This is a genomic window from Kitasatospora sp. NPDC127121, assembly GCF_042677305.1.
GTDB lineage: Bacteria > Actinomycetota > Actinomycetes > Streptomycetales > Streptomycetaceae > Kitasatospora.
In genome coordinates this window covers 54,630-110,223 of the sequence record NZ_JBHXTQ010000015.1, presented here as the reverse complement: position 1 = coordinate 110,223, position 55,594 = coordinate 54,630, and the positions used below count along the sequence as shown (strand labels likewise).

Below are 55,594 nucleotides of genomic sequence, written 5' to 3'. Positions count from 1 at the left end.
CTCCAGCCATGCCAACCTGTTCGCCTCGATCTCGGCGGGCATCTCGGCGCTCTGGGGCCCGCTGCACGGCGGCGCCAACCAGGCCGTGCTGGAGATGCTGGAGAGCATCCAGAAGGACGGCGGCGACGTCGACGCGTTCATCACGAAGGTGAAGAACAAGGAAGCCGGCGTCAAGCTGATGGGCTTCGGCCACCGCGTCTACAAGGCCTTCGACCCGCGCGCCGCGCAGGTCAAGCTGCTCGCGCACGAGGTCCTCGGCCAGCTCGGCAAGAACGACGAGCTGCTGAACATCGCGCTCAAGCTGGAGGAGCACGCCCTCAAGGACGACTTCTTCATCTCGCGCAAGCTCTACCCGAACGTGGACTTCTACACCGGCCTGATCTACCGCGCCATGGGCTTCCCGACCAGCATGTTCACCGTGCTGTTCGCCCTCGGCCGGCTGCCGGGCTGGATCGCCCACTGGCACGAGATGATCAACGACCCGACCAGCCGGATCGGCCGTCCGCGCCAGATCTACACCGGCGTCGAGATCCGCGACTACGTCGCCCTCGGCGACCGCTGACGCTGCACCCGGAAGGGCCCGGTCGCCACTTGGCGGCCGGGCCCTTCCGCGTCCCCGTGCGGTGGGCCCGGGTGGGTGCCCGCGCGGGGGCGGAACCGTACGGCGCACGACTCCGGGGCCGGGCCGAAGCCGGGGACGGCCGCTCAAAGCGTCCCTGACCCGCCGCAACCCCGGCGTCGTGCGCGAAGGCCGTCAAGGTCGACGACCGTCCCGGGGCCCGCCGGAGCCCCGTCGGCGGCAGTCGGTGGAAGCGCGGGGACGCATTGCCGTTCGTCGCGTCCCCGCTCATCGGAAAACTGCCGCACTACCAACCTAAGACGTATCAGGGTGCGAGAAGTTACGCCCGGGGGGTGTGAGCTGCCTCTCGCCACGCTCCGTGTGCACCTCGTGTCGAGCCCATATCACACGTTCCCGCGCGCGCGACGTCACCCTCCCCGCAGTCACGGCAACCGAGCGTGATAGGAATCGTGGCATTCCGGTACGGACCGTCCCGCACCCTCGCAGCGTGGCGGCGGAGCTGGGGAGGGAGTGCGCAGATGGCCAGGAACGTCGTTGTCACCGGCGGTGGCACGGGAATCGGGTACGAAGTCGCGCGGCGGTTCGCCGAGGCGGGCGAACGGGTCGTGATCGTGGGCCGCCGCCGCGCGGTCCTGGAGAAGGCCGCGGCGGACCTCGGGCCGAACGTCACCCCGCTGGTGTGCGATCTCGCCGACCCCGATGCCGTCGAGGCCGCGCTCGCCGAACTGCCCGAGCGGATCGACGTCCTGGTCAACAACGCCGGCAGCCGGGAGACCGTGATCGGCGCCGGGCCGCACGCCCTGCTGGCCCGCTGGCGCGGCGACTTCGAGCGCAACGTGCTGACCGTGGTGCTGCTCACCGAGTCGATCCGGGACCGGCTCACCCCCGGCGCCGGCCGGGTGGTCACCATCAGCTCGATCGCCGCCCTGCGCGGGGCCGGCTCGTTCGGCGCGGCGAAGGCCTCGCTGCACGCCTGGAACCACTTCCTGGCCGCCCAGTTGGGCACCTCCGGGATCACCGCCAACATCGTCGCGCCTGGGACGGTGGCCGGCACCGAGTTCTTCGGCCCCCGGCTGGACGAGGCCGAGGTCTCCCGCCGGGCGGCCCGCACCCTGCTGGGCCGGATCGGGGAGACCGGTGAGGTCGCGGCCGCGGTCTACTTCCTGGCCTCGCCCGAGGCCGGGTTCATCACCGGCGAGATCCTGCACTGCAACGGCGGCGAGCTGCTCGGGCGGTGACGCGGTGACGCGGTGGTGCTTTGGCGCGTTGACGCAGGGAAGGGCCCGGACCTGGCGGTCCGGGCCCTTCCGCGTCGCGCGGGCGGGTCAGGCGGGCTGGAAGCGGCGCAGTCGCAGGCTGTTGGTGACCACGAAGACCGAGGAGAAGGCCATCGCGGCGCCGGCGACCATCGGGTTGAGCAGCCCGGCGGCGGCCAGCGGGATCGCTGCCACGTTGTAGCCGAAGGCCCAGAACAGGTTGCCCTTGATGGTGCCGAGCGTGCGGCGGGAGAGCCGGATGGCGTCGGCCGCCGAGCGAAGGTCGCCGCGGACCAGGGTGAGGTCGCCGGCCTCGATCGCGGCGTCGGTGCCGGTGCCCATGGCCAGGCCCAGGTCGGCCTGGGCGAGGGCGGCCGCGTCGTTGACGCCGTCGCCGACCATCGCCACGACCTTGCCCTCGGCCTGGAGCCGCTTGACGGTGGCGACCTTGTCCTCGGGCAGCACCTCGGCGACCACGTCCGCCGGGGCGATGCCGACCTCGGCCGCGACGGCCTCGGCGACCGCCCGGTTGTCGCCGGTCAGCAGCACCGGACGCAGACCCAGCGCGCGCAACCGGGCGATCGCCTCGGCGCTGGTCGGCCTGACCGCGTCCGCGACCTCCAGGACGGCCCGGGCCTCGCCGTCCCAGCCCACCGCGATCGCGGTCCGCCCGGCCGCCTCGGCCGCGGCCTTGGCGCGGGCCAGGACGGGCGGCAGGTGCTGGGCCCGGTCGGCGAGCAGGGCCTCGCGCCCGGCGACCACCGTCCGGCCCTCGACGACGCCCTGCACGCCCCGCCCGGGGAGGTTGCGGAAGTCCTCGACCGGCGGCAGCGCGCCGGTCCGCTCCGCGGCGGCGGTGGCGATGGCGGCGGCGATCGGGTGCTCGGAGGCGTGCTCCAGGGCGCCGGCCAGGCGCAGCGCCTCGGTCTCGTCGACGCCCTCGGCGGTGTGCACGGCGAGCAGGGTCATCCGGCCGGTGGTGACGGTGCCGGTCTTGTCCAGGACGACGGTGTCCACCCGGCGGGTGGTCTCCAGTACTTCGGGGCCCTTGATCAGGATGCCCAGTTGGGCGCCGCGGCCGGTGCCGACCAGCAGCGCGGTCGGGGTGGCCAGGCCCAGGGCGCATGGGCAGGCGATGATCAGCACGGCCACGGCGGCGGTGAATGCCTCGGTGGGGCTGTCCGAGGCCAGGAGCCAGCCGACCAGGGTGGCGAGCGCGAGCAGGATGACGATCGGGACGAAGACGGCGGAGATCCGGTCGGCGAGGCGCTGGGCGGCGGCCTTGCCGTTCTGCGCGTCCTCGACCAGCCGGGCCATCCGGGACAGCTGGGTGTCCGCGCCGATCCGGGTGGCCTCGACCACCAGCCGGCCGCCCGCGTTGACGGTGGCGCCGGTGACCTGGTCGCCGACGGCGACCTCGACCGGTACGGACTCGCCGGTGAGCATCGAGGCGTCCACCGCCGATCCGCCCTCTACCACCACGCCGTCGGTGGCGATCTTCTCGCCCGGCCGCACCACGAACCGGTCGCCCACGGCCAGGCCGCCGACCGGGATCCGGACCTCGGCCCCGCCGCGCAGCACGGTGACGTCCTTGGCGCCGAGGTCGAGCAGGGCGTGCAGGGCGGCCCCGGCCCGGCGCTTGGAGCGGGCCTCCAGGTGGCGGCCGAGCAGGATCAGCACGGTGACGGCGGCGGCCGTCTCCAGGTAGAGGGTGGAGGAGGCGTCGGTGTCGCCGATCGCCAGTGAGAAGTCGTGGTGCATCCCGGGCAGGCCCGCGTGGCCCCAGAACAGTGCCCAGAACGACCAGCCGAAGGCGGCCAGGGTGCCGAGCGAGACCAGGGTGTCCATGGTCGCGGCGCCGTGCTTGAGGTTGGTCCAGGCGGCGCGGTGGAACGGCAGGCCGCCGTAGACCACGACCGGGCCGGTGAGGGCGAAGGCGAGCCACTGCCAGTTGGCGAACTGGAGGGCCGGGATCATCGACAGCATGACCACCGGGACGCTGAGGACGGCGCTGATCAGCAGCCGGTCGTACAGCGGGTCGGCGGCGGGCCGGTCGGCGGTGGCCCCGGCGTCGGGGCCGACGTGTGAGGGGGCGGCGGGGGCCGGGGCCGGGGGCGGCGGGAGTTCGGCGGTGTAGCCGGTGCGCTCGACCGTGGCGATCAGGTCCTCGACCGTCACCCCGGGGCCGTAGTCGACCCGGGCCTTCTCGGTGGCGAGGTTGACGGTGGCCTCGACGCCGTCCATCCGGTTGAGCTTCTTCTCGATCCGGGTCGCGCAGGAGGCGCAGGTCATGCCGCCGATCGACAGCTCGACCCGGTCCCGGACCCCGGGGGTGCCCTGGACGCCGGGGGCGGTGGTGACCAGTTCGCTTCGCTCGCTCATGCGGATCGGCTCCTCGGCAGCTCCTCGGTGGGGGTGTACGGCGGGGTCCGCTGCCCGGGCCCCGCCGTACGGGCGTCCAGGGAGGCCTAGGCGCTGCGGCCGACCAGTTCGTAGCCGGCCTCGTCGACGGCGCTGCGGACCTGCTCGTCGTCCAGCGGGGCGAGGGAGGAGACCGTCACGGTGCCGGCCTTGGAGTCGGCGGCGACCTCGGTGACGCCGGTGAGGGCGGAGAGCTCCTCGCTGATCGCCTTCTCGCAGTGGCCGCAGCTCATGCCGGTCACGGTGTAGGTGGTGGTGCTGGACATCCGGGCCTCCGGGAGGTGTGGCGCCCCGGGCGTCGGCCCGGGCTCTACTCTGACAACACCATACCCCTCAGGGGTATTTCCGGGAGGGGTGGGTGAAGTGGCGCGCGTCACGGACGCGTGCGCCGGTCGAGCGTATGCGCCGGACCGCCTCAGGCCGGGGAGGCCGGGAGCTGGGCCGGGATCGGCGCGCGCTCGCGCCGGATCAGCAGCCGCAGCCAGAGCAGCCCGCCCAAGGAGACCACGAGCAGTCCGGCCGTGTCGTAGAGGGTGTACAGGTGTACCTGCTCGCTGGTGGGGTCGGGCATGTGGCCGAGCCCGAACAGGGCGCGCTGCCAGGAGCTCGCGGTGGTCTTGGCGACCAGCCAGACGGCGATGCCGCTCGTGCTGTCCCAGAGCGCGTGCAGCAGCGATACGCCCAGGTAGGTGACGGCGACCGGGGTGGTGAAGCGGAACCGCCCGCCGCGGCGCTCGCTGAACAGCACCCCGCCGACGATCGCCGTCCACAGGATGTGGCCGACCGGCGCGAGCACCCCGCGCAGGATCTCCGTCTCGACCAGGTCCTCGAGCGAAAGCCCCTGGATGCTCAGCACGGCGTTGAACGCGTACCCGGCGCTCTCGAACGCGGCGAACCCCGCGCCGACGGTGGCGCCGAGCACCAGCCCGTGCCGCAGCCCGCTGACCCGCAGTCGGCGGCTCACCATGACCAAGGCTGCCAGCTTGGCCGCCTCCTCGATCAGTCCGACGGCGACGTACATCGAGGCCGAGGGGGAGACCAGGTAGCTCTCCAGCACCGAGGCGCCCAGGACGCCGATGATGCCGCCGACGCCGAAGCAGGCGAAGATCCGGTCCGGGCCGAGGTCGCCGGCGTAGCGCTCGTAGGCCCAGATCACCACGGTGGCCGGGACCAGGAAGCTGCCGAGCAGCACGATCGTCGGGACGAGGTTGCTGTTCCCGGTGAGGAACGTGACGACGACGGTGGCGCCCCAGAGCAGCAGGCCGACGGCGAAGACCCTCAGCCAGTGGTCGGACGTGGCCGTCGTGCGGGCCGGGGCGTCGGAGATGCGGGGGGTGTTGCGGTAGCCGGACACCGGTCAGGGCCTCCTCGGGGTAGCCGCTTTGGTCGAACTGTATGACAAATGGGGCATTTAGGGGCGATCGGGACGCCCGTGCGGCGGGGCGGCGATCGCGGCAGACGGAAACGCGGTAGGCGGGCGGGTGGGTGCCGCGAACGTCCCTTATGTTCGGTATGTGTTCCCGACCCGCCGTGCCCAGTCCCCCTCGGCCCCCAGCGCCGCCGGGCTGCCGCCGGACCGGCGGCGCGGCGCCCTGCTGGCCGCCGACCTCCAGGACGTGCCGTTCTGGCGGCGGGCCAGCCCGGCGCTGCTCGCCGTGCTCCTGGTCGCACTCGCTGACCTCCTCTCCGGCAAGGACCGCTACCTGGCACCGCTGATGACCGTCGTCCCGGCCGCCGCCGCGCTCACCCTCAGACCGGGCGAACTGCTCGCCGTCTGCGCGCTCGGCCTGCTCGCGGTCTTCGGGCTCAGCCACTACGACGAGGTCGACAACATCAACGACGCGCGCTTCCTTTACGGTGCGATGGTCAGCTATGCCGTGTTGACGCTCTTCTCCGCCTGGGTCGCCAAGATCCGGATGCGGCGCGCGGCGGCCTTCGCGGCCGTCAGCTCCGTCGCCGAGGCCGCCCAGCGGGCCCTGCTGCGGCTGCCCGGGCCGGCCGTCGGGCCGCTGCGGCTGGCCGTCCGGTACGTGTCGGCGGCCGACGCCTCACGGATCGGCGGAGACCTGTACTCGGTGCTGGAGACGCCGCACGGCACCCGGGTCGCGGTCGGGGACGTCCGGGGCAAGGGTCTCTCCGCCGTGCAGACCGCGGCCGTGGTGCTCGGCGCGTTCCGGGAGGCCGCGTACGACGAGGCCGGGCTGCGGGGCGTCGCGGCGCGGATCGAGGCCAGCGTCGAGCGGCACGTCCCGGACGGGGAGTTCACCACCGCGCTGTTCGCGGAGTTCCGCACGCCCGGGGTGATGGAACTGCTGCAGTACGGGCACGTCCCGCCGATCCGGGTCGACGGCGACGGGCGGGCGCACGTGCTGGACGCCCCCGACCCCTGGGTGCCGCTCGGCCTCGGACGGCTGGCGACGGGCGAACCGGCCAGCTGGGACCAGCCGTTCGGGGCGGAGGACGTGCTGGTGCTCTGCACGGACGGGGTGGTCGAGGCGCGGCACCGCAAGAGCGGGGAGTTCTACCCGCTGGCGGAGCGGGTCGGGCCGCTGGTGCGGGGCGCCACGCGGTCGGAGGGGGATCTGGAGGCGGCGGTGGGGCGGGTGTACGCGGACCTGCTCGCGCACACGGGCGGGGAACTGCGGGACGACGCCCTGCTGTTGCTGATCGCCAGGACGGACGGCTGACGGCCGGCCTCCTCCCCCTCCTCCTCGCGCGGGCGTCCGCGCGAGGAGGAGGGTGCCTCAGGACGCGGTGACGTCGGCGAGGGCGCGGAAGAGGAGGGCGGTGGAGGTGGCGCCAGGGTCCTGGTGCCCGATGCTGCGCTCGCCGAGGTAGGAGGCGCGGCCCTTGCGGGCCTGGAGGGGGACGGTGTCGCGGGCGCCCTGGTCGGCGGCCTCGGCGGCGGCGGCCGCCGCCTCGGGGAGGGTGGCCCCGGCGCCGGCCGCGGCACGGAAGGCGGCGACGGCCGGGGTGTAGGCGTCGACGATGGTCTTGTCCCCGGGCACGGCCTTGCCGAGGGTGCGGACGGCGTCCAGCCCGGCCGCCAGTGCCTCGGCGACGGCGGCCGGGCCGGCCGGGTTGGTGGGGTCGGCCAGGGCGGGATCGGGCAGGGCGGCGCCGATGGCGCGGAAGGCCTTGCCGTAGAGCGGGCCGGAGGCGCCGCCGACCTTGGAGATCAGCGTGCTGCCCACCTTGGTGAGCACCGCCCCCGGGCCGGCCGGCCGGAGGCCGTCGAGGGCGGCCAGGGCGGCGGAGAAGCCGCGCCGGAGGTTGCTGCCGTGGTCGCCGTCGCCGATCGCCGAGTCCAGCTCGGTGAGCCGGCCCTGCTCCTTCTCGACGGCCGCGGCGATCGCGCGGACCCAGGCCTCGGCGAGGGGGGTGTCGAAGTCCATGACGTCTCCCGGCTCAGGCCCGCTTGAGGGCGGGGGTGTCGACGGGCGCGTCCCACAGCTCCAGCAGCTGCGGGTCGGCCTTGGTGAGGGTGAGCGAGAAGCCCGCCATGTCCAGACTGGTGACGTAGTTGCCGACCAGGCTGCGGGCCACCGTGATGCCGCGCTCGGCGAGCCGGGCGGCGACCTCGCCGTAGGCGATGTACAGCTCCAGCAGGGGGGTCGCGCCGAGGCCGTTGAGCAGGGCGATCACCTCGTCGCCCGGGGCCAGGTGGTGGTCGGCGAGGATGGTGTCGACCACCTCGGCGGCCAGCGCGCGGGCCGGGCGTAGCTTCTCGCGGCGACGGCCGGGCTCGCCGTGGATGCCGACGCCGACCTCGATCTCGTCCTCGGGCAGGTCGAAGCCGGGCTTGCCGGCGGCCGGGGTGGTGGCAGCGGTGAGTGCGATGGCGAAGGAGCGGGAGGCGGCGTTGACCCGCTCGCCCAGGGCGGCCACCTCGTCGAGCGGGGCGCCGCGTTCGGCCAGTGCCCCGGTGGCCTTCTCGACCAGGACGGTCGCCCCGGTGCCGCGGCGGCCGGCCGTCCAGGTGGAGTCCTCGACCGCGACGTCGTCATCGACCAGGACGGTGCGGACCGTCAGGCCCTCCTCGGCGGCGAGTTCGGCGGCGAGCTCGAAGTTCATCACGTCGCCGGTGTAGTTCTTCACGATGAAGACGACGCCGGCGCCGCTCTCCACGGCCTTGGCGGCGGCCAGCATCTGGTCCGGTACCGGGGAGGTGAAGACCTCGCCGGGGCAGGCGGCGTCCAGCATGCCGGGGCCGACGAAGCCGCCGTGCAGCGGCTCGTGGCCGGAGCCGCCGCCGGAGATCACCGCGACCTTGGGCCCGGCCGGGCGGGCGGCCCGGGTGATCACCCGGTTGGGGATGTCCACCGTCAGCTCGGGGTGGGCGGCGGCGACTCCGGCCAACGCGTCCTCCAGGACGCTCTCCGGGGTGTTGATCAGCTTCTTCAACGCTCTTCGCTCCCTTGTGCGGGTCGTCGGCCGTGGACGCTGCTGCCCCGACGCTACGCCAGACGGGGGTGGTGGGCACGGGGTGCGACACGCGGGATTCGCGTCACTCTCCCGGAGTAGCGGCGTCGGCCACGAGGTCGGTCGTAGGGTCGGGCGCATGAGCGAACACGTGGGTATCGTCCTGGTCTCGCACAGCGCCCGACTGGCCGCCGGGCTGCGCGAGCTGCTCGCCGAACTCGCCCCGGGCGGCGTGCGGGTGGTGTGCGCGGCGGGTACGGAGGACGGCGGGCTCGGCACCAGCTACGACCTGATCGCGCGGGCCGTCGCCGAGGCGGACGGCGGGGCGGGCGTGGTCGTGCTGCCGGATCTCGGCAGTTCGGTGCTCACCGCCGTCACGGTGCTGGAGGACGAGCCGCGCCCGGGCGTGCGGCTGGTGGACGCGCCGTTCGTGGAGGGCGCGGTGGCGGCCGCCGTCACCGCCTCGACCGGGGCGGCGCTGGCGGAGGTGGTCGCGGCGGCCGAGGAGGCCCGCTCGTTCCGGAAGCTGTGAAGCCGCGGGGCCGGAGACCGGGAAGAGGGGGCGGCTACTTGGCGTCGGCGTAGCAGTCCACCACCGCCGTCGTGAGCGGGAAGCGGACCGGGGTGTCGCCGAACACCAGACGGCGGGCCTCGTCGGCCGCCTCGGCGACCGCGGCGGCCACCTCGTCGGCGAGGTTGGCCGGGGTGTGCACGATCACCTCGTCGTGCTGGAAGAACACCAGGTGCGGGCGTTCCGCCGGGCCGGCCACCGGCAGCTCGCCCAGCCGGCGGCGCAGGGCGGCGAGCAGGGCGAGTGCCCAGTCGGCGGCGCTGGCCTGGATGACGAAGTTGCGGGTGAAGCGGCCGCGGGCGCGGGCCTGCCGGCCGCCGGCCTCGCCGGCCGTGTCGGGGGCCTCGGTGAGGTCGAGGAACTCGGCGGAGGCGGGCGGGCAGACCCGGCCCAGCCGGGAGGCGACCACCCCGCCGTCCTCGCCGGTGCGGGCGGCGGCCTCGACGTAGCCCATCGCGGCGGGGTAGCGGTGGCGCAGGGTGTTCAGCAGCGGGCCGATGTCGCCGCTGGTCTGCCCGTACATGGCGCCGAGCAGGCCGAGCTTGGCCTTGTCGCGGTCGCCCTGGAAGGCGTTGGCGGCCAGCGCCTCGTACAGGTCGCCGCCGGCGGCGGTGCGGGCCAGCCCGGCGTCCTGGGAGAGGGCGGCGAGCACCCGGGGCTCCAGCTGGGCGGCGTCGGCGACGACCAGCAGCCAGCCCGGGTCGGCGACGACGGCGCGGCGCAGGATGCGCGGGATCTGCAGCGCGCCGCCGCCGCGGCTGGCCCAGCGTCCGGAGACCACGCCGCCGACCACGTACTCGGGCCGGAACCGGCCGCCGCGGGCCCAGGCGTCCTGCCAGGCCCAGCCGTGCGCGGCGTGGATCCGGGACAGCTCCTTGTAGCGGATCAGCAGCGCGGCGGCCGGGTGGGCGACGCCCTTGAGCTCCCAGGAGCGGGTGGAGCCGAGCTGGATGCCGTTCTCGGCGAAGGCGCGCAGCACCTGGGTGTGCGAGTCGGGGTTGAACGGGCGCCCGCCGAGGGCCTGTTGGAGTTCGACGGAGAGGTCGGCGAGCAGTCTCGGCTGGGCGCCGGGGACGGTCGGGCGGGGGCCGAGGAGTTCGGTGAGCAGCTGGTCGTGGACGTCGGCGCGCCAGGGCAGCCCGTCGTGCGCCATCTCGGCGGCGACCAGTGCGCCGGCGGACTCGGCGGCGACCAGCAGCCGGAACCGGTGCCGGGCGGCCGGGTCGGCGATCGCGGCGAGCCGGCGCTGCTGCTCGGCGTGGACGGCGACGACGGCGGTCAGCGGGTCGGCGCCGGGCGGCAGTTGCAGCCGGTCGGGCGCGAACAGGGTGTCCTGCCCGTCGTCGGCCTCGGCGGAGCCGGGCTCGGGCAGGTCGTCCGGGACGGGCAGGCCGCGCAGCCGGGACCAGGCGGCGCCGAGCGAGCGCGGCGCGCCGAACCGGCCCTCGTGCGCCAGCAGCAGGGCCTCGACCAGGCGCAGGTCGTGGCAGCGGGCGAGCCGGTCGGGCAGCCGGGGCAGCAGCGGCGCGTAGGCGCTGTCGGTGGCGGCCCACACCCAACGGGAGTGCTCGGCGGCCTCCCGGGCGGCGACGGCGGCGGCGAGGTCGGGGACCTTCTCGGGCGGGCCGAGCGGGGTGCCGGCGTCGTCGAGCGGCTGGAGCCGGCCGCCGGGGCCGTGCGGGTCGGGGGCGAGGGCCGTCCTGGGTGCCACGGGGGCGTCTCCTCTCCGGCGCGCTGTTCTGGCGTGCGGGTACGGGCACGGGTGTGCGGTCGTTCGGGTGTCCGGGCTCGACGTTAACGGGTGGGTACGACAACGGGGGCGGGGGCGCATAGGCAGGGTGGGTGACACGGCGTATGGTCGGCGAAATGACCGAGAACCCGTTCTTCAAGCCCAGCCCCCTGGTCTACGAACTGCCGCCCTTCGCCGAGATCCGGCCGGAGCACTTCCTGCCCGCGTACGAGCGCGGGATGGCGGAGCAGCTGGCCGAGATCGCGGCGATCACCGCGGATCCGCGGCCGCCGACGCCGGACAACACCCTGGTCGCCCTGGAGCGTTCCGGGGAGTTGCTGCGCCGGGTGGACGCGGTGTTCCGCAACCAGTCGTCCTCGGACACCAGCGAGCCGGTCGACGAGGTGGAGACCGCGGTGAGCCCGCTGCTGGCCGCGCACCACGACGCGATCCACCTGGACCGCGCCCTGTTCGCCCGGATCGAGGAGCTGTACGGGCGCCGCGCCGACCTGGGTCTGGACCCGGAGTCGCTGCGGCTGCTGGAGACCCGGCACACCCGTTTCGTCCGCTCCGGCGCCCGGCTGGGCGAGGCGGAGCAGGCCCGGCTGCGCGAGCTGAACGCCGAACTCGCGGGGCTCGGCACGACGTTCCAGCAGAACGTGAACGCCGCCAGCAAGGCCGCCGCGCTGGTCGTGGACGCGGCCGAGGAGCTGGACGGGCTGTCCGCGGACGAGGTCGCCGCCGCTGCGGAGAACGCCCGGGTGCTCGGGCAGGAGGGCCGGTTCGTGCTCTCCCTGAAGAGCACCTCCGGCCAGCCCGAACTGGCCCGGCTGACCGACCGGTCGGTGCGCGAGCGGCTGCTGGCGGCCTCGCTCGACCGGGGCCTGGCGGTCAACGGCCCGCTGGCGATCCGGATGGCCGGGCTGCGCGCCGAGCGGGCCGCGCTGCTGGGGCACCCGAGCCACGCCGCGTACGTGGTGGAGGACGAGACCGCGGGCACGGTGGAGGCGGTGTCCGGACTGCTGGCCCGGCTGGTGGGTCCGGCGGTGGCCAACGCCGGCCGGGAGGCCGCCGAGCTGGCCAAGCTGGCGGCGGCGGACGGGATCGAGGAGATCGCCGCGCACGACTGGGCGTACTACTCGGAGAAGGTCCGGCAGAGCTCCTACCAGGTGGACGCGGCGGTGCTGCGCCCGTACTTCGAGCTGGAGCGGGTGCTCCGGGACGGCGTGTTCTTCGCCGCGGGGCTGGCGTACGGGCTGACCTTCACCGAGCGGCCGGACCTGACGGCCCACCACCCGGACGCGCGGGTCTTCGAGGTGTTCGAGGAGGACGGCGGTTCGCTGGGCCTGTTCATCGGTGACTTCCACGCCCGGGCGTCCAAGCGCGGCGGTGCCTGGATGGACGAGCTGGTGAGCCAGGCGGGGCTGACCGGCCGGCGGCCGGTGGTGATCAACAACCTGAACATCGCCCGCCCGGCGCCGGGCGAGCCGGTGCTGCTGGCCTGGGACGAGGTGCGCACGCTCTTCCACGAGTTCGGGCACGCGCTGCACGGGCTGTTCTCGGACGTGCGGTACCCGCTGTTCGCGGGCACCTCGGTGCCCCGGGACTTCGTCGAGTTCCCCTCGCAGGTCAACGAGATGTGGATGGTCCGGCCGGAGGTGCTGGCCAACTACGCGCGCCACCACGTGACCGGGGAGCCGCTGCCGGCCGAGCTGGTCGAGCGGATGGTGGCGGCCGAGGGCTTCGGGGAGGGCTTCAGGACGGTGGAGTACCTCGCGGCGACGCTGCTGGACTGGGCCTGGCACACCGTGCCGCAGGGCCGGGAGATCGCGGACGCCGAGGAGTTCGAGGCACGGGCGCTGGCGGAGGCCGGGATCGCGGTGCCGGCGATCCCGCCGCGCTACCGGACGGCGTACTTCCAGCACGTCTTCGCCAGCGGCTACAGCGCCGGGTACTACGCGTACATCTGGTCGGAGGTGCTGGACGCCGACACCGTGCAGTGGTTCGAGGGCAACGGGCGTGCGGTGCGGGAGAGCGGCGAGCTGTTCCGGCGCGAGCTGCTGTCACGCGGCTACGGCCGGGACCCGCTGGAGTCCTTCCGTGCGGTGGTCGGCCGGGCGCCGGAGACCGGGCCGCTGTTGGCGCGGCGGGGCCTGGTCTAGCCGTTTCCCGGGCGGCCCCGGTGGCGGTCAGCGCGGTGTGACCGTGACCGTCACCGGGGTGCCCGGGCGGGCGTGCGGGAGGCGGATCCGGACGGTTCCGGCCCGCCCGCCGGCCGGCTGCTCGACGTCGACGCGGGCGGCGGCGGGGGTGACGGTGACGTCGGCGCCGTGCGGGAACGCCGCCGGGGGCAGGACGAGTTCGCTGCCGTGCCGGGTGCCGTCGGCGCTCCAGTGGACGGTGGTGGCGCCGGTGCGCACGTCCGTTCCGGCGACGGCCGCCGGGTACGGGCCGAAGGCGGGTTCGTCGCCGGGGGCGGGGCGCCCGGCCGGGTCGAGCGCGCAGTAGCCGCCGGTGCCGCGGCACCAGTACCACATGGTCCAGCCCTCGGCGAAGCCGTCCATCGCGGCGACCTGTCGGCGGACCAGCAGGGTGTTGCCCGGCCTGCGGGAGTCGGGCGGGCCCCATTCGCCGACCAGGACGGGCAGGCGGTGGGCGGCGGGGTAGGCGGTGATCGCGGCGGTGTAGCGCTCGACGAAGCCGTCGGCCGGGTCCCAGTCGGCGCCGTTCTCGACCGCGGTGTCGTAGAAGTGCGGTGCGTAGCCGAGCCGGGGCGGGCCGGGGCGAGGGTCGTCGAAGCCGGGCAGCCGGGTGGGCACGCCCTGGCCGACCAGGACGGTGGGTTCGACGAACAGCCAGGCGCGGGAGTCGACCCGGCGTACGGCGGCGATCAGGCGGCGGTACATGTCGGCGAGCCGGCCCTGTTCGAGGGCGGCGGAGGCGGCGGCGAGGACGGCCGGGTCGGTCGGGTCGCCGTCCACCGGGCCGAACGGCTCGTTGAACAGGTCGTAGCCCAGCAGCGAGCGGTGGCCGCGCAGTTCGAGGGCGAGCCGGGTGTAGAAGTCGGCCTGCCAGGCGCGCAGGTCGGGGTCGTCGTAGAGGTGGCGGAAGGCGGCCTGGACGGCGGGCTGGAAGTACCCGGCGAACCAGTCGTTCGGGTCGGGGGTGAACGGCAGGCCGTCGTCCCGGGTGGCCCAGGGCGGGATGCCGCGGTCGCCGCCGCCGAACGCCGGCCCGTAGACGTCCTGGTGCAGGTCGATCAGGGCGAGCAGGCCGTACCGGTCGGCCCAGCCGAGGAGTTGGCGCAGCCGGTGCAGTTCGGTCGGGTCGAGGCGGCCGCGGACGGGCTCCAGCCTGTTCCAGGAGACCGCCACCCGGATCAGGGTGAAGCCCTGCGCGGCCAGGGACTTGAGGTCGGCCTCGGTGGTCTCGGCGTACTTGTCGAGGTTGAAGCCGCGCAGGTGGAGGCGGCGGCCCTGGGCGTCGGTGAAGGCGGTGCGGCCGTCGGGGCCGGTGGCCGTTGCGGCGGGGAACCGCGCGGGCGGGCCGCCGTGGGCGCCGTCGTGCGCGGCGGCGGGGGTGGCGGGGGCCGCGGTGAGGGCCGTGGTGGCGGAGAGCAGCAGGGCGGCGGCGGTGCGGCGCAGGCGCATCGGGACCTCGTACGGCGCGGGGGTGGGGGCCCGATGATGCCTGCGGTGCCGGGTGTCGCACAAGGGCCTTGCGCGGAAGGGGAGTTCAGTCGGCGTCCGGGGCCGGGGCCGGGGTCGGGGCCGGGGTGGCGGGGGTGGGCAGGTCCGCGGCGGCGGCCAGGCGGCCCCAGAGCAGGTCGGCGAGCGCCTGCACCATGCGGGTGCGTGAGCAGGGTCTGGTCTCCAGCCACCAGTCGCCGGCTGCCAGCACCATGCCGGTGATGCCCCGGCCCCAGGCCTCGGCGAGCAGCTCACGGTCGGCGCCGAGGTCGACCTGGCTCTGCACGGCCCGGGTGATCTCCGCGGCGATCTGCCGCAGTGCGGGGGCGAGTGCGGTGCCGGGGCCGCTCGGGTCGCCCGGTTCGGGGTGGGTGAGCAGCCGGTAGACCTGCGGGCGGGCCTCGATCCCGGCCAGGTAGGTGTCCAGGACGTGTTCGACCCGGTCGCGGCGCTCCAGTGGTTCGGCGAGGGCGGCCCGGACGGCGGCCAGCAGGCCGCTGGTGTGGCGCTCGGTGAGGGCTGTGATCAGGCCGTTCCGGTCGCCGAAGTGGCGGTAGAGGATCGGTTTGGTGATGCCGGCCTCGGCGGCGATGGCGTTCATGCTGGCGGTCGGGCCGTTCCGCTGGATGACCCGGTCGGCGGCGTTGAGCAGCTGCTCGCGGCGGGGCTCTCGGGACATGTGCTGCTCCTTGGATTCGGGGTCTGACTGGGCGTTGACACCGGTTACCAATCAGTAGCAGACTCCGACGATGTTACCCGAGGTAACCCCCCTGGTCGGCCGTACCCCTTCTTCGGAGGCAAGCACCATGAGCAGCACGTTCTCGCTGGACCCGGGCGCGGACCAGCTCGCCGTACGCGACTGGCTGCACGGCTTCGCCGCCGACGTCGTCCGCCCCGCCGCGGCCGAGTGGGACGAGCGCGAGGAGACCCCCTGGCCGATCATCCAGGAGGCCGCCAAGCTGGGCATCTACTCGCTGGACTTCTACGCCCAGCAGTACTTCGACCCCTCCGGCGTCGGCATCCCGATCGCCATGGAGGAGCTGTTCTGGGGCGACGCGGGCATCGGGCTGTCCATCGTCGGCACCACGCTGGCCGCCGTCGCGGTGCTCGCCAACGGCACCGACGAGCAGATCGGCACCTGGACCCCGCAGATGTTCGGCACCCCGGACGACCTCAAGGTGGCCGCGTTCTGCTCCTCCGAGCCCGACGCCGGCTCCGACGTCTCCGCGCTGCGCACCCGGGCGGTGTACGACGGGGCCAAGGACGAGTGGGTGCTCAACGGCACCAAGACCTGGGCCACCAACGGCGGGATCGCCGCCGTCCACGTCGTCGTCGCCACCGTCGACCCGGAGCTCGGGGCGAAGGGCCAGGCCTCCTTCATCGTCCCGCCGGGCACCCCCGGGCTGAGCCAGGGCCAGAAGTTCAAGAAGCACGGCATCCGCGCCTCGCACACCGCCGAGGTGGTGCTGGACGACGTCCGGGTGCCCGGCAGCTGCCTGCTCGGCGGCAAGGAGAAGCTGGACGAGCGGCTGGCCCGGGCCCGTGAAGGGGTCAAGCGCCCGGGGGGCAGGGGCAACGCGGCGATGGCCACCTTCGAGGCCTCCCGGCCGGCCGTCGGCGCGCAGGCGATCGGCATCGCCCGGGCCGCGTACGAGGTGGCGCTGGACTACGCGAGGACCCGCGAGCAGTTCGGCCGCCCGATCATCGACAACCAGGGCGTGGCCTTCCAGCTCGCCGACATGAAGACCCGGATCGACGCCTCCCGCCTGCTGGTGTGGCGGGCCTCCTGGATGGCGGCCAACAACCAGCCGTTCACCGCGGCCGAGGGCTCGATGTCCAAGCTGTACGCGGGCGAGACGGCCAAGTGGGTCACCGCGCAGGCGATGCAGATCCTCGGCGGCAACGGCTTCACCCGGGAGTACCCGGTGGAGCGGATGCACCGGGACAGCGCGATCTACTCGATCTTCGAGGGGACCAGCGAGATCCAGCGGCTGGTGATCGCGCGGGCGATCTCGGGGATGCCGATCCGCTGAGCCCGGCTACCGGGCTGTTGGGCCGTCGGCCCGCCGGGCTACCGGGCCGCCCAGAAGGCGAGTCCGGCGGTGAGCGCGCCCACCGCCGCGCCGACGATGGTCTGCGCGGTGGTGTGGTCCCGCAGCACCACCCGGGACCAGCCGATCGCCGCGACCAGCGGGGCGAGCAGCAGCCACAGCGGGCCGAGCGCGATCCCGAGGCAGACCACCGCGCCGGCGGCCACGGCGGTGTGCACGGAGACCTTCCACCAGACGGTGATCACCAGGATCGGGACCAGCGAGGCGAACATCGCCAGCACCATCGCGGTCAGGTCGGCCGGGGCGTCCAGCCAGAGCATCACGGCGAAGCTGGTCGCGACCGAGCCCATGATGAACGGGATGACGGTCAGCCGGCGCTGCCGGTGGCCGACGTGGCGGTCCTCCAGGGTGCCCTTGCGGATGCCGCGCTGGATGAACATGGTCGGGATGACGGCCGCGAACAGGGCCGCGAAGGCCGCCCAGCCGAGGCCCGTCCAGCCGTAGCGGATGACGCCCATCAGGGGGAGCATCGCGATGATGACGTTCTTCGGCTCGACGCCGTCGGTGACCCGGCGGGCCCAGATCGTCCGGCTGGTGGGGGCGGTCGTGGCCTCGGTCGTCATCGGGGTGTGTGCTCCGGGTGCGCAAAGGGGTCGGCGTGAAAGGTCGGCGCGACGGGGGCGTCGGGGCGCGGGCGTCGGGACGGCCCGGCGCCGATCGGATGATCGTACGCGAGCCCGTCCGCGCGGCCGGTGCCCGGACCTGAGGCCCGGCCCCGGTCGGACCTGGTGCCCGGCCCCGGTCAGAACCGCGCCGGGCGGCCCTCCAGGAACGCGGCCAGCCCCTCGGGCACGTCCGAGGTCTCCCGGGAGCGGCGCTCCCAGGGCGCCAGCGCCTGCGCCGCCCGCTCCGCCGGGACGGCCAGCGCGGCCTTCACCGCACCGATGGTCTGGGCCGAGCGCCGGGTCAGCAGTCGGGCGAACTCCAGCGCGGCGGCGTCCAGTTCGGCGCCCGGTAGGACGCGCTCCGCCAGGCCCAGCGGCAGCGCGTCGCGGCCCGTCACCAACTCGCCGGAGAACAGCAGGTACTTGGCGCGGGCCGGGCCGACCAGCCGGGCCAGCCGTACGGTCGGCACCGCCGGGTAGACCACGCCGAGCTTGGCCGGGGTGATCCCCAGCCGGGCGTCCTCGGCGACGAACCGCAGGTCGCACGCGACGGCCAGCTGGCAGCCGCCGCCCACGCAGGCGCCCTGCACCACGGCGACGGTCGGGTGCGGGAAGGCCGCCAGTGCCTCCTCGGCGGCGACGTTGACCGCGTGGTAGGCGTCCGCGCGCTCCGGATCGCCGTACACCTCGGCGAGTTCGGCGATGTCCGCGCCCGCGCTGAAGGTGCCGCCGGCGCCGGTGACCAGCAGGGCGCGCACCCCCGGCTGCTCGGCGAGGCGCAGCAGCACCTTCGGCAGCGCCTGCCAGATCTCCAGGGTCACCGCGTTGCGCCGGTGCGGTCGGGCGAACTCCAGGACGGCGACGCCGTCCTCGCCGACGTACGCGTGCAGGCCCTCGGCGTGGGCGGGCAGGGCGGAGCGGTCCCGCGTGAGCAGCGGCTGGTCCATGCGCACCTCCGGGCGGTCGTGGTGCGCCCACTCTCTCAGGAGGCGACGGCGCAGTAGTCGCCGAGGCCGCCCTCGACCAGGGCGAAGGCGCGCGCGGCCCGGTCGAGGGCGGCGGGCAGGGCGGCCGCGGCGCGTTCGCCGGTCAGTATCCTGCGCTGGTTCTCGGTGGTCAGGGCCAGTCGGGCGGCCAGCAGTTGGGCGGCGGCGATCTGTGCGGTGAGCTCGTCGTGGGCCGGGTCCTGGGCGAGGAGTTCGGTGGTCAGCAGGCCCTGCGCGTGCCGGCCGAAGCCGGCGGTGGCGCGCATCGCCAGGGCCGGGGTGCGGTGGATCAGCCGGACCACGTCGAGCACGAGCGGTTCGTCGCTCAGCCCGGTGGCCGGGTCGTGCTGCTCCAGCGCGGCGAGGTACTGCTCGCGCAGCGCCGCCACCGCCGAGGTGCCGGGGGCGCGTTCGCGGACCACCCGGGCCGGCTCGTCGAGGTGCTGCTCCATGGGGGCCATGACCAGGTCTTCCTTGGTGGGGAAGTAGTTGAAGACGGTCATCTTGGACACCTCGGCGGCGGCCGCGATCTCGGCCACCGAGACCTGGTCGAAGTCCCGCTCGGCGAACAGCCCGATGGCGGTGCGCCAGATCCGGATGCCGGTCTGGATCTTCTTGCGCTCGCGCAGCGGGAGGGCGTCGAGGTCGCGGTCGTCGTCGGGGCTGAAGCCGGTGTGCGTCGCCATGGCTCGACTGTACCAGGATCAAAGATCGACCAGGATGAAGATTGAGCTGAGCTTAAGAATTGACCAGGTATAAAAAAACTGCCATGGTGAGGACGTGCCGCCGGCCGCACCGGCCCGGCCCGAACTCCACCGACCCTGGGGGGACTTACCGATGGCACCCGCTGCCCCTGCCTTGATGACACCGGCCCAGCGCAACCTGGGCATGCTGCTCTGCCTGGTCACGATCGTGCTGGCCGTGCTCGACATGAACATCGTGTCCGCGGCCACCGTGCCGATCGTCCGGGAGCTTGACCCCGTCCACGGCGTCGACCGGCTGCCCTGGCTGATCAGCTCGTTCGCCCTCGCCGCGACCGCGCTGCTGCCGCTCTACGGCAAGCTCTGCGACCTGTACGGCGCCAAACGCGTGCTGCTCGGCGCGGTCGGCACCTTCCTGGTCGGCTCGGCGCTCTGCGGGCTCGCGCAGTCGATGGGCCAGCTGATCGCCTTCCGGGCCCTCCAGGGCATCGGCGGCGGCGGGCTGATGAGCGTCACCATGGTGGTCGTCGCCCACCTCAAGGACCCGGCCGAGCGCGGCAGCGGCAAGGGCGGCGCGATGGGCGGGATCGTCGCGGGCATCGGGATGGCGGTCGGCCCGCTGATCGGGGCGCTGTTCACCGACCACCTCGGCTGGCGCTGGATCTTCTACATCAACCTGCCGCTCGGCCTGCTCGTCCTGGTCGGCACCGCCCTGGTGATCAAGCTGCCGCCGGCGGCCGGCCGCCGCAGCCTGGACTTCCTCGGCGCGGCCCTCGCCGCCGCCTTCGCGACCGGGCTGCTGCTGGTCACCGAGTGGGGCGGCAAGGACTACGCCTGGACCTCCCCGGTGATCCTCGGGCTCGTCGCCGCCACCCTGGCCGCGTTCGGCCTCTTCGTGTGGCGCCAGGCCACCGCCGCCGAGCCGGTGCTGCCGCTGTCGCTGTTCCGGATCAGCGTGGTGCGCCTCGGCTTCGCGATCCAGGGCCTGGTCGGGATGGGCATGACCGGCTCGATCGTCTACGTGATGCTCTACCTGCAGATCGCCCGCGGCGTCGACCCCACCTCGGCCAGCCTCTACCTGATCCCGATGGCGGGCGGGATGACGGCGGTCGGCCTGCTGGCCGGCCGGCTCACCGCCCGCGGCTACGCGGAGCGCACCTTCCTGGTGGCCGGCGCGGGCTGCGCGGCGATCGCCCTGCTCCTGCTCGGCCTCAACGGCCCGACCACCGGGCTGTGGGCGGTCTGCGGCGAACTCGTCCTGCTGGGCGTCGGGATGGGCCAGCTGATCGGCCAGCTGGTCACGGTGGTGCAGGAGTCCGTCCCCCGGCACCAGCTCGGCGTCGCGACCACCGGGATCCGCTTCTTCCAGACCCTCGGCAGCGCGCTCGGCGCGGCGCTCTTCGGCACCGTGCTGGCCCGGGTCTTCACGGACGGCGAGCCCGGCCTGCCGCTCGGCGCCGTCCGGACGCTCGGCGGCGCGGCCCGCGAGCACGCGCTGCGCAGCTTCACGGACGCCGTCGACGTGGTGTTCCTGTCGGCCGGCGGTCTGCTGGTGCTGGTCCTGCTGCTCGCGCTGCGGGTGCCCAGGGCGGTGGCGGCGGCGGAGCCGCCGGTGCTGGCGGCCTGAGGGGCCTGAGGGGTCTTGGGGGCCGGGGGCGACGGCCCGGGGTGCGGGGTCCGGTGGGACACGGGGGTGTCCACCGGGCCCCGCCGCGTCCGGTCAGGCCCCGGGCGTCCACTCCGGAGCCAGGATCGACCAGATCTGCTTGTCGTGGCGGACCCCGTTGTGCGGGTACCACTCGCGCAGGGTGCCGTCCAGGCTCATGCCGACCCGCTCGGCGACGGCCCGGCTGCGGGCGTTGCCGGCGGAGCACCACCACTCGGCGCGGTGCAGGCCGCGGGTGGTGAAGGCGTAGTCGAGCAGCACCCGGACGCCGGCGGTGATCAGCCCGCCGCCCTCGCCGGCCGGCTCGGTCCAGGCGCCGATCTCGCAGACGCCGCTCTGGGCGTTGAAGCTCACGAACATCACGCCGCCGACCAGCGTGCCGTCCCGCCAGATGCCGTAGATCCGGCCGCTGTCGGCGGCCTGCTGGTCGGCGTAGCGCTGGAGGGTGGCGCGGGCGGAGTCGAGGTCGGTGGAGCGGGTGGCCCAGGGGATCCACGGGTCGGTGTGGGCGCGGGCGCGGTCGATGTGGGCCAGGAACTCGGCCGCCTGCCACGGCTCCAGCGGGCGCAGTTCGGCGTTCTCGGCGAGCGGTACGGCAAACATGGGCTGGCCTTTCACGGGATGCACGGTCCACGGGATGCGCGGTGTGCTGGGAACCATACATAACAAACGTTTGGTATGTACGATGACCCCCATGACACCGGCCCGTGGAGACCATGACGCCCGCCGCCTGGAAGTGTCCGAGGGCGTGTGGCGGGTGCTCTCCAGCCGTGGCTTCGAGGGGCTGACCCTGCGCGCCGTGGCCACCGAACTGGGCGCCTCCACCGGCCTGTTGACGCACTACTTCCCCAACAAGCGGGCCCTGCTGAGCCACGCCCTGGACGAACTCGACCGGCGCTCCGGCTCCCGGCCCCGGCGCACCGCCCCCGCCGACGGCACCCCGCCGCCACCCCCCGGGCTGGCCCGACTGCGGGCCGCGCTGCTCGACGTCCTGCCGCTCGACGGGGCGGCGGCGGCCGGCAACCGGATCTGGGTCGGCTCCTGGGACGTCGCCCTGTCGGACCCCGCGCTCGCGGCCGCGCACGCGGGTCGCTACGCCCGCTCGCGCGAGGCCCTCGCGGTGCACGTCGCGGACGCCCAGCGGCTCGGGGAGCTCCCGGCCGGGGCTGACGCCGCCGCGCTCGCGACCGGTGCGCAGGCCTTCGCGCTCGGCCTGGTGGTGCAGGTGTTGTTCGCCCCGGCGGAGTTCCCGCCCGAGCGGCAGACCGCTCTGCTGGACGCCTACCTGGCCGGGCTCGCCACCGCCGGCTGACGCGCCACCGGCGACTGACGCGCCACCGGCGGCAGACTCGCCGCCATCGGCTGAGCGGCCGGCCGGGAACCCCACCGAGCGGCTCCCGGCCGGGTCGGTGGGGCGGATTGTCCCCGGAGCGTGATTCGCCCGGGATTTCGGTTGTTCGGGTCTTCTCCCGCATCCGATCCGCAGTGGGGGTCATCCGGAGCAGCCTGTTATCGCGGTGGCCATGACACGCATCGTCACGGGTTAGGTGCGGTGGGTGTACGCAATCAGGCGGTGTGCGGAGGGGATTTCCGGGAGCCCGCGACGGCCGGGCAATGCGGCCGCCGGCCTGGCGGCCTGCGGGAATGCCGAGGTGGTGCCCCCAGCAGGATTCGAACCTGCGACCTACCGCTTAGAAGGCGGGTGCTCTATCCGCTGAGCTATGGGGGCGGGACGGGCTGCGCCCGGGCGGGCGTGACCGTGGCCGGGTCGGACGACGAGCGCCGGGGGCGCGCGTGTCCGGCCCCGTACCGTGAGGGTGGGGGTGGGGGTCGGTGGGCCCTCGACCTGTCGGGGACAGGATAAGGGTGCCCAGTTCCTCGGCCGAGTGTGACGACACCGCCGTTGGTGTGTCGGTTCGGTGGAGCGGTCCGATAATCGCAGGTGAACGCCGTGAGTGCAGCGGTCTGGGAGTGTTCCGAGCCGGACGTTGTGCAGTCGTTACGGGGCTGCCGCCCCACCCGTTATGGATTCGGCACGGAGAATGTGTCGCCACCGGTGCGGGTGGGGGGCCGTATTCGGCTTCCTCCGGTCGGATGACGTGCGCGGACGGTCGGTCGGCGCTGTTCCGGGGCGTGTCGGTTGGGGGCGGCGAGCAGCCGGTTTGTTGTCATGGCCGCGATGAGATGGGCTCGAAGGGGTGCCGAAAGGCCGAAATTCACCCCTGCGAGTGACGTCGGTTTTCCGAGGCATCGAGTTGTCCACAGGATTTCAGAACTCTCTGGCGGGGATTTCCCGCGAAGCGCACTCTCAACGCGCACCGGTCGATTCCGTACGGTGCATCGGCGAGAACGGAGAGTGCACTGTGAACGAGATGCAGGTGACGATCGTCGGCATTGTCGCGACGGAGGTGAGCTACGGCGAAACGGGCAGCGGGGTGCCGATGGCCAAGTTCCGGCTCGGCTGCACCGAGCGCCGGTACGACCGGCAGCGCGAGTGCTGGGCGGACGGCGAGACGCAGTGGCTGACGGTGACGGCCTGGCGGGGGCTCGCGGTCAATCTGATCGGTTCGCTCGCCAAGGGGGATCCGGTGCTGGTGAGCGGTCGGCTGCGGCTGCGGGAGTGGGCCGACGGCGAGGTGAAGCGCACCGGGGCCGAGATCGACGCCCGATCGGTCGGACACGACCTCACCCGTGGTACCTCGGCGTTCCGTTGGGCGGCGGGGGTGCGCGGGCAGCCGTCGGGCGCCACCGGGCCGAGCGGGGCGCAGGCCGGGGCAGGGGTGGTGCCGGGGTGGATCGCCGACGCACTGGAGGCGCGGAAGGCCTTGGCGGTGGCCTCGGCGCCGCGCCCGCCGGAGCCCCCGCCGCCGGCGCGGCCGGTGTCGGACGGGGTGTCGGAGGCGGAGGTGGGGGAGCGGGGCAGGGTGGCCGAGGGGGAGCGGGGAGGTGGCGAGCAGGCTGCGCTGATCTGACGGGTCGATGACCTTAACTGTCGACAAATATGTTGATCGAGACTGTTGTTGCGCCCGCATGCGCAATCTCGCCCGGATAACGAAAAGTCGCGAGGAGATTCTGGCTGATCGTCAGCTTGTGTCGAAACTGAGGGGGTTGATAACGATCCAGATACGGAATCGTCCTGATTTCGCATGGGGGTTTCGGGGCCTGCGGGGCTCAATAGGATTCGTCTGGTTCATACCCGCAGCAGCGCCACAGGGGGCGCGCGCGGCACGGCAAGTCGGCGGGCTGTCCATCGGTGCGGCCCGGCCCCGGAGGGATCCCAGATGTTCCAGAGGCAGGTGCGGAGTCTCCCCCGCATAACCACTGTCATGCTCACGACCAGCCTGGTGTTGGGCGGGGGCCTGTTCGCGGCCGGTGCGGCGGCCGCGGCGGACACCCCGGGTGCGGGCGTCAAGGCCGTCCTCCAGAACACGATGGTGGGCGAGAAGATCGACGTCGAGGGCAAGGGGACCGTCGACGGCGGTCTGTTCACCCTCAAGACGTCCAACGGCGAGATCCAGACCTACTGCATCGACTTCGACAACCCGGTCTACCTGGACAGCGCCGCGAAGTACCAGGAGTCGGACTGGAAGTCGAGCTCCCTCGGCGGCAAGAACAAGGTCGAGGCGGCCTCCAAGATCCGCTGGATCCTGGAGAACTCCTACCCGCAGGTCAAGGACCTGACGGCGCTCGGCAAGACCGTCGGCGTCGACGGCCTGACCGCCGAGGACGCCGCCGCGGGCACCCAGGCCGCGATCTGGAAGTTCTCGGACAACAAGAACGCCACCCCGCGCAACGCCAAGGCCAAGAAGCTGCGCGACTACCTGCTCGGCGACGCCAACAAGGGCATCGCCGCCGAGCCCAACCCCTCGTTGACGCTCAACCCGGACTCCGTCTCCGGCAAGTCCGGCAACAAGCTCGGCCCCTTCACCCTCAAGTCCAGCGCCGCCGAGGTGAAGCTCACCGTCACCGGTGACGCCGCCGACAAGGTCAAGGTGGTGGACAAGGACGGCAAGCCGGTCGGCGCCACCCTGACCGGTCCGATCAAGGAGACCCAGCTGTTCCTGGACGTGCCGGCCGGCACCCCGGACGGCTCCGTCGCCCTGGCCGCCGCCGCCGACACCGTCGTGCCCAGCGGCCGGGTCTTCCTCAGCGAGGGCTACGACCCGAAGCGGCACAGCCAGAGCATGATCCTGGCCGGCTCCAGCAAGCTCAGCGTCTCCGCCGGCGCCAAGGCCACCTGGAAGCAGGGCCAGGGCGCGCTGGTCGACAGCACCGCCCAGGTCGAGTGCGAGAACAACGGCGTGCGCGTCACCGTCACCAACGGCGGTGACGAGGCCGCCACCGTCACGGTCAAGCCGGGCAAGCAGCTGACCGTCCAGCCGGGCAAGACCGAGAACGTGCTCGTCCCGGTCGCCGAGAAGGCCGCCTACGACATCAACGTCACCGGCCCGAACGGCTTCGCCAAGGAGTTCAAGGGCGTCCTGGACTGCAAGACCGGCGTGACCCCGCCGACCTCCGGCCCGTCGACCCCGGCCGCGAGCGGCACCCCGAGCGGCGCCCCGAGCACCGCCCCGAGCACCGTCCCGACCGGCACCCCGAGTGGCACCCCGAGCCAGGCCGGCACCCCGTCGGCCGGTGCCAGCACCGCCGCCGGCGCGCACCCGAGCCCGGCCGCGACCAACTCCGCCCCGGGCACCGGTGGCCTGGCCCAGACCGGTGCCAGTGACTCGACCCCGATCCTCGCCGCCGTCGCCGGTGGCCTGGTCCTGGCCGGTGGCGCCGCGGTCTTCGTCCTGCGCCGCCGTGGCCGCCACGGTCGCACCGCCGCCTGAACCGCCCCGCAGGCCCGGAGGCGCTGACCTCCTGAGGCCCTGACGGCACCCGGCCCGGCCCCCGCACCCGCTGCGGGGGCCGGGCCTTCGCCGTTCAACGCCGCGCTGCGGATACCCCCGTGGGGCACACCGGGCGTTCGGGGCCCCCGGCCGGGTGCGGCACAATGGAAGGCTGCAAGCCGAATACTCCCGACGACGCCGGAGCGATCTCACGTGGCGGAATACATCTACACGATGCGCAAGGTGCGCAAGGCGCACGGAGACAAGGTCATCCTTGACGACGTGACGCTCAGCTTCCTCCCCGGGGCGAAGATCGGCGTCGTGGGCCCCAACGGCGCGGGCAAGTCCACCGTGCTGAAGATGATGGCCGGCCTGGAGCACCCCTCCAACGGCGACGCCTTCCTCTCGCCCGGTTTCACCGTCGGCATGCTGCTCCAGGAGCCGCCGCTCGACGAGACCAAGACCGTCCTGGAGAACGTCGAGGACGGCGTCAAGGAGATCAAGGGGAAGCTCAACCGCTTCAACGAGATCGCCGAGCTGATGGCGACCGACTACTCGGACGCCCTGCTGGACGAGATGGGCAAGCTCCAGGAGGACCTGGACCACGCCAACGCGTGGGACCTGGAGGCCCAGCTGGAGCAGGCCATGGACGCCCTGGGCTGCCCGCCCGGCGACTGGCCGGTCACCAAGCTCTCCGGTGGCGAGAAGCGCCGCGTGGCGCTCTGCAAGCTGCTGCTGGAGTCCCCCGACCTGCTGCTGCTCGACGAGCCCACCAACCACCTGGACGCCGAGTCGGTGAACTGGCTGGAGCAGCACCTGGCCAAGTACCCCGGCACCGTCGTCGCCGTCACCCACGACCGGTACTTCCTGGACAACGTGGCCGGCTGGATCCTGGAGCTCGACCGCGGCCGCGCCATCGGCTACGAGGGCAACTACTCCACCTACCTGGAGTCCAAGCAGTCCCGCCTCAAGGTCGAGGGCCAGAAGGACGCCAAGCGCGCCAAGCGGCTCCGCGAGGAGCTGGAGTGGGTCCGCTCCAACGCCAAGGGCCGCCAGGCGAAGTCCAAGGCCCGTCTGGCCCGCTACGAGGAGATGGCGGCCGAGGCGGACAAGATGCGGAAGCTGGACTTCGAGGAGATCCAGATCCCGCCGGGCCCGCGTTTGGGCAGCATCGTCATCGAGGTGGAGAACCTCTCCAAGGCCTTCGGCGAGAAGATCCTGATCGACGACCTCAGCTTCACCCTGCCGCGCAACGGCATCGTCGGCATCATCGGCCCCAACGGCGCCGGCAAGACCACGCTGTTCAAGATGCTCCAGGACATGGAGACCCCGGACTCCGGTGTGGTCAAGGTCGGCGAGACCGTCAAGATCAGCTACGTCGACCAGAGCCGCGCCAACATCGACCCGAAGAAGACCCTCTGGGAGGTCGTCTCCGACGGTCTGGACTGGATCAACGTCGGCCAGGTCGAGATGCCGTCCCGCGCCTACGTGTCGGCCTTCGGCTTCAAGGGCCCGGACCAGCAGAAGCCGGCCGGTGTGCTGTCCGGTGGTGAGCGCAACCGCCTGAACCTGGCGCTCACCCTCAAGCAGGGCGGCAACCTGCTGCTCCTCGACGAGCCCACCAACGACCTCGACGTCGAGACGCTCTCCTCGCTGGAGAACGCCCTGCTGGAGTTCCCCGGCTGCGCCGTGGTCATCTCCCACGACCGCTGGTTCCTGGACCGGGTGGCCACCCACATCCTCGCCTACGAGGGCGAGAGCAAGTGGTTCTGGTTCGAGGGCAACTTCGAGTCGTACGAGAAGAACAAGATCGAGCGGCTCGGCGCCGACGCGGCCCGCCCGCACCGGGCCACGTACAAGAAGCTGACCCGCGGCTGACACCCAGCCGTCACGGCGGCCCGGCAGACTGCCCCTCGGGGCGGCCTGCCGGCCGCCGGCCCGCCGCCACCGCACGGCGGCGGGCGACCGGACGTCGAGGAGAACACCTGTGGCCCGCCACATCTACGCCTGCCCGCTGCGCTGGTCCGACATGGACGCGTTCGGCCACGTCAACAACGTGGTCTTCCTGCGCTACCTGGAGGAGGCCCGGATCGACTTCATGTTCACCCAGGCCGCCGAGGCCGGGGCGGGGGAGTTCGCGGGCGGCTCGGTGGTGGCCCGCCACGAGATCGACTACAAGCGTCCGCTGGTGCACCGGCCGGAGCCGGTCACCGTCGAGACCCGGGTGACCCGCATCGGCGGCGCCTCGCTGACCGTGTCCTACGAGATCAAGGACGTCGCCGAGGACGGCACCGAGACGGTGTACGTCCAGGCGTCCACCGTGGTCGTGCCCTACGACCTGGCGGAGGGCCGGCCGCGCCGGATCTCGCCCGTGGAGCGGGAGTTCCTGTCCCGCTTCATGGACGAGGAGCCCGCCGTAGTCGCCGCCTGAGCACCCACCTCCGACGATTCGAGCTGACCCGCGTTGACCATCACCGCCCGCCTCGCCCTCACCGACGCCGGGGAGGCCGCCGACCTCTCCGCGTTCCTGCTGCGCCTGCTGCGCTTCGACAAGGCGGCGGCCGTCCGGTTGCAGGCGGTGGCCCCGGCCGGGGAGGACGGCGTGCTGGCGGTCTTCGGCCGGCTGCCGCTGGGCGGTTCGGGCGCGCTGGCGATCCGCACCGCCCGGCTGACCGGGCCGGCCGAGCCGACCGATCTGACGGTCTCGGCGGGCCAGTTGCTGGACGGCGTGGACGCCGGGACGGGTGCCGTCGCGCTGCCCGCCCCGGTGACTGGACCGGCCTGGGCCGGGCTGCTGCCGCCGCGCACCGGCTGGCGGCCGGTCGGGGCGCCGCCGGCGGCCGAGGTGTACCCCGAACTGATGGCCGGGGTGCGGGAGTTCCGTGAGCGCAGCGAGGCCGTCCCGGCGCACCACCGCGGCCGTGCGGTGCTGGACGCGCTGGCCGACGAGATCTGGTCCCGCCCGGTGTCCGTGCTGCCGGAGCTGCCGCTGCGGGCGGTGCACGCGGCGTACGTGATCGGCTTCCTGAAGCCCGGGGCGCCGCTCACCGTGCACCGGGCGGGCGGCTGGCTGCGGCTGAGCGCCCCGGCCGGTTCGGTGGCGGTCCGGACAGTGGCCGCACCCGGCGCGGGGCTGGGGCTCAGCCCGCTCCGGTAACCGGAGGGGATCAGCCCGGGGTGTTGATCATCGAGGCGGCGGCGTAGGTGAGGTAGTCCCAGAGCTGCCGCTCGGCCTCGGCGGGCAGGGCCAGGTCGTCCACGGCCGCCCGCATGTTCCTGAGCCAGGCGTCGTGCGCGGCGCGGTCGACCTTGAACGGCACGTGCCGCATCCGCAGCCGGGGGTGGCCGCGCTGCTCGCTGTAGGTGCGCGGGCCGCCCCAGTACTGCATCAGGAACAGGGTCATCCGCTCCTCGGCCGGGCCAAGGTCCTCCTCGGGGTACATCGGCCGGAGCAACTCGTCCTCGGCGATGCCCTGGTAGAACCGGTGGACCAGTCGCCGGAAGGTCGGTTCGCCGCCGACCTGGTCGAAGAAGGTCTCCTCGCTGAACGTTCCTCGCCGGATCTCTTTCACCCGACCATGGTCGCAGACGCCGACGGGGTCGTACACCGGGACCAAAGGCGTACGACCCCGCAGGGCGTGTGTCGGGGCTCAGGCGACCGGGGCGGCGGTCACACGTCCTCCCACTTGAACAGCTTCCAGGAGATGCCGGTCAGCACGGCCGCGAAGAGCAGCAGTCCGCCCATGGTGGGCAGGGCGTCCATGACGCCGCCGCCGCGGGTCAGTACCGACTGGGCGGCCGTCACCAGGTAGCGCAGCGGCATGACCTTGGAGATGGTCTCCAGCCAGCCGGGCGCGCTGTCCAGCGGGATGAACGCGCCGGACAGGAAGGACATCGGCAGCACGATGATCTGCGAGATGCCGTTGGCCGCCTCCTCGGTCTTGGCGACCGAACCGGCCAGCAGGCCGATCGACATGAAGGCGAGCGTCGCGCAGGCCACCAGCGGGATGACCAGCCACCAGTTGCCGGTGAGCTTGAGCCCGAAGAAGTTGGTGGCGACCGTCAGGAAGACGGTGGTCTGGAGGAGCGAGGTCAGCAGCGAGACCAGGATCCTGGAGCTGATGACCGTGCCCGCACTCACCGGGGCCAGCCGCAGCCGGCGCAGCACCTTGCTCTTGCGCCACCCGACCAGGGTCAGTGCGGCACCGAACACCGCGCCGGTGGCGACGGCCCAGCCGAGCAGGCCGGGGGTGAGGAACTGGATCGGCTTGAGCGACTGGTCTTCGACCTGCTGGGCGTCCAGCACGTAGGCCGGCTTCTGGCCGGTGGCGGCCTGGTTGGCGCTCTGGACCACCGAGTTGACGATGCCCCGGAGCGCGCCGGCGCGGACGGTGTCGGCGGCGCTGAAGCGCAGCTCGACCTTGCCGTCCGGACCCTGCTCGATCATCGCGTCGAAGTCGCCCTTGCGGACCTTCTCCAGCGTGGCGGCCGCGTCGTCGGTCCTGGTGATGGTGAGGACCTTGTCCAGGTCGACCCGGCCCTCGCCCTGGATCGAGTCGAACAGCTTCACCGCCCCGACCTGCGCCACCTTGGCGTGCGGGCTGCTGGAGCCCTTGCCCACGGTGCCGAAGAACACCAGGAACACCAGCGGGAAGAGCAGGATGAAGAAGGTCGCGGTGCGGTCGCGCTTCATGCCGAGCAGCATCGCGCGGGACAGGCTCCAGAACGCGCTGACCCGCTCCCGCTCGGCGCTCGCGCCGCCGCTCGGACCGTCGCTCCGGGCGGGGGTCTTCGGCTCGGTGGACGTGCTGGCGGTCATGCGCGGTACTCCCGTCCGGTCAGCTGGAGGAAGACGTCCTCCAGGGTGGCGCCGCGCACTTCGAGGCCGCGCAGCGCGTTCTGCTCGGCCAGGACGCTCAGGACCGGGGCCGGGAGGCGGGTGGAGACGGAGAGCGAGACGCTGTCGTCCTCCAGGGCGGCGATGTCGGCGCCGGCCGCGGTGAGCAGGTCCCGGGCGCGCTCGACGGACAGCTGGCCGGACGCGACGCTGATCCGGACGGTGTCGTCGATCTCGCGGATCAGCGTCGCCGGGGCGCCGGTGTGCAGGATCTTCCCGTGGTCCATGATCGAGACCCGGTCGCAGAGCACCTCGGCCTCGTCCAGGTAGTGGGTGGTGAGGACGACCGTGCGGCCCTCGCCGTTGATGTCCCGCAGGAGGTCCCAGAGGTTGCGCCGGGCCTGCGGGTCGAGGCCGGTGGTGGGCTCGTCCAGGAAGACGATCTCCGGGTCGTGGGCCAGCGCGCAGGCGATCGACAGGCGCTGCGCCTGACCGCCCGACATCTGGTCGGTCATGACGTCGGCCTTGTCGGTCAGGCCGACCCGCTCCAGCATCGCGTCGGCCCGCTTGGGGCCGACCCCGTAGAACGACGCGAAGGTGCGGATGGTCTCCCGGGCCGTCAGTTTCCGGAAGAAGGCGGAGGCCTGGAACTGCACGCCGATGCGCGGCAGCAGTTTCGGATTGCGCGGCCAGGGAGCCATCCCCAGCAGCTCGACCCGGCCCTCGTCCGGCTTGCGGACGCCTTCCAGGATCTCCATCGTGGTGGTCTTCCCGGCGCCGTTGGGGCCCAGGATTCCGTAAAATTCGCCGGCCTCGACGGTGAGGGACACCCCGTCGACGGCCTGCACGTCCCCGTACCGCTGACGGATGCCGTCGGCGGATATAGCTGCAGTCATGTGGCCTGAGCCTAGGGCTTGCGGAGGGCCCTGTGCACGTCGGCGACGACGAAATTTGTGGATTGTCCGAGGGATCGGGAACAAGCCGGGCCGGGCGGAAGTTGAATTCCACCCGGCCCGGCCGGAGTTGTTGCCGACGGTCTTTCAGGCGCGGTGCACCGTGATCGTCGTCCAGGCGCCGATGTGGATCCGGTCGCCGTCGTTCAGCGGCACGGCGGTGTGCGGGGCGATCGGCTCCGCGCCGCCGTTCACGGTGGTGCCGTTGGTCGAGTCCTGGTCCACCAGGACCCAGCTGCCGTCCGCCTGTTCGGCGAGCAGCGCGTGCTGGTGCGAGGCGCCCGGGTCCTCCGGCGGCACCGACAGGTCGATCTCCGGCACGGTGCCGCGGTGCTGGCTGCGCCGCCCGATCCGCAGCTGGCCGCGGCCGGTCAGCGGGATGCGCCGCTCGGGGCAGTACGGCGGGAAGAACAGCCCGGCCGCCTCGGGACCGCTGCGGGCCATCATCTCGGTGAAGTACTCGCGGTCGGCCGAGACCACCGCGATCCAGTTGGTCCGGAGCGGCTCCGCGGGGGCCGCCGCCGGCTGTGGCTGCTGAGGCTGTGGCTGCTGCTGATGCGGCGGGGCGAGGTGGAACGAGGTGCCGAAGTCGCCGCCGCGGTTGTTGGGGCCGGGGGGCTCGGCGTACACCGGGCCGGAGTCCTCGCGGACGGGGGCCTCGGGGAACGCCCCCTCCGGCGCGGGTCCCTCCGGCCCGTTGGCGGGCAGGGAGGGAGGGTAGCCGTAGGTGTGCGCGGGCGCGGCGGCCTGCTGCGGGTGCTGGGTGTGCTGCGGCTGTGGCTGCTGCGGGACGGGCGGGCCGTACGGCGGTTGGCCGTACGGCGGCTGGGCGGCCGGCGCGCCGCCGTACGCCGCCGGGATGTTCAGCGGCTGCTGCGCCTGGCGGCGCGAGGGGGTGGAGAGCTCGTAGTCGTACCCGCACTCCTCGCAGAACCGTCCGGTCTGCGGGCTGCGGCAGATCGGGCAGACCGTCAGGCCCTCGGTCAGGTTGGGGTAGCCCTGGGCCGGTGGCGGCGGCATCGCGCCGGGCTGTGGCGGGACGTTCCCCGGCGGCACCGGCGGAGGCGACGGCGGCGCGCCGTAGGGCGTACCGCGGTGGTCCGGGTGCTGGGACTGCTCGAACGAGCCGGGCGCCTCGGGCGCCGGGTGGGAGCCGTACGCCCCCGGGTGGGCCCCGTGGGCTCCCGGGTGGGCTCCGGGCGGCGGCGGGGCCGGCGGAGTCATCGGGAAGCCGCAGAAGTCGCACCAGTCCTCGGCCTGCGACTCGTGGCCCCTCGGGCAGATCGGCATCAGTTCCCCCTCACATCGAGCCGGCTTGGGGCGGCGTCGCACCGGGTCGTCGGCCCGGTCACGTCTTCAGCGGTCACTTCTTCACACGCACCGTCTTGGTCGACCGGGTCTCAAGGGTCATCGAGTCGGCCTCGCTCACGTTCTTACGGAACCGAACCGTACCCTCCTTCGGGTCCACCACGTCCACCACCTTCTGCAGCAGTTTGTAGGTGCCCTCGTTGCCGGTCGCGTGCGCGATCCGGACGGCGGCGCCCAGCTTGGAGGTGGCGGTGTCGACGTCCCCGGCCCGGTGGGCCTCCAGACCCTCCTGGATGGAGGAGGCCAGCTCGGCCTGCCCGGTGTAGTGGGCGACCTGCGGGCTGATCCGGGTGGAGGAGGCCAGGTCGTCGGTCCACACCGCCTTGACCAGGCCCTGGGAGAGCACCTCCGGGGTGCCGCTGCCGACCTGCGGGGGCAGCACCAGGCTGATCCGCGCGGCGAGCATCTCGTTGCCGATGGAGGCGGCCGGGACCTCGACGCAGACGTGGTAGTCGCGGCTCTCGTCGCCCCAGGAGCCGGTGGGGTAGTCGCCGGCCCGGGGGCCGGCCTCGGCGCGCCGGGCGGTGAGGTCCTCGACCGCGGGGGCGACCTGCTTGACGAACTTGACCGCGGCGTTGGCCGGGGTCCAGATCCGCAGCGCGACGTCGGCGACCTGCTTGCCCATGGCGCCGGCCATCATCGAGCGGAAGTCCTCGGCCAGGCCGGAGGGTTCGGCGACGATGTCGACGGTGCCGAGCAGCGCCGAGGAGATCTTGCGCAGCTCGTCGATCCGCCAGTCGGTGCCGACGCCGCGGCAGTCGGCGGTGAAGTGGCCGGTGACCCGCTCGATGGCGCGTTCCAGGTCGACCGCCGACTCGTGCTCGTTGTTGCCGTCGGTGAGCAGGACGGCGTGCCGGATGGCGATGTCGCGGCGGGTCAGGAAGAGCTTGTCGGCCTTGGCCAGCCAGGTGCCCATCGCGGTGCCGCCGGCGGCGGTGAGGCGGCGCAGGGACTCCTTGGCGTGGCCGCGGGTGGTGGCGGAGGCGGTGGCGAGGGTGCCGTCGCCGGGGTAGATGTCGCGGGCCTCGTGGGTGCCGGCGACCACGGCGAAGGCGGTGCCGTCGCGCAGCGCGTCGATGGCGGCGGCGGTGGCCTCGCGGGCGCCGTTGATCTTGGTCTTGGGGTAGTCCATCGAGCCCGAGCAGTCCACCAGGATCACCACGGCCGCGGCGGTGTCGGCGCTCTGCGGGCCGCCCGCGTCGGCGATGCCGAGCGGGCGGCCGCCGGAGGTGCCGCCGCCGGTCGCGGTGACCGTGACGATGGCGTTGACCTCGCGGGCGCCGTCGGCAAGGTACTCGTTCTGGAAGATCTCCACGTCGAACCTGGGCAGGTTCGGCTTCGCCAGTGTTGCCATGGGCCGGTGGCTCCCGTCGGAAGGGTCGTCGGTACGGATCGGTCGGTGGGGGCCGGCCGCGTCGGGGGCGGGCCGGTGGACCGGGTGGCCGCCGGGGTCGGCCCCGGGCGGGCGGCGTCCGGTCAGGCCGTCGGCGGGTGCGGCGGCTGCGGGGGGACGGCGGGTGCGGTCGGCGGTGCGGGCGGTGCCGGCGGGGCGGTGGGGGGCAGCGGGGCGGCGGGGGAGCCGATCACCGGGAGGTCCGGCAGGGTCGGCTCGTAGTCCTCGTCCTCCTCGGCGGCCCTCCTGGCACCCGCCGCGGTGATCAGCGGCAGGTCGAGCGCGGTGGCGGTCCGGGGGTCGTCCTCGTCCTCGCCCTGGTCCTCGGCACCGGCACCGGCGCCCGCGGCCGGCGGGTCGATCGGCAGGACGGCGACGGTGATGTTGTCGTGGCCGCCGGCGGCGACCGCGAACTTCACCAGGGTCTGCGCCGCCGCGAGCGGTTCGGTGCGGGCGTCCGGCCGGACGTAGTACGCCAGGTCGGTGGCGGCCTCGGCGTAGTTCCACAGTCCGTCGGTGCAGATCAGCAGCACCCCGGGGACGTGCGGCGTGAAGTCGAGGGTGTGCGGGACGACCTCCTCGGCGTCGGCGCCGAGCCACCCGGTGATCGCGTGGGCGCGCGGGTCGGCGTACGCCTCGGCCTCGCTCATCAGTCCGGCCTCGACCATCCGGGCCGCCCAGGAGTCGTCCTGGGTGAGCCGGAAGGGCTCGGCGCCGGCGCGGTCGTCCGGGATCCAGTAGGCGCGGGTGTCGCCGACCCAGCCGATGGTGATCCGGCCGCCGGAGGCTATGGCGCTGACGTAGGTGCAGGCGGGTGCGTTGACGTCGGGCCGGGTGGGCCCGGGGCCGGCCTGGGCGAGGTCGGCGACGGCCCCGGCGGCGTCGGCGATGGCCTGGCGCATGGCGGCGGTGGGTTCGCGGCCCGCCTCCAGGGCGCTCAGCAGCGACTCGGAGGCGGCGTCGACGGCGGTCTCGGAGGCCTCGTCCGGCCGGTCGGAGGAGGAGACGCCGTCGCAGACCACGGCGACCACGACGGGCTCGCCGCCGGGCAGCGAGGTGGCGGCGATGGTGAAGGAGTCCTCGTTGCGGTGGTGGCGCAGGCCGCGGTCGCTGACCCCGGCGACGCCCGCGAGGGACTTCTCCATGTGGTCGCGCGGGCGCGGCTGGGCGCCGCCGCAGGCCTCGCAGTAGCCGTCCGCGGTGACCTGCGGCAGCCCGCAGTGCGCGCAGACCGGCCCGTGCTGGGGCGGGGCGCCCTCGGCCCGGGCGGCGGCCCAGTTCGCGGGCATCGCGCCCGGGGCGGCCCGGCCGTCCCGGCTGGCGCCGCAGGCGCCGCAGTAGGCGTCCTCCGGCTCCAGCGGTTCGGAACAGCTCGGGCACACGGTCTGCTGCGGCATCGGCTACACCCACGTCCTGGGGCGGGCGCGGTTGGCCCGCTCCACCATTTCGATCCTGGTCTCGGCCCGGTCGGCCAACCGGGCGAGTACCCGGTAGGACTGTTCCAGGGCGAAGCGCAGTTCCCGCTCCACCGCAGGTCGTCCCAGGACCGTGGTGCCGCCGCCCTGCTGGGCGCCGGTCGAGCCCGCGGTGACCCAGCCGAGGGCGGCGCCGAGCAGTTCGACGGCCAGTTCCTCGCGGCGGCGGTCGTCCAGGCGCAGCGCGGTCAGCTGGTCGGAGCTGGCGCCGAGGTCGGCGGCGAGCGGGTCGGTGGCGGGCCGTTCGCGCAGCCGGGCGCGGACGGCCGCGATCCGGGCGGCGGTGTACTGGTTGGAGGTGGCCGGGACGGACTCCAGGACGCGGACGGCGCCGGGCCGGTCGTCCTCGGCGAGCCGGACCCGGGCGAGCCCGAAGGCGGCGCTGAGGTAGGCCGGGTCGGTGGTCCAGACGAGTCGGTAGAACTCGGCGGCGTCGCCGCCGTCGCCGAGGAGTTCGGCGCAGATGGCGAGGGCCAGCTTGGGGGCGGCCTCGCCGGGGAAGGCGTCGTAGACCGCGTCGAAGGCCTCGGCGGCGGCGCGCAGCCCGGCCTCGTCGGGCGAAGCCGGGCCGTCCGGGCCGTCCGGGCCGCCTGCGGCGCCGACCAGGGCGACCGAGCTGCCAGGGCTGTCCGGCCCGTCCGGCCCGTGCACGGCGCCGACCAGGGCGACCAGGCCGCGGTACCAGACGACCCGCCAGTCGTCCGGGTACTCCCGCTCCAGGGCGGCGAGGGCCTCCTCGGCGGCGTCGCGGCGGCCGAGTTCGAGGTGGGCGCGCAGTTCGCGCAGCCGCCGTTCGATGGAGAGGGCGGGCGCGCCGGCCAGGGCGGCGAGCGCCTCCTCGGGGTCGGTGGCGAGCAGGGTGGCGAGGAAGCCGGCGTTGGGGTCGCCGGGGTCGACGCGCGGGACGGGCAGCGCGAGGGCGGCGGCGGCCGGGTCGAGGGCGGTCACCAGGAGCTGTCCGGGCTGCTCGGTGGGCATGACCAACTCGGTGTCCACGACGCGTAGTTCGGGGCCGAAGAGGGTGGACAGGGCGGGCCGGGCCCGGCCGTCCTGGAGGGCGAGTATCTCGCGCAGCACGCCGGTGAGCTGGTCGGCCATCTCGTCGGCGGAGGAGAACCGGCGGGCCGGGTCCGGGTCGGTGGCGCGGACCAGGAAGCGGTAGTACGACTCGTAGCGGGCGAAGACCTCGACGTCCTCGGGGCCGGGCAGGGTGTCCCGGTAGGTGGTGCTGTAGCCCTGGAAGTCGAAGGTGAGCACTGCGAGGGTGCGGGCCACGGTGTAGAGGTCGGAGGCGGGGGAGGGGCCGTGGGTGGCGATCTCGGGGGCCTGGTAGCCGACGGTGCCGTAGATCGGGCCGTCGTGGTCGAGGCGGCAGACGGCGCCCATGTCGATGATCTTGAGCGCGTCGCCGCTCTGGATCACGTTGTCGATCTTGAAGTCGCAGTAGATCAGGCCCCGGCTGTGCAGGTACCCGAGTGCGGGCAGCGCCTCCAGCGCGTACGCGATCGCCTGCTCGACGGGCAGCGGCTCGCGCCGGCCGTCCGGGGTGCGGCGGTCGTTGGCGATGTCCTTGAGCGACTTGCCGCCGACGTACTCCATCACGATGTAGCCGTCGGTGGAGCCGGAGCCCAGGTCCAGGTGCTCGGCGAAGTTGATGATCCGGACGATGTTCGGGTGGTCCACCTCGGCCAGGAAGCGGCGCTCGGCGACGGCCACGGCGAGCGCGTCCTCGTCCCCGGTGTCCAGCAGGCCCTTCAGGACCACCCACTTGTCGTTGACCCGCCGGTCGATCGCCAGGTAGATCCAGCCGAGGCCGCCGTGCGCCAGGCAGCCCACCACCTCGTACTGCCCGCCGACCAGGTCGCCGCGGCGCAGCTTGGGCGTGAACGAGTACGGCGTGCCGCACTTGGTGCAGAAGCCGTCCGGCCGGCCCGGCCGGCCGTTCTTCTCCCGGCCCACCGGGGTCTCGCACTTGGAGCAGAACCGCTTGCGCTCCGGGACCTCCGGGTTCTCCAGCACCGCCAGCGACGGGTCGGCCGTCTCGACGGTCGGCACCGTCACCAGGCCGGCGCCCAGCCGGTTACGGGTGCCCGCGCTGACGCTGCCGCGGGTGCTGCGCACCGAGACCGAGCGGCTGCTGCCGGTGCGGGTCGAGCGGTGCGAGCGGGAGCGGCCGGACATCGAGCGGGCCGAGCCGGTGCGGGTCGAGCGGATCGAGCCGCTGCGCGCCGAGTCGGTGGAGACCCGGGAGGACGGGACGTAGGGCTGGGTGACGCCGGTGTCGCCGCCGGGCGGGGTGAGGCCGCACTCGTCGCAGTAGCCGTCGGTGTCGATGGCGCCTGAACAGTCCCGGGGGCAGGGCGCGCCGGGGCCGGCAGCCGGCGGGGCGCCGGTGGCCGCCGTAGAAGCTGCCACGGTGCCGCCGCCCGCCGGGGCGAGCCCGCACTCGTCGCAGTAGCCGTCCGCGTCGATCCTGCCGTTGCCGGAGCACTCCGGCCGTACGCACGTCCCGCCCATCAACCTCAGCCCCCCTGGACCTGTCCGTCGACCGGCGTCTGGCCGGTCGTCTCCTGTGCGGCCTCGGCCTGCGCCGGCCGCAGCGACTGCTGGAAGCGGGCCACCGCGGCGGCCGCCGCCCGCAGGTCGCAGGGCGCGCTCCACAGCAGCCAGCGCGCCTTCTCGTACCGCTCGATCACTTCCGGGTCCTCGGAGACCCGCAGCCGGGCGGCCATCGCCTTGTAGGCGTCCAGCCGGCCGCGCAGTTCGGCGCGGACGGCCAGCGGCTGGGTCACCTCGGTGAGCGACTGCCGGGCCCGGGCCAGCTCCTTGGCGGCGGCGTCCTCCAGCGTGTCCAGCAGCGGCGCCAGCCGGCCCCACTGCCCGCCCTGGCGCAACTCCAGTGCCGTCACGATCCGTTCGCGCAGCGCCGAGGCCGGCCCGGGCACCGCCGGGACGTCGCTGGAGGCTATCTTCGCCAGCACCTCGCCGCGCGCCCGGCGGGCCTCGGCCAGGGTGGCGTCGGCCCGTTGGAGCAGGTCGCCGACGCCCTGGAGGCGCTCCTCGGCGTCGTCGCGCAGCCGCAGCAGGTTCTCCAGTTCCACCCGGACGCCGTCCAGCGCCCGCCCGGCCCGGTCGAACCGCTCGGTGTCCACCACCCCGGCGGGGGTGGCGAAGGCGCCGCCCTCCGGCACGGTGCCGCGCTGGGCGGGCACCCGGGCCGGGCGCCACAGCGCCAGCGGGTCCTCGCGCACCTCGGCGCGCAGCCCGGTGAGGTCGGCGTCCAGCCCGGCCAGGTCGTCGGCGAGCGGGTGGCCGCCGGCCCGCACGCCGAGCGAGGCGGCGAGGTTGCCCACCCGGTGGAGTTCGGCCAGCAGCAGGTCGATCCGGGCCGGCAGCGCCGACCAGACCGCGTCGGCGGCGCTGACCACCTCCAGCACGGTGGCGTACCAGGAGTTCATCCGGGTCATCAGCGCGTCCAGGCTGATCCGCTCGACCAGCCGGGCGGGCGCGCCGAGCAGTTGCGGGCCGTCCGGCAGCGCGCCGCCGGGGACGGTCACCGCGTCGCCGGTGAGCAGTTCGCTCAGCTCGGCGAGTTCGGGCGCGCCGGGCTTGGCCTTGCGGGCCCGTACCGCGCGCGCCGAGGCCAGTGCCTCCGCGTAGCGGTCGAACAGGGCCCAGAGCAGTGGCAGGCCCTTCCCGGCGACGGACCAGCGCTCCAGCGTGCGTCCGGTCAGTTCGGCGCCGTCGAGCAGCCGCAGGCCCGGATGGTCCTGGAGGGCGAGCAGCGCGGACTCGACCGCGTCCCGCTCCGCGCCGAGGCGCGCCAGCGCGCGGTCCACCTCCTCCCGGTTCAGTACCGGGCCAGCCGAAGCCGCCAACGCCGTGTCCTTCCTTCCTCGCGTGCGATCCCGACGTACCTGACGTGCGATCCCACGACAACCCCCGTGCCCACCACCGGTCTCCCCGTGGTGATCGTCCCGAACCCTAGCCGGTGGCCGTTCGGGCGGAGCGGGCGGTGGGCGTCAAGACCGCGTCAACGGCCTGCTGACGCGCGTGCGCCGCCCGGTGCGTCAGCGGGCCGGCCAGTACAGGCCGGGGTCCTTGGAGTTCTCGGGCAGATAGGGCTGGACCCACCGCTCGAACGACTTCTGCCAGCCCTTGTCCTTGTCCGCGTAGTAGTCGGAGATCACCTGGTTGACCCGGGCGGTGAGGTCGGTGCTGTTCTGGCGCATCGCGACACCGATCGTCTCCGGCTGTTCGAAGCCGTCCACCACCTTCACCGTCTGGTCCTGCGCGGCCTGGCCGACCGCCAGTTCGTCGTCGGTCATGGTGGCGTCGACCTTGCCGAGCTGCATGCGGACCAGGCAGTCGAGCTGGTTGGTCACCAGGACGAGCTGCTTGGCGGTCTTCTTGGCGTTCAGCACGTCCTTGGCCACCGAGCCGTCCGCGGCGCAGACCGTCTTGCCGCCGATCGCCTCGTCGAGGTTCTTGACCGTGGACGACCGGGGCACCAGGACCCGCTGCTTGATATTGAAGTACGACCGGGAGAAGGCGACCTTCTTCAGGTTGGCGCAGCTGATCGTCATGGTGCGGACGATCAGGTCGACCTGGTTGCCCGTGAGGGCGTCGGCCCGGCCGGCGGTCGACACCGGCTTGAGCACCACCTTGGCCGGATTGCCCATGATGGCCACGCCGATCGTCCTCGCGAGGTCGATGTCGAAGCCTTCGAGCTCACCGGTGTTCGGGTTGCGGGCGCCCCAGCGGTAGCTGTTCTGGTCCACGCCGATGATCAGGGTGTCCTTGGCCTTGATGGCCTTCACCGCCGGGCCGTCCACGGTGCTCGGCGGCACGGTGCTGGTCAGGTCGCAGGACTCGGCCTGGTCCTGCCCGGCCTGTTCCTGCCCGGTCGACCGGACGGCCTGCGGTGCGCCCGTGGCGGCCGCGGCGCCGGACGGCCCGCCCCCGCCGAGCACGGCCGCGCCGGCGGCCAGCAGCGCCAGCACGGTGGCCGGCCTGGTGCCTGCGGTTCTCCTGCGCATGTGTCCGTTCCCCCTCTACCGGTACTCGGCCAGTCGGCGGCCCAGGCCGCGCAGCGCGGCGGCCGCGGCCACCACGCCGAGCAGCGCGGCCGCGAGGGCGGCGAGCCGGAGGTCGCCCTCGGTGTCCTTGGCGGAGCGCTTGAAGTGCTCCTGTTCGGTGGTGGCGGCCTGGTCGAGCGCCTTGTCGGTGGCCTTGAAGGCGCCGTCCGCGGTGTTCGCCTCGGCGGCCGGGTCCGCCGTCACGGTCGCCTGCAGTGCGCCCTGGTAGTCGGCCTGCTGGGTCTCCATGGCGTATGCCGCGTCGTGCCGGGTGCGCCACGTCTCGTACTGCCGGTCGGCCTCGCCGATCTGCTGCCGGGCGTCCGCGGGGGCCAGGTCGAGGGCCTGGCGCAGCGAGCCGGAGTGCTGCCCCATCGGGACGTTCGCGGGCTCGCCCCCGGCGAGCTGCTGGGTGATCGCCTTCCACTGGTCCGCGTACGCGGTGGTGGAGCCGCGGGCGACGAGGTTCAGGTTCTCCGCCAGCCGGGCGGAAAGCACCTGCACCCGGGCGGTGTTGAGCGCCCGCAGCGGCTGCGCGCCCTGCTTCCAGCTCTGCTGGAGCGCGGCGTTGGTGGTCAGGCCGGTGACGGCCAGCCAGAGCGCCCCGGCCAGGACGGCGGCGGTGGCCCCGAGCAGGCCGGGGTTGAACACCCGGTTGGTGCGGCGGAACAGCGTCACCTGCACCCAGACCAGCGCGCCGAGGGCGAGCACCCCCAGGCCGTACGCGGCCCACGGGCTGGACTTCGCCTCGGCGTAGTCCTTGTCCAGCTCGTCGTTCTCGATGGCGGTCAGCTCGGCGGCGCGCTGCAGCAGGGTGCCCTGCATCTGCTCGGAGGCGTACCGCAGGTAGGCGCCGCCGAGCGGCAGGCCCAGCCGGTTGTTCGCCCGCGCGGTCTCCACCAGGCCGGCGTAGACGGGGAGTTGCTTGTTCAGCTCGGTGAGCTTCTGGTAGGCGGGGGAGCCGACGGTGGTCTGCGCGGCGGCCTTGGTGATCAGGCCGGTGGCCGAGGCCAGATCGCCCTCGTAGTCGCGGCGCACGGCCTCCGTCTCCTCCCCGGCGAGCAGGAAGCGGGTGGCCGCGGTGGTGTCGGCGTGGGCCAGCAGGCGGTGGATGTCGGCTGCGTCCTTGCTCAGCGGCTGGCTGTGCTGGACCACCCGGTTGGCGGCCTCCGCCTTGGTCTCCAACTGCCAGGCGGTCAGCGCGCCGGAGGCCACCGTCAGCACCGCGAGCACCGCCCCGGCCAGCCGCAGCCGGCCCGGCGCCGTCCGGGTGGCGTTCGCCAGCCGGGCCCGCAGGCCGGACAGGCCGCGCGGCGCGGGCCCGGCCGACGGCCGCCGGGCGGGCGCGGCGCCGGGTCTGGACGCCGGGACGCCCCGGACGCCCGGCACGGCCGGTGCCGTGCCCGGCGGGCCGCTCGGCCGTGCCGGGACCACGGCGCCCGGTGCGCCGTTACCTACTGGTGTTGCCACCCGCCTCATCCTCCCCAGGGGCCGGGCCCGCTGTCCGGGGCCCGGCCGATGCCAGCAGTATGGCCGTGACTCCCCCTGGCCACACCCGAATTGCGCCGATCTTGAGCTTGCCCTGCACGTGCGGCGCACGCCTCCCGCGCGCCCCCGGGGCCCCGCTGCCCGGCGGCCGGCGGTGAACCGTCCGACGCGGGATGCACCCTATGCGGTTCCTCCGACGGGCCGGAGCGGCGAGGTCCGGTTGCGGCGGCGGCACGCGGCGAGTCGAGGACGGACCCCGGTCCGATCGCGGCGTCGGCGCGCAGGGAGTCGAGGCCGGACCCCGGGGCCGGCTGCGGGGGCGATCCCGCCGTGACGCCACCGTTCCCGGCGCGGTCGGTGCACCTGGTTTCGGCGGACACCCTCCGTACGATGGGCAGCATGCGCCTGCTTGGAACGATCACGCCCGACCGCCCGCTGCTCGTCGTCGCCGTGCGCGAGGAAGCCGCCCACCTCGACGACCGGCTGCCCGTCCTGCTCACCGGAATAGGGAAGATCAACGCCACCGCCGCGCTGGCCACCGTCCTCGCCCAGGGCGAGAAGCCGTCCGAGGTGATCAACCTCGGCACGGCCGGCGCGCTGCGCCCCGGCTGGGAGGGCACCCACCACGTCGTCCAGGTCATCCAGCACGACCTCGACACCCCGGCCCTGCTGGCGCTCACCGGCCGCAGCTACGGCGCCCCGCTGGTGGTCGGCAAGGGCGACGGCCCGGTGCTGGCCACCGGCGACCTCTTCGTCTCCGACCCGGCGGCCCGCGACCGGCTCGCCGAGCACGCCGACCTGGTCGACATGGAGGGCTACGCCGTCGCCGCCGTCGCCCACCGCTTCGGGGTGCCGGTGCGCCTGGTCAAGCACGTCAGTGACGAGGCCGGCGAGGGCGCGAGCCACACCTGGCGCGAGTCGGTCGACGCGTGCGCCCGCCACCTCGCCGACTGGGTCGTCGCACAGGGCTGGTGACGGCGCGTCCCGAGGACGTGCGGCGCCGACCGGCGCGGGCGGGTGAGAGGGCGGCCGGCCTCCCTCTCGCCCGCCGCGTTCAGTCGCGGAACCTCGCCCGCCACGTTCAGCCGTGGAACCTCGTCCGCCGCGTTCAGTCGCGGAACGCCGAGAGGTCCAGCGCCGCCAGCCGCTCCGGATCGGTGAGCACCTCGATCGCCGCGATCGCGCCGTCCACCACGGTGAACGCCATGACCGACAGTGGCCGGCCGCCCTCGCCGATCGCCACCGCGCCCGCGGCGCCGTTGACCAGCGCCGGGCGGGCGAACGGCGACAGCCCGCCCCACAGCACCGGCTGGTCGGCCACCGCGGCCGCGCCCGTCAGCACCACCGGGTGCCGGGCCCGCACCGCGCCGCCGTCCGAGCGCAGCACCACGCCCGGGGCGAGCACGGCCACCAGCGCGCCCAGGTCGCCGGCGCGGGCGGCCGCGAAGAAGGCGTCCACGGCGGCCCGCTGACGGCCCGGGTCCGGGTCGGGCGCCGGCGCCTGGTCCTGAACCCGGCGGCGGGCCCGGTCGGCCAGCTGGCGGGCCGCGGCCGCCGTCCGCTCGATCAGGGGGGCGATCTCGGCGAACGGCACCGCGAACAGGTCGTGCAGTACGAAGGCGATCCGCTCGGCCGGTGCCAGCGACTCCAGCACCACCATCAGCGCCAGGCCCACCGAGTCCCCGAGCAGCACCTCCTGCCCGGGGTCGGCCACCCCCTCGCGCCGCAGCAGCGGGTCCGGGATGCGCGCCGGGCCCGGCTCACCCGCCTCGGCCTCCGGCGGCTCCTCGCGGCGCAGCTCCCGGCCGCGCAGCAGGTTGAGGCAGACCCGCGAGACCACCGTGGTCAGCCAGCCGGGGAGGTTCTGCACGTCGGAGGTGTCGGTGCGGTCGTAGCGCAGCCAGGCCTCGTGGACGGCCTCCTCGGCCTCGCTCACCGAGCCGAGCATCCGGTACGCCACGGCCCGCAGCCGGGGCCGCTGCGCCTCGAACAGCGCGGCCCGCTCGTCCGGAGGTAATTTCTCGTCCACCGTGTCACATTCCTTCGCCGCTGGGGGTCAGAGCAACAGGAGCCACCCAACAACGGCTGCGCCGTAGAGATCAACTCCCCACCCGGGGCGAGTCGGAGACGACGGGTGGCGAACACCCCCGAGCGGCCGGCGGGATGAGTGTCACCAGGGCGTCCTAGTCTGGCGGCCATGCCGACGACCCCGCTGCTCGACGCGATCCGCGCCAACCCCGCCGCCCTCGACTTCCTGGCCTGGCCGGGCGACCTCAGCCTCGACCACTACCCGCACGTCGAGGAGGTGGTGCTCGCCTCCGGGGAGGCCCTGGAGCCGGTGGCCAAGGACGGCGCGGGCGGCACCTTCTTCCTGTGCGGGGAGGGCGGCGAGGAGCGTCCTGTCCTGTACGCCGACTCGGAGGGCGGCGCGGCGGTGCTGGCCGTCGGGCTGCTGGAGCTGGTCCGGCTGCTGCTGGCGGTGCCGTGGTGGCGGGACTGCCCGCGGCTGACGGTGGAGGAGAGCGCGGAGGCCGCCGAGGAGTATCTGGAGGACGAGCCCGGCCTGTACGCGCAGCGGGACGCGGCCGCCGCCGCGCTCGGCCTCGAAGTCCCGGGCGTGGCTGCGGCGTTGGCCCGGCTGCGGGAGGTCGCGCTCGGTCTCGGGCCCGCGTACGTGCTGCTCAACGCCGAGGAGGGCGGCGCCTACGAGCCGCTGTTCCAGGCCTGAGCGGGTGGTCGAGTGGTTGGTCGTGCGGGTGGTCGTGCGGCCTGGCGGCATCAGCTCTCCGGCCCCGGGCATACATGAAGGGTTGTCCGGCCTCGGGTCGTGACGGCGGGAGACCGGCCCCGGATCCGACCGTGGGCGGCACGAGGGAAGAGGCGATCGTGGGCGAACTGGACGGCAGGACGGCGCTGGTGACGGGCGGCTCGCGCGGGATCGGGCGGGCGGTGGCGCAGCGGCTCGCCGCCGACGGGGCACTGGTCGCGGTCCACTACGGCGGCAACGAGGCGGCCGCCGCGGAGACCGTGGAGCTGATCGCCAAGGCCGGCGGCCGGGCGTTCGCGGTGCGGGCCCGGTTCGGCGAGAGCGGTGCGCTGGACCAGCTGTTCGAGGGCCTCGCCGCCGGGCTGGCGGAGCACGGCGAGCAGGGTGGGGACGGCGAAGTCGGTGGGGACGGCGGGGCCGGCCTGGACATCCTGGTCAACAACGCGGGCATCCACCTGGCCGGGTCGATCGGGCAGCTCACGGAGGAGGAGTTCGACCGGTTGATGGCGATCAACGTGCGCACGCCGATCTTCGTGATCCAGCGGGCGATTCCGCTGCTGCGGGACGGAGGTCGGATCGTCAACGTGGCCTCGGCGGCTGCCCGGATCGGCTCCCCGGTCCAGATCGGCTACACCGTCAGCAAAACAGCGCTGGTGGCCCTCGCCGCACCGCTCGCCAACGAGCTCGGCCGGCGCGGGATCACCGTGAACACCGTCAACCCCGGGGTGATCCTGACCGACATGACGTCCCAGTGGACGGGCGTCCCCGAGGCGATGGCCGGGCTCGAATCGATCACCGCACTCGGCCGGATCGGCCAGCCGGAGGACGTCGCGGACGTGGTGGGCTTCCTGGCGGGCCCGCAGGGCCGCTGGGTGACCGGCCAGACCATCGACGCCTCCGGCGGCACCTACCTCGGCCCGATCCCGCCCGCGTGACCTGAGTAGGACCGACTCGGCCGGACAGGGCCGAGTGCCGAGAAGCCGACGGGGTGGCAGCCCTCAGCGCCGCCACCCCGTCGGCTTCTCGGCATTGAAGGTGGGGTTCATTGAGCCAAACCCCACCTTGGAGTGATGTTTTGAGATGGCGTCAGATCTCCGAAGGCGGCTGGAGGGCCAGGCCGATGGCGGACGCCCCGCGGAACGCGGGATTCCCCTAACTGGCCTGTCGATCAAGGGTGGTTCTGACCCCGAGAGCGTGTGCTTTTTGGACGTTCGCCGGGCTCCGGGCATGCTCCGTGGCGGGTGTGGACAGACGTGTCGGGAGCGTTCTGGCGTCATCGGGGTAACAATCGAGTGAACCGGGGATTCGACACGTGGCAGAGGTCCGCACCGCTGAGGTTCAGGCAGGGAGTTTCACGGAGGACGGTTTCCTGGTGCTGCCGGGCTTCCTCCCGGCCGGTCTCGTGGATCGCCTCATTCCGGAGGTGGACAGGTGGGTGGAGGAAGGGTGGCGTCAGCGGTCCATAGAGGCCAGTCTGCGTCCGGGGGCGCGAGCACCGGAGGTGATCGAACTGGACCTGCCGGCGCACGGTGAGCTCGCGGTGCTGCCGGCACTGCTGGACCTGCTCGGCCGCCCCGAGCTGCTCGGGCCGTCCTTCGTCTTCCACCACCTGCACAGCGACCGGCGGCCGGCCGGGGGAGCGGGCAAGAGCTGGCACCACGACTACGAGCAACGGCCCCAGCGCGACCGCCGCCTCCCCATGATCCACGCCCTGCACTACATCGGCGGGCTCCAGCCGGAGCTGGGTGGTCTGGCCGTCCTGCCCGGCTCGCACCGGGAGGTGGCCGAGAAGGACGCCCGGAGCCACCTGGGAACGGGTGTGCTGCCGGGGGAGACGGTCATCGACGAACTGCCGCCCGGGTCCACCGTCGTGCTCCATTCGGCGCTCTTCCACACGCGTAGGTCCGCCCCCGGGGCGGATCCGGGTACGGGGCCCCGCTACATGATCGACGGCTCGTACTGTCGTACCGGCACGCGGTGGTCCCCGGTCAAGCCGTACTGGCGGCAGGTGCTGGCGGTGGGGCGCGCCCGCGGCCTGGACGCGGGGTGGCCGGAGCTCTTCGCCGAGCGGCACTTCGGCGAGTACGAAGAAATGGAGAGGTCCGGCGGATGAGGATTCTGGGAGCGGTGCGATTCGACACGGTCATGCGCCGTTTCGCCCGTGAACACCCCTTCGACGGGGCTGACGAGGCCAACTCCAACGATGAGGCCGAGGGGCACATCCGCAATGCCCAGCTCGGGTCGGGCGGCCGTTGGCATCGCGTGCTGCTGGAGGGGCCCGAGGTACGCGGGGTGGTGCTCCCCTGGCACCTGGGCGAGGACGGTGCGGCCGAGCTCATCCCCAGGACCGGGCTGAGCGTGGCCGCGACGTCCGACCGGCTCGCCGCGCTGGGCGCCTCGTACGCCCGGTCCAACCCGCTGTGCGCGTACAAGCTCGCCCGGCAGAGCGCGGCCGACTGCCTTCCTCTCTACCTGAGCACCCGTCCGGCGCCCGGTCCCGACTACGAGTGCCTGACCGTCCGCGAAGGGCTGATCCATCTGGACGGGCTGCACCGGATGCTCGCCTGGGACCAGGCCGGGCGGCTGGCGCCCGGCAACTGGTTCGAGGCGTACGTGGCCGGGCTACCCGCGCCCGACGTACGGCATGGCGCTGGGCATGACCAGGACGGACTGGATGTTCACCCCGGGGGGCAGGTCGGCCATGGCCCGCACCGTGTCGACGACGTGCCGCACGTCCATGGTGGGTTCGACCCGCCGTGACCCGTCGGCCTGGAGGACCGCCGGCTGGGGGCCGTCCGGCGGGGTGACGTTCCCGATGTCGATCTGGCCGCAGGAGATGTCGTGGCGGCGGCCGTCCAGGGACAGCGAGCGCGTCATCCCGGCCACGGCGTGCTTGGCCGCGGTGAAGGCGATGGAGTCCGGCCGGGGTGCCTGTGCGGAAGGCGCCCCGTTGTTGATGATCCGCCCCCCGCGCGGACTCTGACGCTTCATCACCCGGAAGGCGGCGCGCGAGCAGAGGAAGGTCCCCGTGGCGATGGAGTCCATCACCCGGTGCCAGTCCTCGACGGCCACGTCCTCGGTCGGGGTGTACGGCATCACGTCGGCCGCGTTGTTGAACAACAGGTCCAGCCGGCCGAACCGTTCCACGACGGAGTCGAACAGGCCGTCCACGGCCGCCGGATCGGTGATGTCGACGGAAAGCGGGACCGCGCGGTCACGACCGGCGGAGTCGGCGAGCGCCACCGTCCCGTCCAACGGGCCCTTGCGGCGACCCACCAGCACCACCGTCCAGCCGTCCGCCAGCAGGCCCAGGGCGCACGCCCGCCCGATCCCGCTGCCCGCTCCGGTGACGACAGCCGTCCTCACAGCCATGCCCACGTCCCATCTTCTCCACGAATCCCGTCAATGCCACGCCTACGAAGGGCAGTCCGAGCGTGCCCGACCAACCCTCGACCAAACAGGAGCCGTACATGAATGGCCGTATCCAGCCGCCGGGCGCAACCGACAGCAGCCGCCGGTGGTTCGAGCGGGCCCAGACGTCGCTGGCCGGCGGCATCAGCTCCTCCGCCCGGATGACCTCGACCGGTCCGAACCCCTACCCGCTCTACATGGCCGACGGCTCGGGTGCGCGCATCCGGGACGTCGACGGCAACGAGTACCTCGACTACCTGGTCTCCTACGGCAGCGCGGTCCTGGGCCACGCCAACCCGCAGCTCACCGACGCGCTCACCGCCGTCCTGCACACCGGCACGATGTTCGGCACCTGCAACACCGTCGAAGTCGAACTCGCCGAGCTGATCCAGGCGATGGTGCCCTGCGCGGAGCTCGTCCGCTTCGCCAACTCGGGCAGCGAGGCGGTGCAGGGCGCCGTGCGGGCCGCCCGCGGTTACACCGGGCGCTCGAAGGTCCTCAAGTTCGAGGGCCACTACCACGGCTGGTCGGACACCCTGGCCGTCTCCAACCGCCCCGACGCCGCCGAGGCCGGCCCCTACGCCGCGCCGCACGCGGTACCCCATTCCCCCGGCATCCCGGCCGGGGTCGTCGGCGACGTCGTCGTCTGCCCGTGGAACGATCCCGCGGCGCTCCGAGCCGTCCTGGACGCCCACCGCGGCGAGTTCGCGGCGGTGATCTGCGAGCCGATCGTGGCCAACAACGCCTGCACCATGCCCGCGCCGGGCTACTTGAGCCTGCTGCGGGAGGAGTGCACGGCCCGCGGGATCATCCTCGTCTTCGACGAGGTCTGCACCGGATTCCGCACCGGCCCCGGAGGCGCCCAGGCGCTGTTCGGGGTCGTGCCCGACCTCGCCGTCTTCGCCAAGGCACTGGGCGGAGGCCTGCCCATCGCGGCCTTCGCGGGACGGCGCGACGTGATGGAACCCCTGGCCGTGGGGCGGGTCAAGCACGGTGGGACCTACAACGCCTCGCCGCTGTGCGCGACCGCCGCACTGGTGACGCTGCGCCACCTGAACCAGCCGGCCGTCACGAAGCACATCGAGGAGAGCGGCCTGCGGATCATGGAGGCCGTCCAACGGGCCGCCCACGACCGGCGCATCCCCTGTGTGGTGCAGGGCGTCGGAGCCATGTTCCAGACGGTGTTCACCGTGGACGGGATGCCGAGCCGCCAGTACCGCGACCTGCTCCGCGCCGACCAGGCCCGCCACGGCGCGTTCCGGCATGCGCTGCTCGGGCGAGGGGTCCACGTCAACGCCTTCGGCATGGCCTGCTGGTTCGTCTCCGCCGCGGTGACGGAGGACGATCTGGACGCCACGTGCGAGGCCGTGGAGGGCGCCTTCAGCACTCTGTGAGCCGCCGGCAGGCGGTGATGCCTACGGGTCGGCGAAGACGGCGGTGGACGCGGCCAAGGCGACCGCCCAGGCCCAGACCCCCGCCGAGTACGCGCAGAAGGCCCGGGCCACCGCGCAGGCCGCCGCCGAACACGCCGCCCAGGCCCAGCAGGCCGCGCAGGCCGCTGCCGAGCACGCGGACAAGGCCGAGGCTGCCGCTCGCAACCTCCCGACCGCCTGATCCGGTCGCTCCATCTGCGCCCGTCCCACGTACGGCCTCCGCCCGTGGGGCGGGCGCGGTCCGCGAGGAGCGCGCCCGCCGCAGGCCCTGTTGCCCGCCGTCCTCGTGATGGGCCATGCCGGTGTCCACCGCGGGTGCCGGACCAGGCCGCTGGTAGTGGGGTGTCACGCAGGAGGCGACAGGACATCGAGCCCGATTGCCTCGGCGGCAATGGTCATGGCGGCGTCGAAGTACGCGGGGTAGTCCGTGATCACCTCGTTCAGGTGACCGAACAGCTCGAAGCTGATCGTGCCGATCAGGGAGATCCACAGGGTGAGCGACCGTTCCACCAGGTCCGCGTACGGTTCGGCCGGTGCCCCTCCCGCGCTGTCGAGCACCTGCTGGGCGACGAGCCTCGGCCCGGGGAGCGGCTGCGTGGGGGGTCGCAGGAGGCCCGAGGCGTGTGCCTCGACGACGAGACCGGCCATCAGGCGGGTGACCCGGGTGGCGGGGTCGACCGTGTCGGTGGGGGCCTGGTAGCCGGGGACGGGCGAGCCGTAGACCAGGGCGAACTCGTGCGGGTGGGCCAGGGCCCACTGGCGGACCGCCCGGCATGCGGCAAGCCACCGGGCGCCCGGATCGGCGGGAGCGGCGGACGCCGCCCCTGACTCCGCGGCCGCTCCGACCGCGTTGAACGCGTCGATGATCAGCGCGGTGAGCAGTGCGTCCCGGCTGGGGAAGTAGCGGTACAGCGCCGAGGAGGCCAGGCCCAGGTCACGCGCCACCGCGCGGAGCGACAGTGCGGCCGCCCCGGTCTCGGCGAGCTGGCGAGTGGCGGCTTCCTTGATCGCGCGAGTGAGCTCGGCGCGGGCCAGCTGCCGCGCGGTCTGCGATGCCGTCATGCCGTTCATCCTCTCATTCGAGAGCAGTGCACACAAGAGAGAGCACTGCTCTTGACTTCTCCCCGCCGCTGCGCGAACACTCCTCAATGAAGAGAGCACTGCTCTCTCAATTCCCCAGGAGGACCTGCATGGCACGGCACATCGTCATCGGCAAGGGCCCCGTCGGCGCCACCACGGCGCGACTGCTCGACGAACAGGGGCACGAGGTCGTCGTCCTGAGTCGCTCCGGCGGCGACGGGAGTACGGCGCTCGACGTCACTGACACGGCGTCACTCCGGCAAGCCACCAAGGGCGCCGAGGTGATCTACAACTGCGCGAGCCCGCTGTACCACCGGTGGCCCACCGACTGGCCGCCGATCTCGAACGCCCTCCTCGACGCGGCGGAGGCCGCCGGCTCGGTGCTGGTGACGATGGGCAACCTGTACGGCTACGGCCCCGTCGACGCCCCCATCACGGAGGACCTGCCGCTCGCAGGCACCGGCACCAAGGCCCGGGTCCGCATCGGCATGTGGCGCGACGCGTTGGCCCGGCACCAGGCCGGCCGGATCCGCGTCGCGGAGGCGCGCGCCTCGGACTTCTTCGGGCCCGGCGTCACCGAGGCCGGCCACCTCGCCCAGCGGATGATGCCCGCGCTCCTGGCCGGCCGTGCAGTCAGGCTGATCGGCAACCCGGACGCACCGCACAGCTTCACCTATATCCCCGACATCGCCCGTGCGCTCGTACGGCTTGGTACCGACGAGCGGGCGTGGGGACGCGCCTGGCACGTTCCCACCGCCCCGCCGCTGTCGACCCGGGAGGCGGTCCGGCACCTGTGCCGGCTGGCGGGTCTGCCGCCGGCCAGGGTCGGCCGGATTCCTTGGTGGCCACTCCACCTGGTCGGCCTGGTCAACCCCATGCTCGGGGAACTGCGGGAGGTGCAGTACCAGTTCGACCGGCCGTTCGTGCTCGACTCCCAGGCGTACACCGCGACCTTCGGCGAGGTGTCGACCCCGATCGACGAGGCACTGGGGGCAACCGTCGAGTGGTGGCGGGCGCGGCTCAGCCGGTAGCGCCACGTGCGCGGCATCGGCTGTCGGGCTGTGCAGACCCTGCGGCGAAGTCAGGAGCGGGCCGAAGCCGCGTTCAGTGAATCAACTCCGAGCACAGCGTGGCGTAGAGCAACGCCGTGCAGTCCACTCTCCGAGGAAATGATGACGATCCGCCTCTGGCACCGCCCGCTGGTACTGCTCGCCGCTGCCATGGCGGCCCTCGCCCTGGCATCCGCCGTCGGCCTCGCGGTCGACGACCGGATCCTGGTCGGGGAGCCGATCTGGCTGAAGCCCTTCAAGTTCTCCCTCTCCATCGCGATCTATTCGGTGACCCTCGCGTGGATGCTGTCCCTGGGCCGCACGGCCCCCCGCTGGGTCTGGTGGCTCGGGACGACGATTGCCGCCGCCAACGTGATCGAGATGGTGGTCGTCGTTGGCCAGGTGCTCCGCGGCAGGCAGAGCCACTTCAACGTCGCCACACCGCTGGACGCCGGCCTCTGGTTCGCGATGGCCGCCTCGATCGTCACCTTGTGGCTGGCCAACCTCGGCATCGCGGCCAGGTTGTTCCGCGAGCGGACCGGGGACCGCGCGGCCACCTGGTCCGTCCGGCTCGGCCTGCTCCTCGCACTGGTGGGCATGGCATTCGGCTTCCTCATGACTAGCCCGACCCCTGCCCAACTCGGTGCCATGCGCAGCGGGGCCGCCGTGGGCATCGTGGGGGCACACAGCGTCGGCGTCGCCGACGACTCGCCCGGCATCGCCATCACCGGCTGGAGCAGCACCGGCGGCGACCTGCGCATCCCCCACTTCGTCGGAATGCACGCGCTGCAGGCCATCCCGCTCTTCGCCTGGCTGCTGATCACACTGTCCCGCAGGTTCCCGCGGTTGGCCGACGAGCGGACGCGCCTGCGCCTGGTCCTGGTGGCGACCGGGACCTACGCGGGCGTGCTGGCGATCCTGACCTGGCAAGCGCTGCGCGGCCAGTCGCTCGTCCACCCCGACGGTGCGACCCTGACGGCCGTGGCCCTGCTGGCCGTTGGCATGGTGGCGTCCGTTGTGGCGGTCGCCCGGCACCACCATGTGCCACCGGCGCCGCACAGCAGCGCCGGCATGACCGGCCGCCCGGTCAAGCCGCGCTGCACCCGCGTCGCCGCGGACTAGGCCCTGTCCGGCCGATCTTGCCGGGCCCGCGACGCCGGGCATCCCGCCTGGACGCACGCCCGAATCGCCCAAGTACGTCCAGTACGAGGACGATTCGGGCGCACGCCCAGCCGGGCGCCCAACGCCGCGGGCTGATCCGCCAAGATCGACCGGACAGGACCTAACCGAACGCCGAGCCCACCGTCACCTGCGCCCGGGGACCTTCTTCGCGCCGTCGTATCCGCGTGAGGACGCCGGCACCGTGGCCGCCGCGCGCAGGCACTGCGCGTCGATCACCGCGGCGGTCGGCTCCGGGTCGCGGCCGGCGTCCTCGCGGACCATGCCCCCCATCCGGTCGTGGAACTCGGCCCGCAGTCCCCGCGCGCGCCACCGCCGCGCGAAGGCGACGGGCAGCCCGTGCAGGGTGCACACCAGGTGCAGGCGCAGGCCTCAGAAGAACCGGGAGTGGCTGGCGCAGTAGCCGTACTCGGCCCATCCGGCCAGGTCGGAGCGCTTGGCCGTCTCGCGGGAGCGCCCGCACTCCACCAGTGTGGAGTCGACGACCCACACGGTGTCGGTCCACAGCGAGGTGTCGGTCGCCAGCAGCCGGTTGACCTGTGCGATCAGGTCGGCGGCCTTGCGCAACCGCCGGTTGTAGCCCGACTGCCCGAGCAGGTACGGGAAGGGATGACGCAGGTGGGCATCGGCGTGGCGGATCCACCGGCGCTCGGAGGTGAAGCCGAGAAGGGCCTGCATCACGGGGAGGGTGACCAGCTCGGCATCACTGAGCCGGGGCGCGATGCCGATCTCTGGACTCCCTCGCTTCATGTCATGCGCGCCAGCGAGCCCTTGGCATCATTCATCTAGGCAGAATCAGGCCACTGCGGCCCTGGTGGCAGGCCCTGACCCTGGTGAACGAGATACGTACCCGGGCGGCCGGCCATTTCGGGCTGGAAGATGCTCATTGGGCGGTCGGCGGGTGGACATTGGCGGGGATGTCGGCCGGGGCGCAAGCGAGTTGGGCTGCGGCGGCCTGTCGGATCTCTCCGATGGGGCGTCTCGGACGAGTTGGGGCGGTGGGACGTGAAGCCACAGCCCGCTTCGTCAGGAACGTGCGGCTTGGGCTTGGGTGCGGCAGTGGGTGAGGGCGGGTTTGAGGCGGGGGTCGGGGGTGGTGGTGGTGAGGAGTTCGCCGGCGGTGGTGAGGGTGGTCCAGTAGTGGGTGGGGTTGCCGGTGGTGGGGTGGGGGTGGGTGGTGGTGAGGGAGAGGTAGGCGGTGGTGAGGTTGCCGGTGGTGAACCAGCGGGTGAGGCCGTGTTGGTGGCCGGCGCGGATGTTGCCGTGGGCGTCGATGGCGGTGGTGAGGAGGTTGATGATGGCGAGGTCGCGGTTGTCGGGGGTTTTGGGGATGTCGAAGACGCCGAGGGCTTCGAGGAGTTCGCCGGTGTCGTTCTCGGTGCCGGGGCGGGGGGTGGCGAGCAGGGCGTCGTAGCAGTCGTTGAGGCGGCGTTGGGTTTCGGCGGCGGGGATGCCGAGGGCGGTGCAGACGGCGCGGGCGGATCGGAGGGGTTCGCGGGTGTGGCGGGCGAGGGTGGCGTAGGTGTCGGCGGGGGTGGAGCCGGTGTCGAACAGGTGGCGGGCGGTGAGGGGGAGTCGCATGGTGGGCACCTGTTCAGACGGTGAGGAGGGTGGAAACGGGGGTGGGCGTGGGGGCGATGAGGGCCCAGACGAACTTGCCGACGCCGCCGGCGCGGGGGCAGCAGCCCCACTTCTCGGCGAGTTCGTTGACGAGGAGGACGCCGCGTCCGTGTTCGTCGTCGGGTGTGGGGGTGTGGAGGGAGGGGCGGCCGGTGCCGGCGTCGTGGACTTCGAGGCGGAGGCGGTCGTTGGCGAGGGCGAAGTGGACTTCGATGAGGCAGTCGGTGGGGGCGTCGGCGGTGTGCTGGACGGCGTTGGCGAAGAGTTCGCCGAGGAGGAGTTCGGCGGTGTCGCGGTAGCGGTCGCCGGTGGGGAGCGCGGCGAGGTAGGCGCGGAGCAACTGCCGGGCGACGGGGGTGGATTCGGTGCGGGAGTCCAGGCGGGCCGCGAACGGGCGGGGGCGGTGGGCGGTACGGATTTTGAGCATGGCGGGGCACCTCAAGGGGGCGGATGGGGGGCGCGCGAAGGGAGTGCGATGTGACGCTGTGCACGCGAAAGATCGCTCTCAGGTGTCAATCATCGGGGTGCCGGAGTTACGGTGGCGACCAAATCGGCGTGTAGAGATCAGTGGCATTTGAGGGGGAAACCCATGGCACATCGGCGGCTTGAGAGTGGACCGACGTCGAGCCCGGCCGAAATGTTCGGCGAGGCGCTCCGCTTCGCGCGCGAGCAGGCTGGCCTCAAGCAGGAAGACCTGGCGAGACTCCTGCACTGCCACCGGACGGTGATCACCCGTTACGAGGGTGGTAGGAGGGCCATGGATCGGGACAGTGTGGAGAAGGCCGATCAGGCGCTGGCGATGGGGGGTCTGCTCGTGCGGTTGTGGGAGCGAGTGGACTGGCAAGCGGACATCGAACGCCCAGACTGGTTCGAGAAGTATGTGGAGCTGGAGGA

The 55,594-nt window shown here is 73.3% G+C and carries 50 protein-coding genes, 1 tRNA gene and 2 pseudogenes (2 of these 53 only partly in view); 23 read left to right on the top strand and 30 right to left on the bottom strand.

What is annotated here, in order from left to right:
* Both ACFVHI_RS11320 and ACFVHI_RS11315 read left to right on the top strand, forming a co-directional pair.
* Positions 1–562 carry the 3' portion of a citrate synthase gene (locus ACFVHI_RS11320; protein ID WP_063349392.1) on the top strand. It extends 728 nt beyond the left edge of the window, so only the last 562 of its 1,290 coding nucleotides appear in the window; its start codon lies off the left edge, out of view; the stop codon is at positions 560–562.
* A gap of 536 nt (positions 563–1,098) precedes the next feature.
* Positions 1,099–1,818, top strand: coding sequence for an SDR family NAD(P)-dependent oxidoreductase (locus tag ACFVHI_RS11315; protein ID WP_063349393.1), 720 nt, complete (start codon positions 1,099–1,101; stop codon positions 1,816–1,818).
* Between the two features lie 87 nt (positions 1,819–1,905).
* Here the strand turns inward: ACFVHI_RS11315 and ACFVHI_RS11310 are convergent, their stop codons facing one another.
* The 3 genes from ACFVHI_RS11310 to ACFVHI_RS11300 form a co-directional block, all read right to left on the bottom strand.
* Complete coding sequence (locus ACFVHI_RS11310; protein WP_380338044.1) at positions 1,906–4,128, bottom strand: heavy metal translocating P-type ATPase; 2,223 nt, start codon at positions 4,126–4,128, stop codon at positions 1,906–1,908.
* 176 nt (positions 4,129–4,304) lie between these two features.
* The gene (locus ACFVHI_RS11305; RefSeq protein WP_380338027.1) at positions 4,305–4,634 is read right to left on the bottom strand and encodes a heavy-metal-associated domain-containing protein; all 330 of its coding nucleotides are present in this window, start codon (positions 4,632–4,634) and stop codon (positions 4,305–4,307) included.
* A 38-nt stretch (positions 4,635–4,672) separates the two neighbouring features.
* Positions 4,673–5,611 carry a PrsW family intramembrane metalloprotease gene (locus ACFVHI_RS11300; protein WP_079135889.1) on the bottom strand — a complete coding sequence of 313 codons (939 nt, stop codon included), beginning with the start codon at positions 5,609–5,611 and terminating at the stop codon, positions 4,673–4,675.
* Between the two features lie 160 nt (positions 5,612–5,771).
* Between ACFVHI_RS11300 and ACFVHI_RS11295 the strand changes: the two genes are divergently transcribed.
* The gene (locus ACFVHI_RS11295) at positions 5,772–6,944 is read left to right on the top strand and encodes a PP2C family protein-serine/threonine phosphatase (RefSeq protein WP_244293462.1); all 1,173 of its coding nucleotides are present in this window, start codon (positions 5,772–5,774) and stop codon (positions 6,942–6,944) included.
* 57 nt (positions 6,945–7,001) lie between these two features.
* Here the strand turns inward: ACFVHI_RS11295 and dhaL are convergent, their stop codons facing one another.
* The gene (gene dhaL, locus ACFVHI_RS11290) at positions 7,002–7,652 is read right to left on the bottom strand and encodes a dihydroxyacetone kinase subunit DhaL (protein WP_380338024.1); all 651 of its coding nucleotides are present in this window, start codon (positions 7,650–7,652) and stop codon (positions 7,002–7,004) included.
* A 13-nt stretch (positions 7,653–7,665) separates the two neighbouring features.
* A complete protein-coding gene (gene dhaK / locus ACFVHI_RS11285; protein WP_363376329.1) occupies positions 7,666–8,661 on the bottom strand; it encodes a dihydroxyacetone kinase subunit DhaK in 996 nt (331 codons plus the stop codon).
* A 157-nt stretch (positions 8,662–8,818) separates the two neighbouring features.
* Here dhaK and dhaM point away from each other — a divergent pair, with 157 nt between their 5' ends.
* Complete coding sequence (gene dhaM, locus ACFVHI_RS11280) at positions 8,819–9,211, top strand: dihydroxyacetone kinase phosphoryl donor subunit DhaM (RefSeq protein WP_063349397.1); 393 nt, start codon at positions 8,819–8,821, stop codon at positions 9,209–9,211.
* Positions 9,212–9,245: 34 nt separating this feature from the next.
* Here dhaM and ACFVHI_RS11275 read toward each other — a convergent pair whose 3' ends face one another.
* Positions 9,246–10,961, bottom strand: coding sequence for a bifunctional 3'-5' exonuclease/DNA polymerase (locus ACFVHI_RS11275; protein ID WP_380338020.1), 1,716 nt, complete (start codon positions 10,959–10,961; stop codon positions 9,246–9,248).
* Between the two features lie 155 nt (positions 10,962–11,116).
* Between ACFVHI_RS11275 and ACFVHI_RS11270 the strand changes: the two genes are divergently transcribed.
* Positions 11,117–13,141, top strand: a complete 2,025-nt coding sequence (locus tag ACFVHI_RS11270) for a M3 family metallopeptidase (protein WP_380338017.1) — start codon at positions 11,117–11,119, stop codon at positions 13,139–13,141.
* A gap of 27 nt (positions 13,142–13,168) precedes the next feature.
* Here ACFVHI_RS11270 and ACFVHI_RS11265 read toward each other — a convergent pair whose 3' ends face one another.
* Both ACFVHI_RS11265 and ACFVHI_RS11260 read right to left on the bottom strand, forming a co-directional pair.
* On the bottom strand, positions 13,169–14,629 hold the full coding sequence (locus tag ACFVHI_RS11265) for a cellulase family glycosylhydrolase (protein WP_380338014.1): 1,461 nt from the start codon (positions 14,627–14,629) through the stop codon (positions 13,169–13,171).
* Between the two features lie 85 nt (positions 14,630–14,714).
* Entirely contained in the window at positions 14,715–15,347 is a 633-nt protein-coding gene (locus ACFVHI_RS11260) for a TetR family transcriptional regulator (RefSeq protein ID WP_380338011.1), read from the bottom strand.
* A 127-nt stretch (positions 15,348–15,474) separates the two neighbouring features.
* Here ACFVHI_RS11260 and ACFVHI_RS11255 point away from each other — a divergent pair, with 127 nt between their 5' ends.
* A complete protein-coding gene (locus ACFVHI_RS11255; protein ID WP_380338008.1) occupies positions 15,475–16,701 on the top strand; it encodes an acyl-CoA dehydrogenase family protein in 1,227 nt (408 codons plus the stop codon).
* Positions 16,702–16,739: 38 nt separating this feature from the next.
* Here ACFVHI_RS11255 and ACFVHI_RS11250 read toward each other — a convergent pair whose 3' ends face one another.
* From ACFVHI_RS11250 to ACFVHI_RS11240, 3 genes are all read right to left on the bottom strand, one after another.
* Entirely contained in the window at positions 16,740–17,342 is a 603-nt protein-coding gene (locus ACFVHI_RS11250) for a hypothetical protein (protein ID WP_063349403.1), read from the bottom strand.
* Between the two features lie 179 nt (positions 17,343–17,521).
* A complete protein-coding gene (locus tag ACFVHI_RS11245; RefSeq protein ID WP_079135891.1) occupies positions 17,522–18,331 on the bottom strand; it encodes an enoyl-CoA hydratase/isomerase family protein in 810 nt (269 codons plus the stop codon).
* Positions 18,332–18,366: 35 nt separating this feature from the next.
* Positions 18,367–19,056, bottom strand: coding sequence for a TetR/AcrR family transcriptional regulator (locus tag ACFVHI_RS11240; protein ID WP_063349404.1), 690 nt, complete (start codon positions 19,054–19,056; stop codon positions 18,367–18,369).
* A 175-nt stretch (positions 19,057–19,231) separates the two neighbouring features.
* Between ACFVHI_RS11240 and ACFVHI_RS11235 the strand changes: the two genes are divergently transcribed.
* Positions 19,232–20,698 carry an MFS transporter gene (locus tag ACFVHI_RS11235; RefSeq protein ID WP_380338003.1) on the top strand — a complete coding sequence of 489 codons (1,467 nt, stop codon included), beginning with the start codon at positions 19,232–19,234 and terminating at the stop codon, positions 20,696–20,698.
* 93 nt (positions 20,699–20,791) lie between these two features.
* Here the strand turns inward: ACFVHI_RS11235 and ACFVHI_RS11230 are convergent, their stop codons facing one another.
* The gene (locus tag ACFVHI_RS11230) at positions 20,792–21,340 is read right to left on the bottom strand and encodes a GNAT family N-acetyltransferase (RefSeq protein ID WP_063349405.1); all 549 of its coding nucleotides are present in this window, start codon (positions 21,338–21,340) and stop codon (positions 20,792–20,794) included.
* Positions 21,341–21,431: 91 nt separating this feature from the next.
* Between ACFVHI_RS11230 and ACFVHI_RS11225 the strand changes: the two genes are divergently transcribed.
* Complete coding sequence (locus ACFVHI_RS11225) at positions 21,432–22,049, top strand: TetR/AcrR family transcriptional regulator (RefSeq protein WP_380338000.1); 618 nt, start codon at positions 21,432–21,434, stop codon at positions 22,047–22,049.
* A 341-nt stretch (positions 22,050–22,390) separates the two neighbouring features.
* Here ACFVHI_RS11225 and ACFVHI_RS11220 read toward each other — a convergent pair.
* Positions 22,391–22,466 (bottom strand) — tRNA-Arg (locus ACFVHI_RS11220).
* 643 nt (positions 22,467–23,109) lie between these two features.
* Here ACFVHI_RS11220 and ACFVHI_RS11215 point away from each other — a divergent pair.
* From ACFVHI_RS11215 to ACFVHI_RS11195, 5 genes are all read left to right on the top strand, one after another.
* Positions 23,110–23,709, top strand: coding sequence for a single-stranded DNA-binding protein (locus tag ACFVHI_RS11215; RefSeq protein WP_380338041.1), 600 nt, complete (start codon positions 23,110–23,112; stop codon positions 23,707–23,709).
* Positions 23,710–24,063: 354 nt separating this feature from the next.
* Entirely contained in the window at positions 24,064–25,569 is a 1,506-nt protein-coding gene (locus ACFVHI_RS11210) for a Cys-Gln thioester bond-forming surface protein (protein WP_380337997.1), read from the top strand.
* A gap of 213 nt (positions 25,570–25,782) precedes the next feature.
* Positions 25,783–27,447: an energy-dependent translational throttle protein EttA gene (gene ettA / locus ACFVHI_RS11205; RefSeq protein ID WP_079135893.1), complete on the top strand. Its 1,665-nt coding sequence runs from the start codon at positions 25,783–25,785 to the stop codon at positions 27,445–27,447.
* 109 nt (positions 27,448–27,556) lie between these two features.
* The gene (locus ACFVHI_RS11200) at positions 27,557–28,000 is read left to right on the top strand and encodes a thioesterase family protein (RefSeq protein WP_063349408.1); all 444 of its coding nucleotides are present in this window, start codon (positions 27,557–27,559) and stop codon (positions 27,998–28,000) included.
* 33 nt (positions 28,001–28,033) lie between these two features.
* A complete protein-coding gene (locus ACFVHI_RS11195; protein ID WP_380337993.1) occupies positions 28,034–28,726 on the top strand; it encodes a hypothetical protein in 693 nt (230 codons plus the stop codon).
* A gap of 10 nt (positions 28,727–28,736) precedes the next feature.
* Here the strand turns inward: ACFVHI_RS11195 and ACFVHI_RS11190 are convergent, their stop codons facing one another.
* From ACFVHI_RS11190 to ACFVHI_RS11145, 10 genes are all read right to left on the bottom strand, one after another.
* Positions 28,737–29,141, bottom strand: a complete 405-nt coding sequence (locus ACFVHI_RS11190) for a globin (RefSeq protein WP_063351424.1) — start codon at positions 29,139–29,141, stop codon at positions 28,737–28,739.
* 98 nt (positions 29,142–29,239) lie between these two features.
* A complete protein-coding gene (locus tag ACFVHI_RS11185; protein WP_380337990.1) occupies positions 29,240–30,388 on the bottom strand; it encodes an ABC transporter permease in 1,149 nt (382 codons plus the stop codon).
* Positions 30,385–31,302 carry an ABC transporter ATP-binding protein gene (locus ACFVHI_RS11180; protein WP_363376284.1) on the bottom strand — a complete coding sequence of 306 codons (918 nt, stop codon included), beginning with the start codon at positions 31,300–31,302 and terminating at the stop codon, positions 30,385–30,387. Before ACFVHI_RS11180 ends, ACFVHI_RS11185 begins: the two co-directional genes overlap by 4 nt.
* Positions 31,303–31,446: 144 nt before the next feature.
* Complete coding sequence (locus ACFVHI_RS11175; protein WP_380337986.1) at positions 31,447–32,649, bottom strand: FHA domain-containing protein; 1,203 nt, start codon at positions 32,647–32,649, stop codon at positions 31,447–31,449.
* 73 nt (positions 32,650–32,722) lie between these two features.
* Entirely contained in the window at positions 32,723–34,081 is a 1,359-nt protein-coding gene (locus tag ACFVHI_RS11170; RefSeq protein ID WP_063349411.1) for a VWA domain-containing protein, read from the bottom strand.
* Between the two features lie 122 nt (positions 34,082–34,203).
* A complete protein-coding gene (locus tag ACFVHI_RS11165; protein ID WP_063349412.1) occupies positions 34,204–35,517 on the bottom strand; it encodes a protein phosphatase 2C domain-containing protein in 1,314 nt (437 codons plus the stop codon).
* A 3-nt stretch (positions 35,518–35,520) separates the two neighbouring features.
* Entirely contained in the window at positions 35,521–38,112 is a 2,592-nt protein-coding gene (locus ACFVHI_RS11160; protein ID WP_380337982.1) for a tetratricopeptide repeat protein, read from the bottom strand.
* 5 nt (positions 38,113–38,117) lie between these two features.
* Positions 38,118–39,473: a hypothetical protein gene (locus ACFVHI_RS11155; RefSeq protein ID WP_063349413.1), complete on the bottom strand. Its 1,356-nt coding sequence runs from the start codon at positions 39,471–39,473 to the stop codon at positions 38,118–38,120.
* A 192-nt stretch (positions 39,474–39,665) separates the two neighbouring features.
* Positions 39,666–40,634: a transporter substrate-binding domain-containing protein gene (locus ACFVHI_RS11150; protein ID WP_380337979.1), complete on the bottom strand. Its 969-nt coding sequence runs from the start codon at positions 40,632–40,634 to the stop codon at positions 39,666–39,668.
* Positions 40,635–40,649: 15 nt separating this feature from the next.
* Entirely contained in the window at positions 40,650–42,143 is a 1,494-nt protein-coding gene (locus ACFVHI_RS11145; RefSeq protein WP_380337977.1) for a hypothetical protein, read from the bottom strand.
* Between the two features lie 417 nt (positions 42,144–42,560).
* On the opposite strand from ACFVHI_RS11145, the gene ACFVHI_RS11140 reads away from it, so the two are divergent.
* Positions 42,561–43,136, top strand: a complete 576-nt coding sequence (locus ACFVHI_RS11140) for a nucleosidase (protein WP_244293463.1) — start codon at positions 42,561–42,563, stop codon at positions 43,134–43,136.
* Positions 43,137–43,269: 133 nt separating this feature from the next.
* On the opposite strand, the gene ACFVHI_RS11135 is transcribed toward ACFVHI_RS11140, so the two are convergent.
* On the bottom strand, positions 43,270–44,190 hold the full coding sequence (locus tag ACFVHI_RS11135) for a sigma-70 family RNA polymerase sigma factor (protein WP_380337974.1): 921 nt from the start codon (positions 44,188–44,190) through the stop codon (positions 43,270–43,272).
* Between the two features lie 168 nt (positions 44,191–44,358).
* Here ACFVHI_RS11135 and ACFVHI_RS11130 point away from each other — a divergent pair, with 168 nt between their 5' ends.
* The 4 genes and pseudogenes from ACFVHI_RS11130 to ACFVHI_RS11115 all read left to right on the top strand — a co-directional run.
* Positions 44,359–44,889: a hypothetical protein gene (locus ACFVHI_RS11130; RefSeq protein WP_380337971.1), complete on the top strand. Its 531-nt coding sequence runs from the start codon at positions 44,359–44,361 to the stop codon at positions 44,887–44,889.
* A gap of 158 nt (positions 44,890–45,047) precedes the next feature.
* On the top strand, positions 45,048–45,863 hold the full coding sequence (locus tag ACFVHI_RS11125) for an SDR family NAD(P)-dependent oxidoreductase (protein ID WP_380338039.1): 816 nt from the start codon (positions 45,048–45,050) through the stop codon (positions 45,861–45,863).
* Between the two features lie 377 nt (positions 45,864–46,240).
* A complete protein-coding gene (locus ACFVHI_RS11120) occupies positions 46,241–47,041 on the top strand; it encodes a phytanoyl-CoA dioxygenase family protein (protein WP_380337968.1) in 801 nt (266 codons plus the stop codon).
* Positions 47,038–47,514 (top strand): annotated as a pseudogene (locus ACFVHI_RS11115) (DUF6309 family protein); the annotation flags it as partial. The gene ACFVHI_RS11120 and the pseudogene ACFVHI_RS11115, both read left to right, overlap by 4 nt.
* A gap of 36 nt (positions 47,515–47,550) precedes the next feature.
* Here the strand turns inward: ACFVHI_RS11115 and ACFVHI_RS11110 are convergent.
* Entirely contained in the window at positions 47,551–48,300 is a 750-nt protein-coding gene (locus ACFVHI_RS11110) for an SDR family oxidoreductase (RefSeq protein WP_380337966.1), read from the bottom strand.
* A 98-nt stretch (positions 48,301–48,398) separates the two neighbouring features.
* Here ACFVHI_RS11110 and ACFVHI_RS11105 point away from each other — a divergent pair, with 98 nt between their 5' ends.
* Positions 48,399–49,733, top strand: a complete 1,335-nt coding sequence (locus ACFVHI_RS11105; protein WP_380337963.1) for an aspartate aminotransferase family protein — start codon at positions 48,399–48,401, stop codon at positions 49,731–49,733.
* Between the two features lie 43 nt (positions 49,734–49,776).
* Entirely contained in the window at positions 49,777–49,953 is a 177-nt protein-coding gene (locus ACFVHI_RS11100) for a hypothetical protein (protein ID WP_380337961.1), read from the top strand.
* A 164-nt stretch (positions 49,954–50,117) separates the two neighbouring features.
* On the opposite strand, the gene ACFVHI_RS11095 is transcribed toward ACFVHI_RS11100, so the two are convergent.
* The gene (locus tag ACFVHI_RS11095) at positions 50,118–50,834 is read right to left on the bottom strand and encodes a TetR/AcrR family transcriptional regulator (protein WP_063351429.1); all 717 of its coding nucleotides are present in this window, start codon (positions 50,832–50,834) and stop codon (positions 50,118–50,120) included.
* Between the two features lie 128 nt (positions 50,835–50,962).
* On the opposite strand from ACFVHI_RS11095, the gene ACFVHI_RS11090 reads away from it, so the two are divergent.
* Together ACFVHI_RS11090 and ACFVHI_RS11085 are read left to right on the top strand one after the other, a co-directional pair.
* Positions 50,963–51,883, top strand: a complete 921-nt coding sequence (locus tag ACFVHI_RS11090; protein ID WP_380337958.1) for an NAD-dependent epimerase/dehydratase family protein — start codon at positions 50,963–50,965, stop codon at positions 51,881–51,883.
* 138 nt (positions 51,884–52,021) lie between these two features.
* Positions 52,022–53,023, top strand: coding sequence for a hypothetical protein (locus ACFVHI_RS11085; protein ID WP_380337955.1), 1,002 nt, complete (start codon positions 52,022–52,024; stop codon positions 53,021–53,023).
* A gap of 183 nt (positions 53,024–53,206) precedes the next feature.
* On the opposite strand, the gene ACFVHI_RS11080 is transcribed toward ACFVHI_RS11085, so the two are convergent.
* The 4 genes and pseudogenes from ACFVHI_RS11080 to ACFVHI_RS11065 form a co-directional block, all read right to left on the bottom strand.
* Positions 53,207–53,434: a hypothetical protein gene (locus ACFVHI_RS11080; RefSeq protein ID WP_380337952.1), complete on the bottom strand. Its 228-nt coding sequence runs from the start codon at positions 53,432–53,434 to the stop codon at positions 53,207–53,209.
* 21 nt (positions 53,435–53,455) lie between these two features.
* Positions 53,456–53,830: pseudogene (locus ACFVHI_RS11075) on the bottom strand (IS982 family transposase); the annotation flags it as partial.
* Between the two features lie 276 nt (positions 53,831–54,106).
* On the bottom strand, positions 54,107–54,661 hold the full coding sequence (locus tag ACFVHI_RS11070) for a hypothetical protein (protein WP_380337950.1): 555 nt from the start codon (positions 54,659–54,661) through the stop codon (positions 54,107–54,109).
* A 13-nt stretch (positions 54,662–54,674) separates the two neighbouring features.
* A complete protein-coding gene (locus ACFVHI_RS11065; protein ID WP_380337947.1) occupies positions 54,675–55,127 on the bottom strand; it encodes an ATP-binding protein in 453 nt (150 codons plus the stop codon).
* 162 nt (positions 55,128–55,289) lie between these two features.
* Here ACFVHI_RS11065 and ACFVHI_RS11060 point away from each other — a divergent pair, with 162 nt between their 5' ends.
* A protein-coding gene (locus ACFVHI_RS11060; protein ID WP_380337945.1) for a helix-turn-helix domain-containing protein crosses the window boundary here: on the top strand, positions 55,290–55,594 show its 5' end (the start). It continues 649 nt past the right edge of the window; the window shows 305 of its 954 coding nt (coding positions 1–305); its start codon is at positions 55,290–55,292; the stop codon falls past the right edge of the window.

Excerpts from the sequence above, each read along its gene's own strand:
- ACFVHI_RS11235 (WP_380338003.1), top strand. The coding sequence starts at position 19,232 with ATGACACCGGCCCAGCGCAACCTGGGCATGCTGCTCTGCCTGGTCACG.
- ACFVHI_RS11095 (WP_063351429.1), bottom strand. The coding sequence starts at position 50,834 with ATGACGGCATCGCAGACCGCGCGGCAGCTGGCCCGCGCCGAGCTCACT.
- ACFVHI_RS11175 (WP_380337986.1), bottom strand. The coding sequence starts at position 32,649 with ATGCCGATCTGCCCGAGGGGCCACGAGTCGCAGGCCGAGGACTGGTGC.
- ACFVHI_RS11270 (WP_380338017.1), top strand. The coding sequence starts at position 11,117 with ATGACCGAGAACCCGTTCTTCAAGCCCAGCCCCCTGGTCTACGAACTG.
- dhaL (WP_380338024.1), bottom strand. The coding sequence starts at position 7,652 with ATGGACTTCGACACCCCCCTCGCCGAGGCCTGGGTCCGCGCGATCGCC.
- ACFVHI_RS11090 (WP_380337958.1), top strand. The coding sequence starts at position 50,963 with ATGGCACGGCACATCGTCATCGGCAAGGGCCCCGTCGGCGCCACCACG.
- ACFVHI_RS11130 (WP_380337971.1), top strand. The coding sequence starts at position 44,359 with ATGCCGACGACCCCGCTGCTCGACGCGATCCGCGCCAACCCCGCCGCC.
- ACFVHI_RS11240 (WP_063349404.1), bottom strand. The coding sequence starts at position 19,056 with ATGGCGACGCACACCGGCTTCAGCCCCGACGACGACCGCGACCTCGAC.
- ACFVHI_RS11250 (WP_063349403.1), bottom strand. The coding sequence starts at position 17,342 with ATGACGACCGAGGCCACGACCGCCCCCACCAGCCGGACGATCTGGGCC.
- ACFVHI_RS11150 (WP_380337979.1), bottom strand. The coding sequence starts at position 40,634 with ATGCGCAGGAGAACCGCAGGCACCAGGCCGGCCACCGTGCTGGCGCTG.
- ACFVHI_RS11180 (WP_363376284.1), bottom strand. The coding sequence starts at position 31,302 with ATGACTGCAGCTATATCCGCCGACGGCATCCGTCAGCGGTACGGGGAC.
- ACFVHI_RS11110 (WP_380337966.1), bottom strand. The coding sequence starts at position 48,300 with ATGGCTGTGAGGACGGCTGTCGTCACCGGAGCGGGCAGCGGGATCGGG.
- ACFVHI_RS11105 (WP_380337963.1), top strand. The coding sequence starts at position 48,399 with ATGAATGGCCGTATCCAGCCGCCGGGCGCAACCGACAGCAGCCGCCGG.
- ACFVHI_RS11160 (WP_380337982.1), bottom strand. The coding sequence starts at position 38,112 with ATGGGCGGGACGTGCGTACGGCCGGAGTGCTCCGGCAACGGCAGGATC.
- ACFVHI_RS11265 (WP_380338014.1), bottom strand. The coding sequence starts at position 14,629 with ATGCGCCTGCGCCGCACCGCCGCCGCCCTGCTGCTCTCCGCCACCACG.
- ACFVHI_RS11245 (WP_079135891.1), bottom strand. The coding sequence starts at position 18,331 with ATGGACCAGCCGCTGCTCACGCGGGACCGCTCCGCCCTGCCCGCCCAC.
- ACFVHI_RS11260 (WP_380338011.1), bottom strand. The coding sequence starts at position 15,347 with ATGTCCCGAGAGCCCCGCCGCGAGCAGCTGCTCAACGCCGCCGACCGG.
- ACFVHI_RS11230 (WP_063349405.1), bottom strand. The coding sequence starts at position 21,340 with ATGTTTGCCGTACCGCTCGCCGAGAACGCCGAACTGCGCCCGCTGGAG.
- ACFVHI_RS11070 (WP_380337950.1), bottom strand. The coding sequence starts at position 54,661 with ATGCGACTCCCCCTCACCGCCCGCCACCTGTTCGACACCGGCTCCACC.
- ACFVHI_RS11165 (WP_063349412.1), bottom strand. The coding sequence starts at position 35,517 with ATGCCGCAGCAGACCGTGTGCCCGAGCTGTTCCGAACCGCTGGAGCCG.
- ACFVHI_RS11315 (WP_063349393.1), top strand. The coding sequence starts at position 1,099 with ATGGCCAGGAACGTCGTTGTCACCGGCGGTGGCACGGGAATCGGGTAC.
- dhaM (WP_063349397.1), top strand. The coding sequence starts at position 8,819 with ATGAGCGAACACGTGGGTATCGTCCTGGTCTCGCACAGCGCCCGACTG.
- ACFVHI_RS11225 (WP_380338000.1), top strand. The coding sequence starts at position 21,432 with ATGACACCGGCCCGTGGAGACCATGACGCCCGCCGCCTGGAAGTGTCC.
- ACFVHI_RS11185 (WP_380337990.1), bottom strand. The coding sequence starts at position 30,388 with ATGACCGCCAGCACGTCCACCGAGCCGAAGACCCCCGCCCGGAGCGAC.
- ACFVHI_RS11085 (WP_380337955.1), top strand. The coding sequence starts at position 52,022 with ATGATGACGATCCGCCTCTGGCACCGCCCGCTGGTACTGCTCGCCGCT.
- ACFVHI_RS11170 (WP_063349411.1), bottom strand. The coding sequence starts at position 34,081 with ATGGCAACACTGGCGAAGCCGAACCTGCCCAGGTTCGACGTGGAGATC.
- ACFVHI_RS11210 (WP_380337997.1), top strand. The coding sequence starts at position 24,064 with ATGCTCACGACCAGCCTGGTGTTGGGCGGGGGCCTGTTCGCGGCCGGT.
- ACFVHI_RS11140 (WP_244293463.1), top strand. The coding sequence starts at position 42,561 with ATGCGCCTGCTTGGAACGATCACGCCCGACCGCCCGCTGCTCGTCGTC.
- ACFVHI_RS11215 (WP_380338041.1), top strand. The coding sequence starts at position 23,110 with ATGCAGGTGACGATCGTCGGCATTGTCGCGACGGAGGTGAGCTACGGC.
- ACFVHI_RS11310 (WP_380338044.1), bottom strand. The coding sequence starts at position 4,128 with ATGACCTGCGCCTCCTGCGCGACCCGGATCGAGAAGAAGCTCAACCGG.
- ACFVHI_RS11065 (WP_380337947.1), bottom strand. The coding sequence starts at position 55,127 with ATGCTCAAAATCCGTACCGCCCACCGCCCCCGCCCGTTCGCGGCCCGC.
- ACFVHI_RS11255 (WP_380338008.1), top strand. The coding sequence starts at position 15,475 with ATGAGCAGCACGTTCTCGCTGGACCCGGGCGCGGACCAGCTCGCCGTA.